At 49.5% G+C, this 57671-nt stretch carries 59 protein-coding genes and 1 pseudogene (1 of these 60 running past the window's edge); 18 read left to right on the plus strand and 42 right to left on the minus strand.

The window, feature by feature from the left end; genetic code table 11:
• Nucleotides 1–543: 543 nt before the first annotated feature.
• Nucleotides 544–669 (minus strand): hypothetical protein, encoded by a 126-nt coding sequence (locus tag EKM94_RS12715; RefSeq protein WP_263853207.1) that lies wholly within the window; start codon nt 667–669, stop codon nt 544–546.
• Between the two features lie 334 nt (nt 670–1003).
• On the opposite strand from EKM94_RS12715, the gene EKM94_RS12720 reads away from it, so the two are divergent.
• From EKM94_RS12720 to EKM94_RS01390, 3 genes are all read left to right on the plus strand, one after another.
• Entirely contained in the window at nt 1004–1132 is a 129-nt protein-coding gene (locus EKM94_RS12720; RefSeq protein WP_263853208.1) for a hypothetical protein, read from the plus strand.
• 436 nt (nt 1133–1568) lie between these two features.
• Nucleotides 1569–2153, plus strand: a complete 585-nt coding sequence (locus tag EKM94_RS01385) for a CYTH domain-containing protein (protein WP_164511047.1) — start codon at nt 1569–1571, stop codon at nt 2151–2153.
• A 130-nt stretch (nt 2154–2283) separates the two neighbouring features.
• Nucleotides 2284–2913, plus strand: coding sequence for a DsbA family protein (locus EKM94_RS01390; RefSeq protein ID WP_225422128.1), 630 nt, complete (start codon nt 2284–2286; stop codon nt 2911–2913).
• Between the two features lie 46 nt (nt 2914–2959).
• Here the strand turns inward: EKM94_RS01390 and EKM94_RS01395 are convergent, their stop codons facing one another.
• Entirely contained in the window at nt 2960–4156 is a 1197-nt protein-coding gene (locus EKM94_RS01395; protein ID WP_125596410.1) for a competence protein CoiA, read from the minus strand.
• Nucleotides 4157–4314: 158 nt separating this feature from the next.
• Between EKM94_RS01395 and EKM94_RS12725 the strand changes: the two are divergent.
• The 6 genes and pseudogenes from EKM94_RS12725 to EKM94_RS01420 form a co-directional block, all read left to right on the plus strand.
• Nucleotides 4315–4377, plus strand: a pseudogene (locus tag EKM94_RS12725) (hypothetical protein); the annotation flags it as partial.
• Nucleotides 4378–4608: 231 nt separating this feature from the next.
• Nucleotides 4609–5826 (plus strand): UDP-N-acetylglucosamine 1-carboxyvinyltransferase, encoded by a 1218-nt coding sequence (locus EKM94_RS01400; RefSeq protein WP_263853209.1) that lies wholly within the window; start codon nt 4609–4611, stop codon nt 5824–5826.
• 248 nt (nt 5827–6074) lie between these two features.
• Nucleotides 6075–7163, plus strand: coding sequence for a hypothetical protein (locus EKM94_RS01405; RefSeq protein WP_125596413.1), 1089 nt, complete (start codon nt 6075–6077; stop codon nt 7161–7163).
• Nucleotides 7163–8371: an ATP-grasp domain-containing protein gene (locus EKM94_RS01410; protein ID WP_125596416.1), complete on the plus strand. Its 1209-nt coding sequence runs from the start codon at nt 7163–7165 to the stop codon at nt 8369–8371. The genes EKM94_RS01405 and EKM94_RS01410 overlap by 1 nt, the downstream gene beginning before the upstream one ends.
• Nucleotides 8368–9501, plus strand: a complete 1134-nt coding sequence (locus tag EKM94_RS01415) for a biotin carboxylase (protein ID WP_125596420.1) — start codon at nt 8368–8370, stop codon at nt 9499–9501. Before EKM94_RS01410 ends, EKM94_RS01415 begins: the two co-directional genes overlap by 4 nt.
• Complete coding sequence (locus tag EKM94_RS01420; RefSeq protein ID WP_125596423.1) at nt 9485–10654, plus strand: MFS transporter; 1170 nt, start codon at nt 9485–9487, stop codon at nt 10652–10654. Before EKM94_RS01415 ends, EKM94_RS01420 begins: the two co-directional genes overlap by 17 nt.
• A gap of 855 nt (nt 10655–11509) precedes the next feature.
• Here the strand turns inward: EKM94_RS01420 and EKM94_RS01425 are convergent.
• From EKM94_RS01425 to EKM94_RS01525, 22 genes are all read right to left on the minus strand, one after another.
• Nucleotides 11510–11875, minus strand: a complete 366-nt coding sequence (locus tag EKM94_RS01425; RefSeq protein WP_125596426.1) for a hypothetical protein — start codon at nt 11873–11875, stop codon at nt 11510–11512.
• A 348-nt stretch (nt 11876–12223) separates the two neighbouring features.
• Nucleotides 12224–12679, minus strand: coding sequence for a hypothetical protein (locus EKM94_RS01430; protein ID WP_125596429.1), 456 nt, complete (start codon nt 12677–12679; stop codon nt 12224–12226).
• Between the two features lie 109 nt (nt 12680–12788).
• Complete coding sequence (locus EKM94_RS01435) at nt 12789–13499, minus strand: adaptor protein MecA (protein WP_125596432.1); 711 nt, start codon at nt 13497–13499, stop codon at nt 12789–12791.
• 250 nt (nt 13500–13749) lie between these two features.
• Entirely contained in the window at nt 13750–14148 is a 399-nt protein-coding gene (gene spxA, locus EKM94_RS01440; RefSeq protein ID WP_125596435.1) for a transcriptional regulator SpxA, read from the minus strand.
• Nucleotides 14149–14473: 325 nt separating this feature from the next.
• On the minus strand, nt 14474–15211 hold the full coding sequence (locus EKM94_RS01445; RefSeq protein ID WP_125596438.1) for an MBL fold metallo-hydrolase: 738 nt from the start codon (nt 15209–15211) through the stop codon (nt 14474–14476).
• Nucleotides 15212–15253: 42 nt separating this feature from the next.
• Nucleotides 15254–17314 (minus strand): FtsX-like permease family protein, encoded by a 2061-nt coding sequence (locus tag EKM94_RS01450; protein WP_164511049.1) that lies wholly within the window; start codon nt 17312–17314, stop codon nt 15254–15256.
• Nucleotides 17292–18068 (minus strand): ABC transporter ATP-binding protein, encoded by a 777-nt coding sequence (locus EKM94_RS01455; RefSeq protein WP_125596444.1) that lies wholly within the window; start codon nt 18066–18068, stop codon nt 17292–17294. Before EKM94_RS01455 ends, EKM94_RS01450 begins: the two co-directional genes overlap by 23 nt.
• Nucleotides 18069–18368: 300 nt before the next feature.
• Nucleotides 18369–19181, minus strand: a complete 813-nt coding sequence (gene thiD / locus EKM94_RS01460) for a bifunctional hydroxymethylpyrimidine kinase/phosphomethylpyrimidine kinase (RefSeq protein ID WP_125596447.1) — start codon at nt 19179–19181, stop codon at nt 18369–18371.
• On the minus strand, nt 19174–20247 hold the full coding sequence (locus EKM94_RS01465; protein ID WP_125596450.1) for a sensor histidine kinase: 1074 nt from the start codon (nt 20245–20247) through the stop codon (nt 19174–19176). The genes thiD and EKM94_RS01465 overlap by 8 nt, the downstream gene beginning before the upstream one ends.
• Before the next feature lie 10 nt (nt 20248–20257).
• Nucleotides 20258–20932, minus strand: a complete 675-nt coding sequence (locus EKM94_RS01470; RefSeq protein WP_125596453.1) for a response regulator transcription factor — start codon at nt 20930–20932, stop codon at nt 20258–20260.
• 509 nt (nt 20933–21441) lie between these two features.
• The gene (locus EKM94_RS12730; protein ID WP_263853210.1) at nt 21442–21564 is read right to left on the minus strand and encodes a hypothetical protein; all 123 of its coding nucleotides are present in this window, start codon (nt 21562–21564) and stop codon (nt 21442–21444) included.
• Entirely contained in the window at nt 21539–21775 is a 237-nt protein-coding gene (locus tag EKM94_RS01475) for a hypothetical protein (protein ID WP_125596456.1), read from the minus strand. Before EKM94_RS01475 ends, EKM94_RS12730 begins: the two co-directional genes overlap by 26 nt.
• A 543-nt stretch (nt 21776–22318) precedes the next feature.
• Nucleotides 22319–22498: a hypothetical protein gene (locus tag EKM94_RS01480; RefSeq protein ID WP_125596459.1), complete on the minus strand. Its 180-nt coding sequence runs from the start codon at nt 22496–22498 to the stop codon at nt 22319–22321.
• 253 nt (nt 22499–22751) lie between these two features.
• Nucleotides 22752–23354: an anaerobic ribonucleoside-triphosphate reductase activating protein gene (gene nrdG / locus EKM94_RS01485; RefSeq protein WP_191987490.1), complete on the minus strand. Its 603-nt coding sequence runs from the start codon at nt 23352–23354 to the stop codon at nt 22752–22754.
• Nucleotides 23351–25564 (minus strand): anaerobic ribonucleoside-triphosphate reductase, encoded by a 2214-nt coding sequence (gene nrdD / locus EKM94_RS01490; RefSeq protein ID WP_125596462.1) that lies wholly within the window; start codon nt 25562–25564, stop codon nt 23351–23353. The genes nrdG and nrdD overlap by 4 nt, the downstream gene beginning before the upstream one ends.
• 539 nt (nt 25565–26103) lie before the next feature.
• Entirely contained in the window at nt 26104–26412 is a 309-nt protein-coding gene (locus tag EKM94_RS01495; RefSeq protein ID WP_125596465.1) for a hypothetical protein, read from the minus strand.
• Between the two features lie 405 nt (nt 26413–26817).
• The gene (locus EKM94_RS01500) at nt 26818–29067 is read right to left on the minus strand and encodes a heavy metal translocating P-type ATPase (RefSeq protein ID WP_125596468.1); all 2250 of its coding nucleotides are present in this window, start codon (nt 29065–29067) and stop codon (nt 26818–26820) included.
• Entirely contained in the window at nt 29064–29525 is a 462-nt protein-coding gene (locus EKM94_RS01505; protein WP_125596471.1) for a CopY/TcrY family copper transport repressor, read from the minus strand. The genes EKM94_RS01500 and EKM94_RS01505 overlap by 4 nt, the downstream gene beginning before the upstream one ends.
• A 247-nt stretch (nt 29526–29772) precedes the next feature.
• Nucleotides 29773–29955 (minus strand): hypothetical protein, encoded by a 183-nt coding sequence (locus EKM94_RS01510; protein WP_125596474.1) that lies wholly within the window; start codon nt 29953–29955, stop codon nt 29773–29775.
• Between the two features lie 635 nt (nt 29956–30590).
• Nucleotides 30591–32309 carry a phosphoenolpyruvate--protein phosphotransferase gene (gene ptsP / locus EKM94_RS01515; RefSeq protein ID WP_125596477.1) on the minus strand — a complete coding sequence of 573 codons (1719 nt, stop codon included), beginning with the start codon at nt 32307–32309 and terminating at the stop codon, nt 30591–30593.
• A complete protein-coding gene (locus tag EKM94_RS01520; RefSeq protein ID WP_125596480.1) occupies nt 32309–32575 on the minus strand; it encodes a phosphocarrier protein HPr in 267 nt (88 codons plus the stop codon). Before EKM94_RS01520 ends, ptsP begins: the two co-directional genes overlap by 1 nt.
• Nucleotides 32576–32738: 163 nt before the next feature.
• Complete coding sequence (locus EKM94_RS01525) at nt 32739–32933, minus strand: hypothetical protein (protein ID WP_125596482.1); 195 nt, start codon at nt 32931–32933, stop codon at nt 32739–32741.
• Nucleotides 32934–33159: 226 nt separating this feature from the next.
• Here EKM94_RS01525 and EKM94_RS01530 point away from each other — a divergent pair, with 226 nt between their 5' ends.
• The 3 genes from EKM94_RS01530 (at nt 33160) to EKM94_RS01540 (ending at nt 37025) form a co-directional block, all read left to right on the plus strand.
• Complete coding sequence (locus tag EKM94_RS01530) at nt 33160–35394, plus strand: ATP-dependent Clp protease ATP-binding subunit (protein WP_125596969.1); 2235 nt, start codon at nt 33160–33162, stop codon at nt 35392–35394.
• A gap of 291 nt (nt 35395–35685) precedes the next feature.
• A complete protein-coding gene (locus EKM94_RS01535; RefSeq protein ID WP_125596485.1) occupies nt 35686–35967 on the plus strand; it encodes a DUF1827 family protein in 282 nt (93 codons plus the stop codon).
• A gap of 32 nt (nt 35968–35999) precedes the next feature.
• Entirely contained in the window at nt 36000–37025 is a 1026-nt protein-coding gene (locus EKM94_RS01540; protein WP_125596489.1) for a MucBP domain-containing protein, read from the plus strand.
• 129 nt (nt 37026–37154) lie between these two features.
• On the opposite strand, the gene EKM94_RS01545 is transcribed toward EKM94_RS01540, so the two are convergent.
• The 5 genes from EKM94_RS01545 to EKM94_RS01565 all read right to left on the minus strand — a co-directional run bounded on the left by EKM94_RS01545 (nt 37155) and on the right by EKM94_RS01565 (nt 42888).
• Nucleotides 37155–37904: an ABC transporter ATP-binding protein gene (locus tag EKM94_RS01545; protein WP_125596491.1), complete on the minus strand. Its 750-nt coding sequence runs from the start codon at nt 37902–37904 to the stop codon at nt 37155–37157.
• Entirely contained in the window at nt 37901–38938 is a 1038-nt protein-coding gene (locus EKM94_RS01550) for a taurine ABC transporter substrate-binding protein (protein ID WP_125596494.1), read from the minus strand. The genes EKM94_RS01545 and EKM94_RS01550 overlap by 4 nt, the downstream gene beginning before the upstream one ends.
• The gene (locus EKM94_RS01555; protein WP_125596497.1) at nt 38938–39702 is read right to left on the minus strand and encodes an ABC transporter permease subunit; all 765 of its coding nucleotides are present in this window, start codon (nt 39700–39702) and stop codon (nt 38938–38940) included. The genes EKM94_RS01550 and EKM94_RS01555 overlap by 1 nt, the downstream gene beginning before the upstream one ends.
• A 127-nt stretch (nt 39703–39829) precedes the next feature.
• The gene (locus EKM94_RS01560) at nt 39830–41536 is read right to left on the minus strand and encodes an FAD-dependent oxidoreductase (RefSeq protein WP_125596500.1); all 1707 of its coding nucleotides are present in this window, start codon (nt 41534–41536) and stop codon (nt 39830–39832) included.
• A gap of 83 nt (nt 41537–41619) precedes the next feature.
• Nucleotides 41620–42888: a YeeE/YedE family protein gene (locus tag EKM94_RS01565; protein WP_125596503.1), complete on the minus strand. Its 1269-nt coding sequence runs from the start codon at nt 42886–42888 to the stop codon at nt 41620–41622.
• A 322-nt stretch (nt 42889–43210) separates the two neighbouring features.
• Between EKM94_RS01565 and EKM94_RS01570 the strand changes: the two genes are divergently transcribed.
• Nucleotides 43211–44044 carry a LysR family transcriptional regulator gene (locus EKM94_RS01570; RefSeq protein WP_125596506.1) on the plus strand — a complete coding sequence of 278 codons (834 nt, stop codon included), beginning with the start codon at nt 43211–43213 and terminating at the stop codon, nt 44042–44044.
• A 172-nt stretch (nt 44045–44216) separates the two neighbouring features.
• Here the strand turns inward: EKM94_RS01570 and EKM94_RS01575 are convergent, their stop codons facing one another.
• The 7 genes from EKM94_RS01575 to EKM94_RS01605 all read right to left on the minus strand — a co-directional run bounded on the left by EKM94_RS01575 (nt 44217) and on the right by EKM94_RS01605 (nt 49853).
• Complete coding sequence (locus tag EKM94_RS01575; protein ID WP_125596509.1) at nt 44217–44405, minus strand: hypothetical protein; 189 nt, start codon at nt 44403–44405, stop codon at nt 44217–44219.
• A 102-nt stretch (nt 44406–44507) separates the two neighbouring features.
• Complete coding sequence (locus tag EKM94_RS01580) at nt 44508–44852, minus strand: hypothetical protein (protein ID WP_125596512.1); 345 nt, start codon at nt 44850–44852, stop codon at nt 44508–44510.
• Nucleotides 44853–45151: 299 nt separating this feature from the next.
• The gene (locus EKM94_RS01585; protein WP_125596515.1) at nt 45152–45487 is read right to left on the minus strand and encodes a hypothetical protein; all 336 of its coding nucleotides are present in this window, start codon (nt 45485–45487) and stop codon (nt 45152–45154) included.
• A 295-nt stretch (nt 45488–45782) separates the two neighbouring features.
• Nucleotides 45783–47363 (minus strand): peptide chain release factor 3, encoded by a 1581-nt coding sequence (locus tag EKM94_RS01590; RefSeq protein WP_125596518.1) that lies wholly within the window; start codon nt 47361–47363, stop codon nt 45783–45785.
• Nucleotides 47364–47585: 222 nt separating this feature from the next.
• Nucleotides 47586–48929: a hemolysin family protein gene (locus tag EKM94_RS01595; RefSeq protein ID WP_125596521.1), complete on the minus strand. Its 1344-nt coding sequence runs from the start codon at nt 48927–48929 to the stop codon at nt 47586–47588.
• A 45-nt stretch (nt 48930–48974) separates the two neighbouring features.
• Nucleotides 48975–49337: a hypothetical protein gene (locus tag EKM94_RS01600; RefSeq protein WP_125596524.1), complete on the minus strand. Its 363-nt coding sequence runs from the start codon at nt 49335–49337 to the stop codon at nt 48975–48977.
• 150 nt (nt 49338–49487) lie between these two features.
• The gene (locus tag EKM94_RS01605) at nt 49488–49853 is read right to left on the minus strand and encodes a hypothetical protein (RefSeq protein ID WP_125596527.1); all 366 of its coding nucleotides are present in this window, start codon (nt 49851–49853) and stop codon (nt 49488–49490) included.
• A 92-nt stretch (nt 49854–49945) separates the two neighbouring features.
• Here EKM94_RS01605 and EKM94_RS01610 point away from each other — a divergent pair, with 92 nt between their 5' ends.
• Nucleotides 49946–50209 (plus strand): hypothetical protein, encoded by a 264-nt coding sequence (locus tag EKM94_RS01610; RefSeq protein ID WP_125596530.1) that lies wholly within the window; start codon nt 49946–49948, stop codon nt 50207–50209.
• On the opposite strand, the gene EKM94_RS01615 is transcribed toward EKM94_RS01610, so the two are convergent.
• Entirely contained in the window at nt 50184–51320 is a 1137-nt protein-coding gene (locus EKM94_RS01615; RefSeq protein WP_125596533.1) for an AI-2E family transporter, read from the minus strand. The genes EKM94_RS01610 and EKM94_RS01615 overlap by 26 nt on opposite strands.
• 82 nt (nt 51321–51402) lie before the next feature.
• On the opposite strand from EKM94_RS01615, the gene EKM94_RS01620 reads away from it, so the two are divergent.
• Together EKM94_RS01620 and EKM94_RS01625 are read left to right on the plus strand one after the other, a co-directional pair.
• Nucleotides 51403–51858: a GNAT family N-acetyltransferase gene (locus EKM94_RS01620; protein WP_125596536.1), complete on the plus strand. Its 456-nt coding sequence runs from the start codon at nt 51403–51405 to the stop codon at nt 51856–51858.
• Nucleotides 51859–51874: 16 nt separating this feature from the next.
• On the plus strand, nt 51875–52336 hold the full coding sequence (locus EKM94_RS01625; protein ID WP_125596539.1) for a hypothetical protein: 462 nt from the start codon (nt 51875–51877) through the stop codon (nt 52334–52336).
• 113 nt (nt 52337–52449) lie between these two features.
• Here EKM94_RS01625 and EKM94_RS01630 read toward each other — a convergent pair whose 3' ends face one another.
• The 4 genes from EKM94_RS01630 to EKM94_RS01645 form a co-directional block, all read right to left on the minus strand.
• Nucleotides 52450–52977 (minus strand): hypothetical protein, encoded by a 528-nt coding sequence (locus EKM94_RS01630; protein ID WP_125596543.1) that lies wholly within the window; start codon nt 52975–52977, stop codon nt 52450–52452.
• A 105-nt stretch (nt 52978–53082) separates the two neighbouring features.
• Nucleotides 53083–53931 carry a DNA/RNA non-specific endonuclease gene (locus EKM94_RS01635; RefSeq protein ID WP_125596545.1) on the minus strand — a complete coding sequence of 283 codons (849 nt, stop codon included), beginning with the start codon at nt 53929–53931 and terminating at the stop codon, nt 53083–53085.
• A gap of 308 nt (nt 53932–54239) precedes the next feature.
• Nucleotides 54240–54779, minus strand: coding sequence for a DUF402 domain-containing protein (locus EKM94_RS01640; RefSeq protein ID WP_125596548.1), 540 nt, complete (start codon nt 54777–54779; stop codon nt 54240–54242).
• Nucleotides 54780–54887: 108 nt separating this feature from the next.
• Entirely contained in the window at nt 54888–55106 is a 219-nt protein-coding gene (locus tag EKM94_RS01645; RefSeq protein ID WP_125596551.1) for a hypothetical protein, read from the minus strand.
• Between the two features lie 908 nt (nt 55107–56014).
• Here EKM94_RS01645 and EKM94_RS01650 point away from each other — a divergent pair.
• Nucleotides 56015–56194 (plus strand): hypothetical protein, encoded by a 180-nt coding sequence (locus tag EKM94_RS01650; RefSeq protein ID WP_125596554.1) that lies wholly within the window; start codon nt 56015–56017, stop codon nt 56192–56194.
• 32 nt (nt 56195–56226) lie between these two features.
• Here EKM94_RS01650 and recX read toward each other — a convergent pair whose 3' ends face one another.
• Nucleotides 56227–57030, minus strand: coding sequence for a recombination regulator RecX (gene recX / locus EKM94_RS01655; protein ID WP_164511051.1), 804 nt, complete (start codon nt 57028–57030; stop codon nt 56227–56229).
• 98 nt (nt 57031–57128) lie between these two features.
• Between recX and rlmD the strand changes: the two genes are divergently transcribed.
• A protein-coding gene (gene rlmD / locus EKM94_RS01660) for a 23S rRNA (uracil(1939)-C(5))-methyltransferase RlmD (protein ID WP_125596560.1) crosses the window boundary here: on the plus strand, nt 57129–57671 show its beginning. 876 nt of this gene lie beyond the right edge of the window; the window shows 543 of its 1419 coding nt (coding positions 1–543); its start codon is at nt 57129–57131; its stop codon lies off the right edge, out of view.

A 57671-nucleotide genomic window follows, 5' to 3' on the forward strand; every position in this document is an offset into this window, starting at 1 on the left:
CGCTGCTAAAAATATCTTGGCTAAAGGCTTAGCCCTTAACTAAGAATCACAGTCCGTCTGGCAACCTGCGGACTCTAAAGGCTTTGGTAATTAGCACGTAAGACCTGCTTGCAGGCGATGGCTGTATCTAAGCAAATTGTGGTCGTGTCACCGTTAGGCGATGCTCTCACAAGCCTGTGACTTTAGTCACGGGTGGTTGACTAGCGTAGTCCTCACTCTATTACAGTCCACTTATTATTTTAACACACAACCGGTCATAAAAGCAGTCTGCATTGCTTTGACCTCAATTATCGACGCAAGTTACTTGAATTGGGAATCAACGACGTTCTATTGTTTTACGTTAATTCTTATCAGCGTGGCCTCTGTTCGAGATTTCCTCAAGCGATTGCAGGTGTGGGTGGGTGTTGTGCGTGAGCGCAACCGGCTGGGACTGCTGATGCGGGCTGGAAACGTGCTCCCCCCCAGCTTCCTGCGCTTAGCTACTCAATTGTTCCGGAAGCAAAATGCAGCTTCCAAAACAATTGCTAGGCTAATGCTCAGGAGCTAAACGGGTCGGTTCGCTCTGTTTGGAACGTGGTGGGCGCTGTTTTGAGCCAATCCGCAAAAAGCGCGGCTTGTCTCAAAATCAGGCCTTGTTCTAAGCGACAAAGCCGCCAAGGACAATTTCACCACTGAAACGTGTTCGCCGACCTAGCTTCTTCCGCTTAGCTACGCAACTATTCCGGAGGCACAAACCAGCCTCCAAAATGGTTGCTAGGCTAATGCTCAGAAGCTGACCAGGTCGGTTCTCACTCTAGATAGAGCCGCGCAGTCCCAGCCGGTTGCTAGGCAGAATTGAGCTTATCTGCAATCGAGGCGAAGGATTTGACGAAGTGCTCTTGCAAGTGAGCGGTCAACCAATCGCCCACTTTTTGGGGTGGTACGGCAATGCCAACTGATCTGGATTAGGAGGTCGGGCCATTTTGCGTAGGCTGCACATCTCTATTCGTTTCCGTAACAATCCTTGGGTGGAAGGCCAACCGATTCAGTTGTTTCACTGAGAACTAGTTCTGTTTATCAGATGGACTGCACTGGTGTGAGTGCTCAAACGGCTGTTATAACGTTGAGCGGCTGGAGCGGAGCGTGGCGTTGATGGATCGTTTACTAGTTGGCGGAAGGTCGGGCTGGGGGTGAGTCAGCCGCGATATTATTGTTGGCGATTTATCGCCTACAATAAGGCCGAGTTTTGAGATTTTCGGTGGGTTTCCGAAAAGCTCAAAATCGTGCCCGCCGCGTTCCACCACCCCCAGCCCGACCTGGAGCCCCACCACATCTGCCATCCACCAACGCCACGCGCAGCGCAAGCCGCGGCCAACCTACTTTTGCAAGCAGCGGTCTTTTGCAAGCAGCGGTGATCATCGATTATTATGCAGCGCCACCCTCAAACCACCAAACACAGCCCAACATGTCTAGTCAGGTCGCCGCCAACCCTGTTTACAGCAAGTTCTAACCCAACCATTACTAATCAAATTTAATGCAAATCACCACCTGAAAATGGTACAATGACCTTCTGGAAGGGAGTGGGCCAAATGACATCCGTGGAAGTTGAGTTCAAAAATCTCCTGCTCCAGAATGAGTTTCAGCAGATCAAGTCGGCCTATCCATTCGCGCCGGCCTTTCTGCAAGCGAATTACTATTATGATACAGCTGCGCGCCAATTGCACCAGCAACATTGTGGTTTGCGGATCCGCATCTATCAAGATCGCGCCGAGCAAACTTTGAAGGTTCCGGCAACGATCACGACTGCCGCGCATCATGAATTGGTTGAAATCACCGATCCTTTGACCGTTGGCCAAGCGCGGGCTTTGACCGCGACACAAACGATCGCCACCACCGGGCAAGTGGCGGCGGCGTTGCAAGAGCGGAAACTACCGACAACCACATTGCAGATCATCGCCCAGGGTGTGACTCAGCGCAGGATCGCCTTATTACCCGCAGGCCAATTGACCTTGGATCAAACGACATATCCCAATGGCCAGCAGGATTTCGAATTGGAGTTGGAAACCACCGAGATTGCAGTAGCTGAGCCCTTTTACCATCAGCTCTTGCAACGTTTTTCGGTGCCCCAACGCCCGGTCGTCAATAAGGTAATGCGTGCAATTTCACAGTTATAAAATTTGAAGTCTAAAATTTTTAAGGCTAGAATTAAGTTAGATTTTGAAGTATCATTGTCGTATTCGCTAATTTGGTTGTTATTGTTTAGGTTTTATCAGCATGGGGGAAATACTTTTGCTAGAGATATTTATGTTTGCGAATCCGATTGGTGGCTTATGTTTGAACACCGAAGTCAACATCATTCGCGGCTTAAAGCAACATCGGCTGAAGGTTCAGCCGAATTTGGTGCCCATCACTAACATGAATGTTGTCACCGATTTCCTAGAGCGAAATCAGCTGGATACCCGTGATTTGATTCTGCGCAATCAGGTCATGGCGATCACCTTTCAGTCGATGCTTGACTATAAGGCTGCCTCGTTCCAGGGAAATAAGAAGGCGCGGGCGTTTACAATGAGCCTGCAAGACCACCTTAACGAAGGACTCGATTGCTATTCCGATGACTTGATCCACACGATCGCCCGCGAAGTCCATTTGGACGAGCAGACTTTCTTCACCGATCGAGTCAGTCAATTGGCCAAAGATCTGTGTGAAGCGGATCGGCAGCTGGCCAACAATCTCGGTGTGAAGAAAACACCGTCAACGGTTTTTATCGATTACCGACAAAATATCAACGGCGACGGTATTTTGATCAACGGCGCGGTTACCGAGGATCTGATCGATCAGATCTTAGCCAAGCAGTTGCCGCAACAACAAACGATCAACCAAAAGCCTTTTCTTAAACTTTTGAATGCCAACCGGGCTCAATTACATCTAATTTAGGCCGAACTCATTCAAATTTGCTTTTCAAACCAGTGTTCCGCGGGTGCTATTGCTCGCGGCGGCAGTGGTTTTTTTGTTGGCTGCGGCCGCTACTGGGGGCCAATTCCGTGGTCAACAATGGCCAGCGACTGCCGCTGAGCAAATGTCGTTGCTGGGATCGGGTCAGGCCGCCGGTGGCGAACCAGTAGTCCAATTGCCGCCCTAATAAATCAGGCCAGTGCCCCACAACCGGGGGCAAACATTGGGGCAACCATAAGGCGGTGGGCAATTTTTGCAAATCCCAGCCTTGCTGGTAACAGCGCCCTTGATACGTCAGCCAGCGCGGTTGTTTCAGCGCTAGTTGTTGGCCCAACCAAGGTCGGGGATCAAACCAGGGCTGATTCGGCGGCAATTGCGCCGGCGGACGGCGGTTTTGGCTGGCGCCCTGCAGAAATTCCCCTAGGCTTAGCATCCTGACCTGATAGAGCAATTGGGTCCGCGGCGGACGAAACTGGCAGTGATAAAACAATTGGATTTGGCGCCGCTCGGGTTGCCAGAACGCCAAATAGTAACCCCAGTGGGCTTGATAGGCCATGAATTTCAAGGCGCCTTGACTGGGACGCCGTTGTGACAAATAGGTTGCCCCCAACAACCATTGTTCCCTGATCCGCCAGCGCTGATAATCTTCATGCCGTTGCCGCAGCTCAGCCAACTCCAAGGGCGCGCATTGGAATTCAAAGGCCCACAGGTGAGCGCCGTGTTGCCACAAAACATCCGCGCGCCGCTGTTCGCCTTCTCGCGCGTCTTGCTGGAGCGGCCGCGGTTGGGCGCCCGCTGCAGTCACCAGCGGCGCGACCACTTCCCCTGGCCTCTTCTCCGCTGGGCTGTCCACCTCTGCCCCAGCCACTTTCAAGGGTAAAACCACTTCCAACTCGCTAACGACCTGCAACGCGGCCAACTCCTGTTGCAAGGTTTGCTTACCGGCGCGATGGCGGGCAGTCTCATTGGGTCCCAACCCAGTCCGACCCACATGACGGAAAAAGGGACGTCCCGTGCGTGCGCGCACCAACTGAACTGGCTGCCGACAACGGGGACAATAAAAATGCGCCGCGCCACCGGCTTTGGCCCGTAAGTCGGCTTCGCTTTCAATCACTTGTGTTGCTGCTTGGGTCAACTGTCCTCGCTCATCCAGGGCTGCATACATATTCTGATCACCTCTGACTAAATACGCCAACGCCGCCGCCTGCCCCGAAAAAATCCACAATCTGCGTTTGCCTCGACGCAACAGAATGTTGCTTGCATTGTGATTAAATGAGAATTAAGATTATTTATAAGATATTACATTATGAAAATAGAGGTGGCGCAGATGATTGGTGATTTCCTGAGAAAAAAAGAATTGCCTTAGGCTTCACTCAAGATTTTATTGCCAAGGAGCTTAAGGTTAGCCGGCAAGCAATTTCTAATTGGGAGCAAGAATCTCGCAATATTGACGTTGATGAACTGCTAAAATATGCAAAAATACTCGAAATTTCTTTTGAAGACTTAGAAAATAATTTGAATCAATCGATCACTCTTTCATCCGACTATAACAACATTGATAATTCTAAAAAAATCGCTAGTCATTTTTCTCGGGCTATCAAGGCGGTCCCGGTCCATGACGAAATTAGGCACAACGTTAAAATTGAAGGCGATAAGGTTGTTGGTGTTCATGCTTTGTTGTCAAGTCTTTTCCTCAACCAGAACGCGCTAACGATCCATAATTGCCCAACCGCGCTTGATTTTCTTAATGTCTTATATATTTTTGCCAACAACGGCTGGACAGATGCGAATATTTCACGGGATACCATTACATTAACGGCTGAGGCTGCCCCATTTAATATCACGATGTTAAATAAAGTCAGTCGTGCCAGTATCGGCGTCATCTCGGCTTTGACCTACAAATACCATCAGCTTCTTTTCAGCTTTCCCGGTGGCGATGATTTTTGTGATCGTCCGATTGATTTACATTTGGAGATCCTGGCGACGATTTCGAATTATCAATATGATGCCAGCGCGCATACTTTCTACGCGGAAAAGAAGGACACGCTGAATCGCAATCTGGTTCTGAATTGCTACGGCGATGGTAGCAAAAGTGTCGGCGCCTTCTTCAACGCGCTTAGTTTGGCCTATGTTTACCCGAATGCGCTCAAAATAAACGGCCTATCACAGGATCCCACGATTCTCTTTCTGATTTCCTTGTTGGAAAGGTCGACCAATCGCGTCGTTATTCATACAGCGCCAGACAGAATTTTGCTACCCGCGGTCGACGCGCTGGCGGCTAGAGACTGTCAGGTCACACTCCCCCCAGACATGACGATGCTTGTTTCCTATGTCTTGCTGCTCTGGGATCGCTTGGAAACAATCGCCTTTACCAACGTGACGATTAGTGAGATTCCCCCAAATTACGCGGAGCTTTTTGAAAACTTTGGCTTAGCGCTGGCTGAGGTCGATCATGCCTTGATTTTCCGTAAAGTCGCCCCGATCAATCAGGAATATTTTGAATTTTTGCGCCTCGGCCCGCCTCCACAGATCACCACAGATTTAGGACCGATCATCTCGGAATTCTTGGCCTTCCACAATATTCCAGCGATTTTGTTGGATGAAGTATTTGGCAATCGATCCAGTCATATTCCCGAATTGCAGAAATTAGGGATTAATCTTAAATCGCTAAGAAACGGCGCCCTAAAAACACAGCCGCGGTCAAAGCCCACATCCAATCAAAATGGCGTGTTCGACTTAAATGATATCCGCGCCGGGATGGCAATTATCATGGGTCTTGCCCATACGCAGATTCCTGCCGCGGTCTTACTAAACTATGATCAGCTTTTACGGGGCTTCGGAAATATTCAAAGCGCTTTAAGCTTGAGCGGTTATGAAGGCGACATCTATCGCTAGGCGAAGTTGTTAGTTAGATTTTGGCTCTGAAAAATTCATCAAACGACCAAGTCAAAAAATAGGCCTTCTGGGCAGTTGTCCAAGCATAAATCTGGCTGCTGGCCGGCAGATCCCCCCATCACCCGCTCAAACAAGCGCGTCTGATGGGATCGACACTGATCCCACCTGCCTGATAGCAGGACCTAGAAAATCGTTGAGGGTCACTTAATGGACAGAATCAGCATGAGTTACCCGGAAAGGAAAAATCGATGGACGCGAATATCTTTTGGCGTGAGCAGATCTGCCAAACATTCAAGGCTAGATTCTTACCCGCCTCCCCCTTAGTTAGATCCGGCAAGAACCTATTCACCTTTTCTCCGATTCAAGACGAATTAGCAAAATTCGCGGAACAACCGCAGGGATTTTTCTATAAAGAGCAACTTTGCTTTAGAAATGTTTATCCCGCCAATCTGGTAAATCCCCTCGCGAGTCCTTGCCAAGAATTAATTAGTCTTTTTTCGTTTGAGCCGGTCTCTTTTGCGCCGGTCATCGCCGAGTTTATCCGGACTATCTTGGATCCCTGGATTAGCGCCAGCGACATTTATGTGATCGTGCCGGACATCCAGTCCATTGCAACAAATAGCCGCGAAATATCGGCAAACGTAATTGAAATACCGCGAGAACGCCTGATTTGCGCGTTGCCGATTCCCGGCCAGCATTACTATCTCAAGGTGTGTGTCAAATTCAATAACGGCCTGGTCACGGTCGCCAATTTTGTACTCGTTGATTATCAAGGCGGCAATCTGGCGCAACTCGATAGTGTGTTCTTCCCGTTAAGATCAACGATGATCAACGAGCATGCCAAATCATTATTCGAAACGGCACACTATCACTCACTTTATCTGAAAGTGTTTCGCTCGGTTGAAAACCACGAGCTGACCCATTTTCTGATGAGTCAGCTTGAGGCCATTCGGATCTTACACCAGGCCGTTGGCAATGCCGGCAATAAGAAACAGCATTACACCATTAAAAAGTTGGCCCGCGAAATATTTTCAGAGTGCACCTACCACCAGATCAGCGTGACCGCGATCCTCCAGAACTTTCCCACCCTCGCGGAATTTCTGAGTCCACTTTACGAGGACTTTCTTGCTAGCCTTGAGAAATCCATCCGTCAGGTTCAACGAAGCCGCCAGCCAGTCACCGCTGATTACGCCTATCAAACGTTGGGGATCCCCTATCAACTATTTAAAGCGAGAATCGATCCAACTCTAGTTTTACCAAAATTGCCCAGCAATTTCGCTTATCATCGAAATCCGTCTGAAAACATCTACGTCGATCCTATCGCGAGGTATCGCTAATGAAACACATCTTGATTTTTCATCCGTACCGCGAACAATATACAGATATTTATCAATGTCTGGCGCCACAGCATGACTACACCATCATCGCGGACCAAGCCAAAGCGGCGTCCTTTCAACTGAATCAACCGGTCAATGTCACACTCGTTTTTGTCAAAAATTACCCACTCGCTAGAGAACGTCAGGCCCGGGAACTTATGACAAACGCGCATTTTGACGCGATTATCGCACTAGACGAATTTGATATTGAACTGGCCGGCAAATTACGGACGGCATTCAATTTACCTGGGCAAAATCTTGCGGAGGCGCGAATTTTTCGCGATAAAGCGACCATGGTCCAGCGGGTCAGCGCTGCTGGCTTTAAAGTGCCCAACTCACAAGTCGTTTCTTCGTCTGCCGCATTAGCAGCGTTCTTTAAGCGCAACCCTGATATGATTGTCAAACCATTGGATGGCGCCGGTTCGGTAAATACCTTTCATTTGAAAGAAAAGGCAGACTTGACGCGCTTTCAGGCTGATCATGATTGGATTCAGCAAACATTCCTGGTCCAACAGTATCTTTATGCGGATATTTATCATATTGATGGCTTGATTGCCCACGGTCAGGTTTTGTATTGCGAACCGGCACGATACATCTATAACCCCCTGTTGATCAAAGCCGGTGTTTCGGCGGCGGCAGTCTCTTTGGATCACACGGATGCCAGCTATCTTGAACTCAGTCAATACGCCACTAATCTCGTTAAAAAACTGGCGCCAACTGGAACCTTTCTCTTTCATTTGGAAGTGTTCTTCGACGGTCAAGAGATCATCTTCCTGGAGATCGGGAGCAGGATCGGTGGCGCCCGCATTCGCCAAAACTTGGAATTCAAACTGGCCTGTAACCCACTTAAACTCCTGATTTATTCGGTTTGCGCAGAACCACTCCCGGCGATCAGGCGCGACTATCCGGTGACCGGGTGGCTGCTAACGGCCAAACAAGCCGGCACGATCCAAGCTCTGCCAGAATTTACTGAAGCGGTGAAGTCCGAATTTTCTATTTTTGATGAGGTGGCATATGTTCGCGTTGGCAGTCAGATCGGCAATGCGGCCCACAGCGCCGATGCGGTAATCGGGCTGTCAGTTTACGGCGCTTCTTTTCGTAGCGTAAAAGCGCAGTTACTGCGGGCTGAACAATGGGCGCAAGCAAACACGAGGTATCAAGATCAATGAAATATTTCATCTATCGTTTTTCGCCTGAAAGCATCGGGCTCCAACCAGCTAACCAACTCGCGATCGTCTGCCCCAGCCAGCAACGCCAGAACTATCTGAGCGTGGGATTCGCCGAGCAGCAAGTTTTCACCGTTGCCGATTTTAGCCTATTAGAGCTACTATTGTTCTTCAAAAGTCAGCCGAGCATTGACGATATTTTTTCCCTTGATGAGGGGCTGATCCATCTCGTCGGTATTTTGAAAGCAATCTTTACCGACGACAAGAACGCTTGGGAAATTGCCTATGCCTATAAGGACAAAAAAATGATGCGGCAAACTTTGGCGCCCAAAATCAAACAACCAAGCCTGATCGACCCTTGCGCAACTGACGCGCTCCCGGCCAAATTTATCATCAAACCCCGCCGCGAAGACTCTGGCCGAGGCGTCGCCATCGTCACAGCGGTGCCTGATTATTTCAATTCGACTGAGTACCTGCTGGAAACTGTTGAGACGTTTGATGTCATGTTTACGTGCGATGGCATCGCGATCAATGGCGAAATCGGCTATTTTTTCTCCCATGAATATGTTGGTAATATCCTAGCCATTAAGACTGATTTTTTCAATTTGATTAGGACCAATTCACACTATCAAAGCAACGATCATTTGATTGAACGACTGGAAGCGGCCACTCAAGCCGTGCTAACGAGGCTGGGCACAGATACGATCCAACCGTTTCACGCTGAATTTTTTTATCGAACTGAGACTGATGAACTCAGTTTTTGTGAGATCGGCAAGCGTTTTGGCGGTGGTCAAATACCGCTACTGGTCAAGCAGGCCTTTAATTTCGATCTCCTCGCGACCTATTGGGCTTTGGTCAACAACGCCGCTGTCCCCCAAGTTAAGGATTATCAGCGCAGCCCCACTTGTCTGGCGGTAACTTTGGCGATCTTCCAAAACGGTCGTCAACAAGCGCCTCCAGAAATAGCCGTTCCGTTAGCTTTCTTTAGGGAATATCCGCAACAACCAGCGCGACGAGCCAAGTCATTGGCGGATCTGCGCTACCTCCTTGTCTTTTGCCTACCAGGAAATCGTGAATTCAACCAGACCTTCCTGTCACTGCGAGGTTACTTCGAACATGAACAAAGAAAATAAAAATATCGGCTTGCTGCTTATCCGCGGGCAAACCACCAACCTTGGCAATATCATCTTTGATTATGGCAATAAACTATTGATCGCCGGACTGGCGCTCAACGCCAATTTTTTTATGACATTTTATCAGTCCAGCGAGGCGCTGATCAGGCTGATTTTTAATCTCTTTGCTGGTCACCTGGCCGATTTTGGCAATAGAAAACGGCTCCTGCTCGCCACCGACCTAATTGCCGGCGCCCTGACCTTCCTTCTCTTCTTATGCTATGATCCCCAGAATATTTGGGCACTCATCATTATCAACGCCTTACTGGCCGTGCTATTTAGCTTTAATGTGCCGGCCTATAAAGCCATTACGAAGGATTTGTTAAGTCAAAAGGGTATCTATCGCTATAACGCCACCGCCAAAGTAATTGCCGAGCTCATCGCGGTCGCGGCGCCACTGCTGGCCATGCTGGTGATCAAACAATTCGGCTTTAAATACGGCATGTTGATCGATGCGCTCTCTTTTTTCATTTCAGCCCTATGCGAAGGCAACTTTGTCATCTTACATGAGGTCCCCGCCGCCAAAGCAACTTTTCTCACCGGATTAAAGGCGGGGATTCACTATATCGCCAGCAGAAAAGGCCTCCTGATCATCTTGATCTCCAGCGCGTTTCTTAATTTCTTAGATGCGATTTATTCATTTTATCTACCCTTTACCGCGACGTTTTCTGGTTTTTCGCACATCTATGCCTACATTTTGATTGCCCAATCCCTCGGCAGTGTTTTAGGCGCGCTTTTGGTTAGTATTTATAAAATCCAGCTGGCGCCTAAGTCCTTCTTCCATTTATTATTACCAGCATCCCTGGCGCTGATCCTGATTGGGTTCGCGCGTTCCTCGCAGCCTTTACTCCTGCTTCTCTTTGGCTTATTTTCAAGCACCGTGACAACTTTCAATATCTCGCTAATGTCCTATCTCCAGGCTTCCGTCGATTCCCGCTTTCTTGGTCGCGTTTTTAGCATTATTTTTACCATCAGCGGTATCTTTATTCCCTTAGGCAGTGTGGTTGCCGCGCTGATCGACTTTAAATCTTGGCAAATTTTCCAATTGATTGGCTGTGGCCAGCTCTTGATCTATCTTGTCTGCTTCCCAGCTATAAGGCGAATTATGTCGTAGCTGTAAATAGGATACCTAAGTCCGCGGCTAATCATGTCCACCGAGAGAATTAGGCTGGGAGTGGTGGATTCGCAGACAAGAGTAGCGTGTCCGCAGCTTGCGCTGCGCGTGGCGTTGGTGGTGGGCAGGTGTAGTGGGGCTCCAGGTCGGGCTGGGGGTGGTGGAACGCTGCGGGCACGACTTGAAGCTTTTCGGAAAACCACCGAAAATCTTCAAGCTCGGCCTTATTGTAGGCGATAAATCGCCAACAATAATAGGTTCTTTCTAACGTTTGGAGAATGACCTTAAAATTTCTCAATAATCGATGTTCTTGCTTCCGGAATTTGAGGAATTACAACACTCAACATTAGACAATAGGTTAGTTTGCTGCGGGCATTTATCTCCTATCGCTCTAATTTATTTAGTTGGAGTATTGAACCATTGTCTTGAAAGTTGCTATATCAGTGTTGATCGCGTCTTCGCCAAAGTTTAGGAAGAACCCAATAATATCGCGGCTGACTCACCCCCAGCCCGACCTTCCGCCAGACAAGCAAACGAACCACCAACGCCAGAGTGTGAGCCGACCCGGGTAGCTTCTGAGCATTAGCCTAGCAATTGTTTTGGAAGCCGCACTTTGCTTCCGGAACAATTGCGTAGCTAAGCGGAAGAAGCTGGGTCGGCGAACACGTTTCAACGCCACGCTCCGCTCCAGCCGCTCAACATTATAACAGCCGTTTGAGCACTCACGCCGATCGACAAGCTATGGTCAATTGATGGGGGATCCACGCCATTGACGACCATGGTTAGTGGTCACAAGCCTTAAATTGGTGACACCAGCACAGTCTGTTTGATAAACTGAGGCAAGTTCTTGATGAATCAGCCGAATCGGTTTGTTTCCATCCACGAATTGTTAAGGAAATGAGTCAAATTGTTCGGCCGACGCAAAGTATACCGATCTCCTAATCCAAATCTGTTGGTGTTGCCGTACCACCCCCAAAAGTAGGTTGGCCGCGGTTTACGCTGCGAAATTCGGGGTGAGCTCGCTGTGGGCGTCACTTTGAGCTTCGCGAAACCCGCGCGAATCTCAAAGCTGAGCCTTGTCCTAAGCGGCAGAGCCGCCAAGGACAATTTCACGGCGATCTCACCCCGAATTTCTCCGCTCCAGCCGCTCAACGTTATAACAGTCGTTTGAGCGCTCACGCCGACTGGCAAGCTATGGTCAATTGATGGGAATCCACGCAATTGACGACCGTGGTTAGTGGTTATGATCTTTAAATTGGTGACACCAGTAAAGTCTACTTGATGAACTTAGGCAAGTTCTTGATGAATCAGCTGAATTGGTTGGGTTCCAACTAAGGATTGTTGAGGAAACTGGTAAAGATTTCCAGCCAACCCAAACTATATCAACCAGCTAATCCGATTCTGGTGGTATTGCCGCCCACCAAAAAAATTGGCAGTTGTTTTAACCTCTAGCTTGCAAAAGCACTTCGTCAGATACCCAACTTCGATTGCAGATAAGCTCAATTCTGCCCAGCAACCGGGTCGGGCCATGCGGCTCAGCGGTGAAATTATTCTTTGCGGCTTTGCCGCTTAGAATAAAGCTCGATTTTGAGACAAGCCGCGGGCTTTGCGGATTGGCTCAAAACGACGCCCACTGCGTTCCAGCCGCACAAATGGCCCGACCCGGTTGCGTCCCCATCCAAACCCACCCAAACCTGCAATCAAGCACAGACTGCTGGAATCAGTTGGTATTGCTGTACCACCACAAAAGCGAGCAATTGTTTGACCGCTCGCTTGCAATAGCACTTCGTCAGATATCCATCTTCGATGACAGATAAGCTCAATTCCGCCCAGCAACCGGCTGGGACTGCGCGGCTCAGTGGTGAAATTGTCCTTGGCGGCTTTGCCGCTTAGGACAAGGCTCGATTTGAAGACAAGCCGCGCACTTGGCGGATTGGCTTCAAACGATGCCCACCACGTTCCAGTCCGCAACAGCAGTCCCAGCCGGTTGCGCTCACGCGCAACACCCAGCACACCTGCAATCATGCGCAAAAAACCACCCAACTCCATTTAGCAAAGCGCCACAAAAAGCAGCCTACCGATCCCCGGCAGGCTGCTTAAAATGTTTGTTGTTTAAAAAAATGCTAACTTGCGCTTAATGTTGAGCTAAAAAGTAATGCCGCGTCGTCTGTAACGCCACTTGGTCCATGATCTTCTTGCCATATTCGCTGAGCACTTCCGGGGTAACATCTGTCTTCGCGCCATATTCATTGGCGATCGCGATGGCGTCCTCCGCCGAAATATCGTGGAGATCATCAACAAACAGCACCAATTCCAGATAGTATTGCCCTTGGTATTGATAAAGATTCGAAATCCCGGATTCCAAACGAAGCGCGTCCGCGAGTTGGATCATCGCTTCGAAATCAGGCAGCGCCAGGACAACTTGCCGATAGTCCACATCTTCATCTTCCAGATAACGGCTGAGATTATCCTCATCATCATCTTCGTCAGAACTTTGTAATTTTTTTTGTAGTGCGGCTAATTGACTCTTGTTTTGATGATGTTTCCCGCGGTTACGCCGTTGGGACAACGCGGAATCTAAGGCTTCTCGATCGGACAGCTCATCTTCATCCAACTTGCTGATCAACAACTCAAGCCCACCTTTATTGGGCATCACCTGAAAAGTGACGGCGTCATTATCGGCAAACATATGGTCAGCGTCAACTTCTTCGAGAATGCTGTAAAAGAACTTCTCAATCTGTTGATGATTGGCCAGCAGGTCCAAGATCTTGACACCACGCTCTTCTAAATCTTCGCGACCAAGGATCACGCGAATCGTATTCTCATCGATCCGTTCCATTTCCATTAGGTCCACCTCATTTCTTGTGACCAGTGATTATTGGCAAAAGTCGCCAATATCCCTATTCTTGCAGTATACTACACTGTTCTCATTATGAAAACCACTCCCAGGCTTTTCTTCGCCGAAAAAGTGATTCTCTTAAACTCACTAACTATTAATAAGTTGACTTGTCGATTTTACCATAAAAAAATATGGAACAACAGTAAAAAGTGTTATTCCATATCTTAACTTTAATATTTGTCGCCTAGCTACTAAATTAGTAACCTGCCATTCGTTGTGCCTGTTGCAATTCCAATGCCCGTACTTCCCGGGGGAGGAAGCGGCGGATCTCATCTTCATTGTAACCAACTTGGAGCCGCTTATCATCCATGATGATCGGTCGGCGTAACAAACCGGGATTCTGTTCAACCAGATCCAACAGTTCGTCCATGGTCAAATCGTCTAAGTCGATTCCCAATTCTTGGAAAATCTTCGACCGCGTCGAAATGATTTCTTCTGTACCATCTTCGGTCATGCGCAAGATTTGCTTGATTTCGTCCTTGCTTAACGGATCAGAGAAAATATTACGTTCTTCAAACGGTATATTATGTTCTTTCAACCAGGCACGGGCTTTACGGCAGGATGTGCAACTTGGTGATGTATATAAATTTACCATGACATTCGCTCCCTTATGACGCGATTATGAACATAATCCTTATCAATTCACAAGTACATTATACCCACTAATTAAGAAAAAAATCTAGACCTTTCGGCAAAATAATTGTAAAGAATTTGAAATATAAGATTCAATTAAGAAATATACAATCTTGATATATCAAGCAATATCACGATATTCGCTTCGTATAACATTAATGTAACACTTAAGAATACCTTATAATTTCGATAATTAACTTTGGTTAACATGTTGTCACTTGTGAACGATGCCTAAGTAGCGCCGATGAAAGTGCTTTCCAAAAACGACTGAAACCCCCTGAATAAACCTAACCTAAATTGATTTCTTTTCCAGTCGCGGCCAATTCAATTGGTATAGTCGGCGCGGCTGCCTGCGCTTCTACTAACAGTTGGTGATGCTCAATTTGCTGTGGTAAATGGCTTAGTAATAAGCGGCCGACGCCAGCCGTTTGCGCGATTTGCCCAGATTGGCCTGCCGTCATGTGCCACAAGCGGCCTGACTTATTGTTAGTGAAATTCGTATCGGTGATCAATAAATCCGCATCCCGGGCAAATTTTCCTAATTCAGGGAAATAAGCTGAATCGGCCGTGAAAACCAGCACCTTTTTTTCTGCGTTTTCAATGCGGACCGCATAAGTTGGGACCGGATGAACGGTCCGCAAAAAAGTCAGGCGCAACGGTCCTAAGGTCAGTGTCTTGTCCGGATCATAAGCCCGACCCGCCGTGGCACCGGCCCAGGTCAGACTGGCAAAGTTCAAAGGATCTTCTGTATTCCCATAAATCGGTAACTCCGCCACGTGACGCTCGCCTTGGCGCAATTGCCAATAATACTGCAACACCCCAACATCGGCGATATGATCGTGATGATAATGGGTCAGCAAAACAGCGTCCAACTGCAAAGGATCCAAGCGCTGCTCCAACTGACTCAAGACGCCGCTGCCACAATCCAGCAGCAAACGATAAGCGCCCTCTTCGATCAAGAAGCCGGTTGTCCCCGCTGTGGCGGTGGGATAGCCGCCGTAATAACCTAAGACTGTTAATTTCATTTTTTGTCATCCTTTCAGGAATTGATCTGCTTTAGCGCCACGTCAAATCAAGCGTTGCGTGGAGATCTGCGTTGTCCGCAACAAGCGGCGATAATTATAGGCTGTGAACAAATAGAAGAACCAATAGACGAGGAAGACCACCAACGTCAATAAATACAATAGTTTCAACGGCAAATGATCCAAGTGCCAGCCGACAAAGTGCATGATGAAGAGCCCATTGGCGATGCCAAAAAGCACTGGGGTCAAGAAGACGCGCCGATTTTGCCGGTCTGAATAGCGTAGCAATTCGTCTTCGGCCACGCCTAGTTTCTTCATGGTCAGGTAATCGAAACGGTTCTGTTCGACCTGAGACAATTGCCGAAGGGAGAAGACGCTGGCCCAGGCGAAAGTCATCAATAAGGCCAATAACACGATGACAAAGATCACCACGCCTAAAAAGCGCCGCAGCATGACTTGGAACGGTCCTCGAACAGAATAGCTATTGCTTGAATAACTGATCAGATTCGCCGACTTTTTCTGCCTCGTGGCGCTGAGTTTGAGCCAAGAACGGCGCAAACTGGAATCAACGTGGTAGACCATTTTTCGGAGATTCTTACTGGCGAAGGACGCCTGATCGATCTTCCGTAGAAAGGCGCTGTCCGGGGCCATTTTCTTGATCCGGTAGCCGGTTAACTGGCGTGCGGGCGCAGTCTGCAACTGATCAAAGAACGCGTCCGGCACCACCAGCAGATCCGCGTAGAACAAGGAATTACCTAAGGGATATTGGCGTGAATAATCACTGATCGTCAATTGTGGCAGGCCCGGTTGCGCGAATCTGATTTTATTCTGGCGCAAAACCTGCGCGGGTAATTTTTGGTATTGGAAATTATAGGAAATGTAAAGTGCTTGGCGGTCTTGGAGCTGCAATGGCGGCAGGCCCCGTTGATGCCGCTGGACCCGGCGGTATGCCGCCAGCGAGATCACTTCCACCGGCATATTGCGCTGGCCCATGATCTCGCGGCTGTGAGGCCCAATCATTTGCGCGGGGACCGCCTTGACTTGAATACTGGTCAGCCGTTCCAACTGGCCACCTTGGTCGCGGATCTCTTGGGCGACTTGATCATGGTAAGCCTGATCCACGGCCAGATCCACCGGCGCCTCCTCGTCCAAGTCGCGATAATTATCCGCGTAACTGACCGCGGCGATCCCCAATAACACCACCGAGGCCGTGACAAAAACGGTCGTCAAGGTCAGCGATTGATGATGGCGGCGAAACTCGCTACCCGTCATCGCCAGGTCAAGGATCCGCTGGTGCCGATAAGCCCATTTCGATTGCCGTAAACGTGCGCAAAGCTGGGGTAAAGTATCGCGAAAAACAAACCACACCCCTAACAATAGCGCCATGAAAATCAATAAGGTGTTCAACGAGGCACGGTCGGCCAAACGAAACGGCTTCAACCAATTCAATTTGAAGATCGCCAAATAACTCCCCGCGACTAACACCGGTCCCAGCCAGGCCAAAAAGCGGGCCAGCCACGGCGCGGTCAGCGGTTGGCTCGCGCTTTGTTCAGGATTAAGTAGGCGCACGGGGCGCAGCTGAAAGATGCGGATGGCATCCAATACACCGACGATCGCGAAGATCACCAAGTAGGCCACGCTGACATCACGCAGACCGATCAAGGACCACCAATGGTTCGTTTCTTGACTGATCCCCATGAACCGTAACAGCAACATGGCAAACAATTTATTCGTCAACAGGCCTAAGACCAAGCCCATCAATAGCGCTAAGACCTCGCCTAGCAACGTCTCGAGAAAGAACAGCCACGCGATCCGACCCCGTGGTAAACCGGAGACGATCAAGAGTCCAAACTCAGAATGGCGTTGATGCACAAAAAACCGATTGGCGTAGAAGATGATCAATAGACTAAAAACCAGTAAGGCCACTAACAAAATCAATAGCGTCCCTAAAATAGGATTGAGCCGACTCATTTTTAAAATGATCGGATTTTCGAACGTGGTCAAACAGTCGTAAGAAATCATCACCAACAAGGCGATCGCCACCAAATATAACACGCGCCCCGCCAAGTGCTGGCGAAAATTCTTAAAGGCGATTTTTGAAATCACTAAGATTACCCCCACCAATGGCCGCCTGCATATCAATGATCTGATGGAAAAATTGCCGCCGACTGCCGGAACGCACGACTTCAGCGTACAAGGCGCCATCCTTAATGAAAATGATCCGATTACAATAACTGGCCGTAAACGCGTCATGGGTCACCATCATGATCGTGGTCTCGTCTTCCAAATTGATCGTGGCCAAGTATTGCAACAACTCGGTCGCGGACTTGGAATCCAGACTTCCGGTAGGTTCATCCGCGAAAACGATCTGCGGACGGGTCATCAAAGCCCGCGCCGCCGCCACCCGTTGCTTCTGCCCCATCGAAAGTTCATTGGGATAACGGCTCATCAATTCGGCCAAGTTCAAGCGTTCGCTGAAATAAGCCAACCGCTGCTCGACCTGATCAGCGGGCAGGCGCAACATCGACAAGATCATAACCAAGTTCTCCCGGACCGATAAAGCCGGCAACAAATTGAAATCTTGAAAAATAAAACCAATATTATTGCGCCGAAATTCAGCGAGATCTCGTTCTGGCAAGGTGGTGATCTCCTGTCCCGCCAAATAGATTCGCCCCATCGTTGGCTGATCGATCGTTGACATCACGTTCAGCAATGTGGTTTTCCCGGCGCCTGATGGTCCCATCACCCCAACGAATTCGCCGCGCTCGATCTTGAAACTAATATTGTTCAGCGCTCGGACCAAGTTCTGCCGCGCGCCGAAATTCTTGCTGACTTGTTTCACTTCCGCCATTCGCATCAATCTTCCCCATTTCTCAATGCCACCGTCGTCACTTCCATTTTACACGGAAATGTCCTAAGACAACACTAACACTTTTGTAACCAGAAAGAAGCTTTGCGGTCAAGTGCCTTTTCGTTAGGGCCACGATTGATCGTTGTCCTGGGCGAAGCGTCCTGGCAGCTTCGTTGGCCAGCATGATGTCCCAGCCGCTCTATCCTGCTGGCGCACACGGCGAAATCGCCACCAACAAAAAACGAACACCACCAAGGGTATTCGTCCAATATTTGCCAACGCGCAGCCGCCACCGCGTTGACCGCTAACTTATTTGAAATCAGCTGTCGCCCAATGGTTGATCGGGCCAAACTTATGACCGACCGCGATGGGTTGGGCAATCGCCGTATGAACGAATTTCTTCGCCAAGCGGATCGCCGCTGCCGGGGTCTGACCTTTCGCCAATTCTGCCGCGATCACGGCCGACAATGAATCGCCAGTGCCGTTGACATGATCGGTTTTGACGTAGGGCTCCGCCAGCCAGAAGGACTCGCCCGTCGCAGTCAGCACAAAATCGCGAACTTCACGCTGGTGCTCGTCATCATGGCGGCCCTTGATCATCACATTTTTCGCGCCGGCCGCTTGCAATTGCCGCGCTGCAGTCACGATCTGTTCATCGGTCGCTAGCTCTAGACCGGTCAGTTTTTGCGCTTCAAAGAAGTTCGGCGTCAACACCGTCGCCAAGGGTAATAACCGCCGGCGAAAAGTTTGATAGGCTTCTTCTTCCAATAACATCGCGCCGTGCTTGGTAATGATCACGGGATCGACCACCAAGGGGCCGAAATCATATTTCTGATAGCAATCCGCCACCACATTGATCACCGTGGCATCCGCCAACATGCCAGTTTTCGCGGCCCGGATCTTGAAATCCTTGGCTAAAGTCGCGAATTGTTGGGCGATGAATTCCGCCGGCATAACTTGGGCCGCTTCGATCCCGTAGGAATTCCCCGAAACCGCCGCCGTCAGGATCCCCATGCCATAAACATGACGCATGAAAAAACTATGCAAATCGGCCGGCATCCCGGCGCTGCCGTCTGAATCATTGCCGGCGATGGTCACGACTTGGATCTGTTCATTAGTCATCGTACTCCCCCTCTTTATCTAGAAAACTAGTTTGACTATCAGGACTATTATAATAACTCAATAACGGAAAGTGGATCGTCAAGGTCGTGCCCACGCCGACCGTTGAGCATACGCTGATCTGATGTCCCAACTTCTGCGCTAATTTCTGCGCCAAGTACAACCCTAGTCCGGTGGCGTGGGTGTCAGCGTGGCGGCCATTGGCACCGGTAAAACCCTTGTCAAAGATCCGCGACAGATCCGCTTCCGGGATCCCCACGCCAGTATCGGTGATCTGCAAGTCCAGACCGCGGCGATCCGAAACCACCGCGATCGTGATTTCGCCTGCTGGCGGCGTATATTTCAAACTATTGGCAATGATCTGCTGAATAATGAAACTAAGCCATTTTTGATCGGTCAAGACTGTATAATCCAAGTTTTTTCGTTCAAGACGGATTTTTTTGTGGATAAAATAATTCATATTATCGCGGACGACGGGATTGATGATCGCCTTCAGCGAATATTCTTGGATCAAATAATCATTCGCGAAATGACTCAGCCGGGAATAATACAAGACTTCCTCAACATAATGGTTCATTCGGTCGATTTCCTCGACCAATTGATCATATTTCTGTTCGCCGATCTCATCTTCCAAACTATCGCCCACCAACCGCAACGCCGCCAGCGGAACTTTGATATCGTGGACCCAACTATCGATAAATTCCCGTTGATCCGCCTGTTCATTGACCAAACTGTTCAATACCTGTTGATGGGTCTCCAATAAAACTTCGGAATAACGAGCGATTTGTCGTTCGTCACAGCGCTGGGGATTGATCAGTGGTTGATTCAAAATATTATCGGCATCGGTGATCCGGTCATCGACTTGGCGGTACCAACTACGCCGACTCCAAAATAAAACAAAGAGAAAGACCGCCAGAAAAATCACCAACAGCAGATCCAAATAAAGCAGATTGACCAACGCGATCGAATTTGACGGATCGAGCCAGATCACCAAATTAAACAGCAACAATCCCAGCAACCAGAAAATGATCTGCAAGAAATGATCCCGCGTAAATTTCCAAAAAGTCATTTTTCCCACCTCAAGGGATCAGGTACCCTTGCCCGACCTTCGTCACGATATAGTCTTCGATGCCCGCCTTTTCGATCTTCCGGCGCAACCGGTTCACATTGACCGTCAAGGTATTGTCATCAACGAACCGTTCATCATCCCAAAGCTCGCGCAACAACCGATCCCGCGAAATGATCTTGCCATGTTGGCGCATCATGAACTGCAACAATTTATATTCATTTTTAGAAAGATTGATCGTCTGCCCCTTGATCTGGGCATCGCCGTTTTGCAAATTCAATTTCAGCCCATTATGTTCCAAGAAATTCGCGTTCGAATCTTGATAATCATAGGTCCGCCGCAGCAAGGCATTGATCTTGGCCAACAGGACTTCCATCGAAAAGGGCTTATTGACAAAATCGTCGGCGCCCATATTCATCGCCATCACCATGTCCATGTTGGTGTTGCGCGACGAAATGAAAATGATCGGGATCTGCGAAACTTCGCGGATCTTTTGATTCCAATGAAAGCCATCAAAAACCGGCAAATTGATATCCATTAGGACTAAATCAGGTTTGGCCGCCGTAAATTCGGGCATGACTTGATTGAAGTCCTGAATGATGTACGCCTTCAAATCCCATTTCTCAAGATTCTCGGCGATCAATTGGGCGATCGTCGCGTCATCTTCAATAATCATGATTTTAAACATCTGTATCCTCCGCTGAAAAGGTCTGCCTTCATGTTACTGGTTTTTCTGAAAAAATACAATACAGAGACGACTGGGAAAGTGTTTGCGCCGACTTTTTTTGGCGTTAATTGTTGAGAGAACTTGTTTGAATGATGTCCGCGATGAAGGCCGCAGCTTGCGCTGCGAAATTCGGGGTGAGCTCGCTGTGGGCGTCACTTTGAGCTTTTCGGAAGGGCACCGAAAATCTCAAAGCTGAGCCTTGTCCTAGGCGGCAGAGCCGCCAAGGACAATTTCACGGCGATCTCACCCCGAATTTCACGCCACTCGGCAAGCTATCGCCAATTGATGGGGAACCGCGCAGTTGACGACCATGGTTAGTGGTCATCAGCTTTAAATTGGTGACACCAGCGCAGTCTGTCTGATGAACTAGGACATGATCTTGATGAATTGGCTAATTCGGTCGGGTTCCACCCAATGATTGTTAAGAAAGCAGGAGAAATTGTTCGGCCTATGCAAAGTATATCGGTATCTTAAACCGAATTCGTTGGTGTTGTCGTACCACCCAAAATGGTCATTTGTTTGACCGCAGCTTGCGCTGCGAAATTCGGGGTGAGCTCGCTGTGGGCGTCACTTTGAGCTTTTCGGAAGGGCACCGAAAATCTCAAAGCTGAGCCTTGTCCTAGGCGGCAGAGCCGCCAAGGACAATTTCACGGCGATCTCACCCCGAATTTCGCCACTCCGCAAGCTATCGCTAATTGATGAGGATCCACGCAGTTGACGACCATGGTTAGTGGTCATCAGCTTTAAATTGGTGACACCATACCAGTCTGTCTGATGAACTCGGGCATAATCTTGGCGAATCAATTGAATCTGTCGGTTTCCACCAGTAGATTGTTAAGAAAACAAGTAGAGATGTTCAGACTATGCAAAATATCCCGACTACCTAATCCAGATCAGTTGGTATTGCCGTACCACCCTAAAAAAGGGTGATTGTTTGACCTCTAGCTTGCAAAACCACTTCGTCAAATCCTTCGCCTCGATTACAGATAGGCTCAATTCTGTTCAGCAACCGGCTGGGACTGCGCGGCTCTATCTAGAGTGAGAGCCGACCTGGTCAGCTTCTGAGCATTAGCCTAGCAACTATTTTGGAGGCTGGTTTGTGCCTCCGGAATAGTTGCGTAGCTAAGCGGAAGAAGCTAGGTCGGCGAACACGTTTCAGTGGTGAAATTGTCCTTGGCGGATTGGCTCAAAACAGCGCCCACCACATTCCAGCCACGACAAACGTTCTGAGGCGGTTGCGTCCACATCGAAACCCACCACATCTGCAATTAAGCGCAGGTTCAAGAACCGATCCCAGACTTTCAGAATCCGTTGACATTGCCGTACCACCCTAAAAAAGGGAGTTGTTTAACCTCTAGCTTGCCAAACCACTTCGTCAAATTCTTCGCCTCGATTGCAGATAGGCTCGATTCTGCCTAGCAACCGGCTGGGACTGCGCGGCTCAGTGGTGAAATTGTCCTTGGCGGCTTTGCCGCTTAGGACAAGGCTCGATTTGAAGACAATTCCCGCTTTTGGAATTTGCTTCAAACGATGCCCACCACGTTCCAGTCCGCAACAGCAGTCCCAGCCGGTTGCGTCCCATCCAAACCCACCACTCCTGCAATTACGCGAAAAATCTGAAAGAGTAGTCCCACTCAAACAAAACCCAAAACAAAAAACACCAACTCGAATCACCACCACCAGCCGCATAGGGTTCAACCTACAAGCTGAGACGCTGTCTTCGAATTGGTGTCACGTTTCACTCTGCCATTTCGTTCTGACGTTTCATTTTAAAGCCCGATCACTTAACCAATTTGTCCCAAATCACCACATCGCCTTGGGCCAAGGAGCGCGGCACGTCGATGATCCGTTGATTACGACTACCACGAAATTGTAAGGTCAGATCCTTTTCCGCCTCCAAAAAGCGACCGTCCACCAGAATATCGATTTTACTTAATAATTCCAATTTGTCCGGCGTTTCTTGTTGCAACTCTGCCCAAGTATACCCGGTCCAGGACCAGATATCTTTCGTTGACCCAAAACGCGCGCGAATCGCGTCAACTAATTTCAAACAGACCTGTGTATTCAAGAAGGGCTCGCCCCCCAAGAGCGTCAACCCCTGAACATACGATTGACCCAGATCCGTCAAAATTCGTTCTTGTAGCTCATCGGTGTAGGGTTGACCGTAATGGAAATTCTGCGCGGCGGCGTTGTAGCAACCGGGACAAGCGAATTGACAGCCGGAAACATATAAACTGCAACGCACCCCTTCCCCATCAACGAAATTAAAGGGCTTATAGTCGGCGATATATTGCTGGCTCAGTTGGGCTGCTTGCCATTCACCAGGCTGTGGATTTTTCGGGAGACGCGGCGAACGCCAAGTTACTTTTGTCGTAAAAATCACCCATTTCTTTGTTGATTGGCCACCTGATTATTGCTGAAGCTTAAATGTTTGACCCGTGAAACAATTTCTTCGTGGCGGCCGTGGACCATTGGCCGCTGGTTCGGGTTACCTAAATAACCGCACGTCCGTTTAACGACATCACAACTGGCGGGATCGGAATTACCACATTCTGGGCACTTGAATCCTTTGGCCGTTGGGACGAATTCGCCCTTGAAGCCACACTTGAAGCACTGATCGATCGGCGTGTTGGTTCCCAGATAGCCGATTCGATCATAACCGTAGTTCCAAACCGCCTCTAGCGCTTTGGGGTTTTGTTTCAGATTAGGATACTCGCAATAATGAATGAACCCACCCGCGCAATATTTCGGATAATCTTTTTCAAAATCGAGTTTTTCAAACGGTGTGGGATTCTTGCGGACGTCATAGTGGAAACTATTGGTGTAGTACTCTTTGTCGGTAATGTCCTTGATCTTACCAAACTTCTTGGTATCAAGCCGGCAGAACCGGTCAGTCAGGCTTTCTGATGGTGTGGAATAAACGCTAAAGTGATAGCCGTATTCCTGCTCCCAATCGACGCAATGATCGTGCAACGCCTTGACGACTTTGATCGTGAACGCTTTGGCGGCAGGATCATGTTCCCAAGTTGGTCCGAAGAAGACCGTCCCAACTTCATATAACCCAATGTAACCTAAAGAAACAGTGGCGCGACTATTCTTGAACAATTCATCGACAGATTGGTCTTTGCGCAAACGTGGGCCGAAAGCGCCGTATTGATAAAGAATTGGCGCGTTATAAGGATGCGCCTGCTTCGCGCGATTGACTTTGAAGACCAACGCCTCTTCGCAAACTTGAAGCCGCTGTTCCAAGATCGTCCAGAATTTAGCCTGATCCCCTTTGGATTCCAAGGCGATCCGCGGCAAGTTCAAAGTAACCACGCCAAGATTCATGCGGCCAGAATTCACTTCGCGACCTTCTTGATCTTGCCAACCTTGCAAAAAGCTGCGGCAACCCATCGGCGCTTTGAACGAGCCGGTCAGTTCAACGATCTTGTCGTAGCTTAGCACGTCAGGATACATCCGTTTGGTGGCGCATTCGATCGCCAATTGTTTCACATCATAATTGGGATCCGTTGGTTCCAAGTTCAAACCACGCTTCAAAGCGAAGACTAGCTTAGGGAAAATCGCGGTCCGATGTTCTTTACCTAATCCGAGAATCCGAATTTGTAAAATCGACTTCTGAATCTCACGTTCGATCCAGCTCGTCCCTAAACCAAAACCAAGCGTGGTGAACGGCGTTTGTCCTTGGGAGGAATATAATGTGTTGATTTCATATTCCAAGGCTTGCATCGCGTCATAAATGTCTTTCTTAGTCCGTTTGATCGCGTATTCTTTGCGGCGTTCTGGCTCATCGATCCATTCCGCGGCCTCGGCTTCGTGCTTGATCAGGTTCTTTTCCGCGAACGGGGCCAATAATTCATCCACCCGGTCGGCTGAACAGCCACCATATTGACTGGAGGCCACATTGGCAATGATCTGGGCCATCTGCGCCGTTGCCGTTTGAATCGAGTGCGGTGGTTCAACTTCCGCGTTGCCGATCTTAAAGCCGTGAGTCAACATTTCCTTGAAATCGATCAAGCAACAATTGGTCATCGGGCTGTATGGTTGGTAATCCAAATCATGCCAGTGGATCTCCCCTTTGAGGTGAGCATTGGCGACTTGCGGTGGCAACATTTTCAACCCGATCGCCTTGGCTACGGTGCCGGACGTCAAATCCCGCTGCGTATTGAACACTTGGCTGTCCTTATTGGCATTCTCGTTGACCACGGTCGCGTCACGGTTCAGCAACTTCTTGATCGTAAAATTGATATCGGTCGCTTGGCTGCGGGCAAAATCCCGTTGTGTCCGGTAACCAATGTATTCTTGCGCAATCGAATAGAGATGGTGATCCAGCAAAGTATGCTCCACAATGTTCTGGATCTCATAGATCTTAACATTGGTGTTGAACCGATCGGTGATCTCCGCCAACACGTCATCCAGAACTGTTTGTAACTCAACATCGGACACTTCTTCGCCGGCCTGTTCCGTCTTCGTCGCCGCTTTTTGGATCGCCTGGGCGACCTTCTCCGGTTCAAAGCGCATGATGCGGCCATCACGCTTGATTACATTGATCGTTGGTAATTTTGTCTGTAACGGGGTTTTCAACTCGTCCATTGCCATCGCTCCACTCTCTATTGATTCGCTATTGATACACAATCATTATCTTTGACGCCCATGCACACATTTCCACAGCCAAACGCGATTTCTCCACGATCGCCTGGCCACTATCATTACTGATCGTTCAAAAATCACCTATCATAACTGACCGATCAAAAATCACCTATCATAACTGATCGATCAAAAACGAAAGGTTTCGTCTAGCACCATTTTACCCTGACCATAATTTAAATCAAGCTACATGTTGTGTTTTCGGAATGCATATATACAAGATGGTGTGGCAAACGATTGTGCTAAATGTATAAATCTTCGATAAAGTTACCAGCCTCCCGCGGTCAATTCCAGTGCTGACTCCCCTTTTTGCATGAATCTTAACCATGAGAAAAGTCGCATCTTATTCAAAAACGCCCTCAAAAAATATATTTCTCCTCAAGTTCGATTAGTCACGCTTTGTCCATCCCCTTGAAGCGGTACCAAAAAACCCGCCAGCATTAAACTAGCGGGTAACATGACCTAAGAATCCCTCAACTAAAAACCTAATCCATCACTGCTAATTTCGCAGCCAACGTTTCTTGGTTCAAGTCGATCGTTGCTGGCGTCTCCAGTTCAATTAGGCGGTAAACGCCACGATGATTGTCTTCGAGCCGATAATGCCCTGTTGATTGCAACACTTCGCGAATAATTTGAATATCGCGTTGGAAGCGTTTCTTACGATTCGCCAAATCATTCTCGCCCGCCGCTTGTTGATACAGCCCAGCCTCCGCGGTGATCATCTCTGATTTGGAGATCTGCTTACGTCCCATCAACAAAATAAAGAGTCGTAAAATTCGTTCCTGACTATTCATTATTCTAAACCCCTTCATCCACCAATTTTTCCGTAGGCATTTCCGTTCCGATTGGCCCACGTGCTGCATCGAACTGAAATACCCCTATAACCGCATTATATACAACGGCCTAGTCACAATGTGACATGTGAGACTCTTTTTCAAAATAAAAATGACTTTTTTGGATTATTTTAGGGATTTTAGGAAAAATGCACAAGAAATGTCGGCCGATTGATTGCTTTTTATCGGGGTTGGTGCAAAAAAAGGGTGAAGCGCTTGTTCAACATAACCAAAACAAGGGCCGCGAGGTTTGTGACGACGACGGCAAACAAAAAAGCTACGGAAAACCTCCCGTAGCTAATTCGTAGCTGGATCAACTGAATGGTTGGATCTGACTGATCAATTGGCGCATCGCGGTGCGAGCAACTAGGCCCGCTTCAACCGCAAGGACATGGCGTTCAATGCCACGATCACAGTGGAGAAGGACATGATGATCGCGCCGATCGCCGGTGACAAGACGAAGCCGATCGGGGCCAAGACGCCGGCCGCTAACGGAATCGCAATCAAATTGTACCCAGCGCCCCACCAAAGGTTTTCGATCATTTTCCGATTGGTGGCTTGAGCCAAATTAAGGAAGTTCAAAATATCCGCTGGATCACTATGGACCAAGATCACATCGGCGGCATCGATGGCCACATCAGTTCCCGCGCCGATCGCCACCCCAATATCGGCCCGAACTAAGGCAGGCGCGTCATTGACGCCATCGCCGACCATCATCACGTGATGACCAGCGGCTTGATACTCACGCACAACCTTTTCTTTATCTTCTGGCAGTAAATGCGCCTTGAATTCGGTAATGCCCAAACTCGCCGCGACTTTTGCGGCCGTCGCCTGGTTGTCCCCGGTCAACATAACCGGCGTGATGCCCCGAGCCTGCAAGGCCTTGATAAAACTACGGGCGCTATCCTTGATCTGATCCCCTGCGGCGAAAATCGCCAACACCTGCTGACCACTGATCAAATAACTCACGCTATTGCCCTGATCGGCCAAGGTCGTAAATGCCGCTTGGTCAAAGGCAAGCTGATGCTGCTGTAAATAATTGACAGTGACGATCTGATAATCTCGCGCGTCGATCGTTCCAGCCAAACCGACCCCTTTGATCGTTTGGACGTCGGTGGCTTCAGGCAAAGTTAACTGGGCCTTTTTGACCGCGCTCAAAACGCCAGTGGCGATCGGATGGCTACTATGTTGCTCCAGGCCACCAATCAATTGCAGCGCCTGATCATCGCTTAAATCCGCTTGGTAACTGTGGACAGCATTCAAGGTGAAATTACCTTCCGTTAAGGTCCCGGTTTTATCCAAGAAAACATGGGTGATCGTTTTCGCGTTCTCCAAAGCTTGACGTTCCTGGATCAACAGGCCATTGACCGCCGCTAATGAGGTGCTACGCGCGACCACTAACGGGACCGCCACCCCTAGAGCGTGGGGGCAGGCGATCACGAGAACCGCCACCATTCGTTCCAGCGCGGTCGCCATGTCGGCGTTGAAGCCCCAAACAACGAAAGTCAGGATCCCTGCAACTAAAGCGAAGTAGAACAACCAGCCGGCAACTTTGTCCGCCATGGTTTCTGATTTCGACTTGTCATTTTGCGCCCGGCCGATCAATTTCATCACTTGCGATAAATAACCACTTTCGCCGGTGCCCGTGACTTTGATCGTCAAGGTGCCATCGCCATTGACTGAACCACCGATCACCGTGGCGCCCACTTCTTTATTGATCGCCTTAGATTCACCAGTGACCAAAGATTCGTTGACCTGACTTTGGCCATTGATGATCGTCCCATCGGCCGGAATCGACTCCCCACCGCGAACGATCAAGAGATCATTGATCTTGATCTGGGCTAAAGGCCGCTCAACAACTTCGCCAGTGGTAACCTGAACGTGAGCTTGGCTCGGCAACAACTGCGCCATTTTCTCCAGGGCATTGCCGGCCTTCATCATCGCGTTCATTTCGATCCAGTGACCCAATAACATGATCAAGATCAGCGTGGCCAATTCGGTGAAAAAGTCCATCACATGATGATTGTCTAAGAAATTCCGGGCGATAAACGCGTACACACTATAGAAGTAAGAAACGGAGATCCCCAAGGAAATCAAGGTCATCATCGCCGGCTTCTTCTCTTTCAACTCATAATAAGCCGCGTTAATGAACGTCCAGCCACCATAGAAGAACAGCACGGTAGCGCTGACCAAAACTAGCCATTCAGAGCCAGGAAAAGCCGGGATCACCGCGCGGCTGAAGCCCATGATCTGGGACAACAACAGCACCGGGATCGCCATGATCACCGAGATCCAAAACTTCTTCTTTAAATTACCCATGTGCATCATATGGCCGCCGTGCATCATCATGTCGCCGTCCATCTCGTCCATGTCATGATTCATCCCAGCCATATCATGCCCCATCATGCTATGGTCCATTTGGCTATGATCCATTTTACTGTGATCCATCTGGCTATGATCCATTTTGCTGTGGTCCATTTTGCTGTGGTCCATTTGGCTGTGATCCATTTGGCTATGGTCCATCTGACTGTGATCAATCTGGCTATGATCCATTTTGCTGTGGTCCATCTGGCTGTGATCCATCTGCTTGTGATCGTTCATTTCGTTTTTGGTCATTCGTGACACTCCCCTTGGTTTTCGACTTGGCAGTCCGCTAAGCAATCACAGGCGACAACAGCCGGCGCCGTTGCTTGCTTGGTTGCGATCAGTTGGCTCAGTTCGGTCAAATCTTGCTGACTCAATGTATTGTTCTTGACGAGGCGAATCAGGGTCGGGCCCACGTGCATCGCGCATAAATTGGCGAAAAGCGCGTCGGTTTGCTGATTGATCCCGGCCTGTTCCGTGATCGTCGCTTGATAAACATAAGGGCGTTGCGTCCCTTGACGTTCCAGATAGCCTTTTTGTTGCAGGCGCCGAATCAAGGTTTTGATCGTTGATTCAGTCCAATCCATTTTCTCCTGCAAGCTGCTGATCAGTTCATGGGTCTGGGCGCCGTTCAAGGTCCAAACGATCCGCATGACCTCCCACTCTGCTGGGCTGATTTCTGGTAAATTTTCAGGTTGCGTTGACGTCATCGTTGCCGCCTGCCTTTCATTAGGATGAGTTAAGTTTACAATTGTAGACTTATTTTGTCAACCACTTTGCTTACTTTTTTATCGTTTGTTTTTTGCGGATAAAAGTATGATGTCCGCAGCTTGCGCTGCGCGTGGCGTTGGTGGTTGGCAAGTGTGGTGAGGCTCCAGGTCGGGCTGGGGGTGGTGGAACGCAGCGGGCACGATTTTGAGCTTTTCGGAAGTGCACCGAAAATCTCAAAACTCGGCCTTATTGTAGGCGATAAATCGCCAACAATAATATCGCGGCTGACTCACCCCCAGCCCGACCTTCCACCGACAAGTAAACAGACCACCAACGCCACGCTCCGCTCCAGCCGCTCAACGTTTTAACAGTCGCTTGAGCACTCACGCCGACTGGCAAGCTATCGCCAATTGATGAGGAGCCACGCAATCGACGACCGTGGTTAGTGTTTACAAGTTTTAAATTGGTGACACCAGTACAGCCGGTCTGATGAACTCAGACAGAATCTTGATGAATTGGTTGAATCAGTCGGTTTCCATCCATGAATTGTTGAGGAAACGAGTAGAGATTCTCAGTCTACTCAAAATGTCCCGACCTTCTAATCCGAACCAGTTGGCATCACCGTACCACCTCAAAAGTAGGCAATTATTTGACCACCACACTTGTAAAAGCACTTCGTCAAATTCTTCACTTCGATTGCAGATAGACGCAATTCTGCCTAGCAACCGCCTCAGGGCGTGTGGCTCAGCAGTGAAATTTGTCTTAGTGATTTATCACTTAGACAAAGACCTGATTTTGAGACAAGCCGTGCCCTTTGCGGATTGGCTCAAAACAGCGTCCACTGCGTTCCAGCCACCATAAACACCCTGAGGCGGTTGCGTTCTCACCAAACCCAATCACCCCTGCAATCAAGCGAAGATTCAAGAACAGAAATCCACAAGACTCAATCATTCAATCGATACTACTGAAAATCAGTCCACAAACACATTCCAACGCAAAAAAGCCTCACGCAAAATTGCGTGAGGCTTTTCGGATAAGCGGATATTTTAATTCGTCAGCGTGGCTTACTTCAAGGTGTCCTTGACCAACTTGATGTTATCATCATTCGTCAAAGATTCGTTCAAAGCTTTGTCAGCCATTTTAGCCATTTCAGCCGTGTCCAAACGTTTCATCAAGGAACGGATCTTCAAAATCGAAGTCGCGCCCATGGAGAACTCGTCAAGACCTAAACCAACTAAAATCGGCGCCATGATTGGGTCACCAGCAGCTTCGCCACACATGCCAGCCCACTTGCCTTCTTTATGCGCAGAGTCGATTACATGCTTGACTAAGCGCAAAATAGATGGGTTATAAGGTTGGTATAGGTAAGAAACGTGCTCGTTGCCCCGATCAGCAGCCATGGTATATTGGATCAGATCGTTGGTCCCAATACTGAAGAAATCAACTTCCTTCGCAAATTGGTCGGCTAAAACAGCCGCCGCAGGGATTTCGATCATGATCCCAACTTCATATTTGCCGACTTCAGTGCCTTCAGCGACTAATTTAGCTTTTTCTTCATCAAGAATTGCTTTGGCTTGGCGGAATTCTTGCAAGGTCGCGATCATTGGGAACATGATTCGCAAGTGACCGAACGCAGACGCGCGCAATAACGCACGTAATTGGGTCCGGAAAATATCCTGTCGGCTCAAGCTGATCCGGATCGCCCGGTAGCCTAAGAATGGATTCATTTCTTCAGGAAGTGGCAAGTATGGTAAATGCTTGTCGCCCCCGATATCCATGGTCCGAACAACAACAGGCTTGCCATTCATGCCTTCGATGACCGCTTTATAAGCGTCGAATTGGTCGTCTTCGGTTGGCAGTTCTGGAGAGTCCATATAAAGGAACTCTGTCCGATAAAGGCCAATCGCTTCTGCCCCATTATCGGTAGCGCCAGCCAGGTCTTTTGGTGTGCCAATGTTGGCCGCCAATTCGAAATGCTTACCGTCAGCGGTTTCTGTCCGAGCGTCACGTAACTTCGCCCATTCAGCTTTTTGGGCCGCATATTCTTTCGCCAGCTGCTGATATTTCGCAACATCAGCCGCGGTTGGTTCAACAACGATGTCGCCGGTATTCCCGTCGACAATGACTTGTTGATCAGCTTTGATATCAGTGGTGACCGTCCCAGCGCCAACGATGGCCGGAATCTCTAAAGAGCGGGCCATGATCGCGGAATGAGCCGTCCGCCCACCAATATCGGTGACGAAAGCTTTGACGTATTTCTTGTTCAACTGTGCCGTATCACTAGGCGTCAAGTCATGAGCGACGATAATGACTTCTTCATCGATCAAGGCCGGATTAGGCAGTTCGACCCCTAACAAGTGCGCCATGATCCGCTTGGTAACATCGCGGACGTCAGCGGCGCGTTCTTGCATATAAGGATTATCTGTCATCGCCTCAAACATATTGATGAACGTGGTCGCAACATCATCCAAAGCGGATTCCGCGTTGACTTTCTCATCTTCGATCTTTTGTTTGACGGCGCCTGTGAATTCAGGGTCCGCTAAAATCATCATATGCGCATCAAAAACTTGGGCTTCTTCTTCGCCCAAGCTTTTGCTTGCGATATCTCGGATTTGTTGTAACTCGGAATTAGATTTAGCGATGGCGCTTTGCAAACGATCGGTTTCTTTCGTTACATCATTGATTGCAGACTTCGAAAATGACAAATCAGGTTGAACAAGGAGATAGGCTTTGGCGATTGCAACGCCGTCACTAGCCGCAATCCCTTTCAAGGTTGTAGTCATTATTCAGAAAGTCCTTCTTTCTTCATTGTCTCGTCAACGGCAACGATTGCTTCGGCTTCATCAGCGCCATCAGCAGAGATCGTAACATCTGCGCCTTGACCAACGCCTAAGGACATTACACCCATGATTGACTTCAAGTTAACTGACTTACCTTTGTATTCAAGGTTGATGTCTGAGTTGAACTTGCTAGCAGTTTGAACCAAGAGAGTTGCAGGACGAGCATGAATACCAGTCTCAGCAATAACATGAAAATCGCGTTTTTCCATTATAATGAGCTCCTTCATAAATAAAAAATTTTTGGTTGCGTTAAAAAACACAACCGTGAAACAGGTCCGTTTTCGGACGCTGTTTGCTACAACCTAAATGCTACCATTTTTTGCCAAATACTACAAGAATTTTTGAACGTTAACCTGCCAAAAATCGGCTTATTTATTGAACGTTACCGCTTTCATCAAATCGATAGATCACTGTACCATTTCGCTTGGCTTCACCCACGATTTCTTTCCGTTGCGGGAACTCTAACCAAGCTTTTCGGAAGTTCATGAAGTCCTTTTCTGTCACTGTTAATGACGATATCTCACCATTGACCAGCGCTTGTAATTGCTGCGAATAATCGGAAGTCATTTTGATTGCCCACCTTGTCTTTGAAGATTTAAAATAGTTTTAAGAGCTAGACCCCTTTGTTCAAGGTGCCATCTAAAGCTTATGAAAATTTGGTCAGAATTACAAGCCTTAGCACTTGCGCCCATAGAGTGCTAATACTATAATACAAGCATAGGTCAACAAAGGTCAAACTTTGCCCGACCTTTTTTACCAGAAGCGACACATCCAGAAAGGTGTGATGGAGACAATGTTATGCCAAAATTGTCATCAAAATGAAGCCACGATTCATTTATATACGACGGTTAATGGGCAGCGCCGGGAAATCGACCTGTGCCAAAACTGCTATCAACAACTAAAAAATGAAGTTGGTCAAGGAGGTAATTCAAGTATGGCCCAAGATCCATTTGGTTTTTCTGACCTTAACGATATGTTACGCGCAATTGGCGGTCAAGGCAATGATCCCAACGCTGGCTTGCAGCAGCAACAAGAGCGCCCATCCCAAGCGCAACCGGGCCAAGGTGGCCGGGGCAATCGGCGGGGTAATGGCGTGCTCGCCCAATTCGGCGTCAATTTGACCGATCAAGCGCGCCAAGGTAAGATCGACCCGGTCATCGGCCGCGATAGCGAAATCGCCCGGGTGATCGAGATTCTCAACCGCCGGACCAAGAACAACCCGGTTTTGATCGGGGAAGCCGGCGTGGGTAAGACCGCTGTTGTCGAAGGCTTGGCGCAGAAGATCGTCGATGGCGATGTACCCGCCAAATTACAAAATAAAGAGATCATTCGCTTGGACGTGGTGTCTTTGGTCCAAGGAACCGGTGTCCGCGGTCAATTCGAACAACGGATGCAACAAATGATCCAAGAATTGCAACGCAACCCTAATATTATTTTATTCATTGATGAAATCCACGAAATCGTCGGCGCCGGCAACGCTGAAGGGGGCATGGACGCCGGTAACGTCTTGAAACCAGCTTTGGCTCGCGGCGAACTGCAATTAGTTGGCGCCACCACCATGAATGAATATCGGACCATCGAAAAGGATTCCGCCTTAGCGCGGCGGCTCCAACCGGTGACGGTGGATGAGCCGACCCAAGCGGAAACCGTCGCGATTCTCAAGGGTTTGCAGCCCCGCTACGAAGATTATCATCATGTGCGCTATTCCGCGGAAGCAATCAAGGCGGCGGTCAGTCTGTCGGCGCGTTATATCCAAGATCGCTTTCTACCGGACAAGGCAATTGACTTGCTAGATGAATCCGGCTCAAAGAAGAATCTCACTTTGACCAATATCGACCCGAAAGTGATCGAAGAGAAGATCCAATCAGCCGAATCGCAGAAACAAGAAGCGTTGCAGCAAGAAGATTATGAGCGGGCGGCCTACTTCCGTGATCAAATCGAAAAGCTCAATAAAATGAAAACGAACCAAGCCTCCGCCGATGGTGATCGGCCGGTGATCACGGAAAAGGATATGGAACAGATTGTTGAAGAGAAGACCCATATCCCCGTTGGTGAGTTGCGGGCGCAAGAGCAAGCGCAATTAAAGAACCTGGCGGAAGATCTGGAGGCCAAGGTGATCGGCCAAGATCAAGCGGTTGACAAGGTTGCCCGCGCGATCCGGCGGAATCGGATCGGCTTCAATAAATCCGGTCGACCGATCGGCTCCTTCCTCTTTGTTGGCCCCACTGGTGTCGGCAAAACCGAACTGGCCAAGCAATTGGCTAAAGAGCTGTTTGGCTCCCAAGACGCAATGATCCGCTTTGACATGAGTGAATACATGGAAAAGCACAGCGTTTCGAAATTGATCGGGTCACCTCCTGGCTATGTTGGTTACGAAGAGGCCGGTCAATTAACCGAGAAAGTGCGGCGCAATCCGTATAGCCTAGTCCTGCTCGATGAAATCGAGAAGGCCCATCCTGATGTTATGCATATGTTCCTGCAGATTCTTGATGACGGCCGCTTGACCGATTCGCAAGGACGCACCGTTTCCTTCAAAGATACCATTATTATCATGACCTCCAACGCCGGCCAAGGTGACATTGAAGCCAATGTTGGTTTCGGCGCCGCGGCTACAGGCGAAACGCATTCGGTTTTGGACAAATTGACTGATTTCTTCAAACCGGAGTTTCTCAACCGTTTCGATGACATTGTCGAATTCAATTCGTTGACCAAGGCTAATTTGATGAAGATCGTCGATTTGATGATCAATGACACCAATACCATGATCGCTGATAAAGGCTTGACCATTCACGTCACCGAACCGGTCAAGGAGAAGCTGGTCGATCTTGGCTACGATCCGACCATGGGCGCGCGGCCATTGCGGCGTGTGATCCAGGAACAGATCGAAGACCGGGTTGCCGACTTTTATCTTGATCATCCGAAAATCAAGCAATTGGAAGCGCGCATCGTTGACGACCAAATCCGAATCGGTGAACAACGCCATGACGAACCCAGCGTGACCACACCCAGCGAGGTTACCAAAGACTAGTCGGTTCACCAAAGGACCAGCCAACTCTAGGACCTAAGTAGAAAAATCACCTAAAACGGCGCCAAGGCCAACTGACCTTGACGCCGTTTTTTAGCAGAATGGGCAAATTCGGCCGGTCTTGGGCGGCAATCAGACGAACTGATCGCTCACCAACAGTGATGCAGACAACTTTTTGCAGGAAAAAGGGGATTTTCCCCGAAATAAGGGCCGAAACGTTTTCAAAAACGAACATTTTATTCTATACTAATGTTAGCGAGTTTTACACAAAAAAATCAACCTCGGAGGGATCAGATGAGACTTTTTGATGTAACCAATAGCTTCAGTAAATTAGTCCATAACCAACTAGCGGGAACAGACGCTAAATTGGTCAAAGTATATTCGTTAGGTAACGTGACTGTTGTCTACACGAAGGCGCCCACCCACCAGGAAATTCTGATGAAGAGCGAGCACCGTGATATTTCTGAAGATGAGATCGATTTCGCCATTAAAACCTTGATCAAACAACGGCCGAAGAAAACAGAGATCATTCGCGGCAATCATTTGGCCGAAATTTCTGTTCAGACCCGTGTCTAAATCACCAAGGACTATTTCTAGGAGGTCGCAGCATGTCGCTTTCTGATGGGGATCCAACCAAGGAAAGGCCGTTGACTTCTGCGGCGGACCCTACCGCTGCCGTGCCCGCCACTGGTCAAGTGACCCGACGGCAGCATCAAGATCTAGCCGTTTGGATCCGCTATTTAGATAGTACCAATCATCAACTTGCAGAGCCTCGCCAAATTTGGGGGGCTTTTCGTAGTGAGCTCAATATTCCTTGGCAAACGATCCCCGGCTACCTTTTATATGATATTCGGCATTATCAGACCCAATTCCTGCTCAATCAGGCGGAGATCGACCTGATCTACACCAAGCAATTGGCCGCGCCGCTGATGGTTTTTCATGAGGATGAGGCTGGTCAGCTTTTGGTGCCGCCGCTGTTTATTCATGGGGAATTGAATCGTCGCTATGCCATTGAACCTTTGGCCGAGTATCGGCAAGATTTCGTCCGGGTGGATCATGATCCTCAGGGACTTTTCGGCCAAGCGGTCCAACAATTGCACTTTCAGTATCGGCTCACCGCAGGTCAACGCACCTTAGACTTGCCCCGGGATAACGCGGTCACCATGCGTCAAGCCAAGCAAGCCTATTTAGCGCCGCACTATGGTCAGCCCTTGGAATGGCCGCTACCAGCGGGCTCGACCTGGCAGATTTTTACCACCATCAAGAATCCGCAAGATCACAGTATTTGGTTCAATTTAGGCGGTGATCTCTGGATCGACAGTCTGAATACGCAATTGCGCCAACACCCGCATTTGCCAACCCAAGCCACCCCTACCAAAAAATCACGAAATCTTTTGGCGGCGATGCCCTTCGCAGTGATGACCCGGGACTCGACAGTGCGCCGGGGCCAGATCAAGGCTAGTCCCAGCTTTCCGATTTCGCAGTGGACATTTCCTTATGGTCAAGTCGTGGCGCAACGCCTGGCGGATCAGACCGAGGTCGGCATCAAATGTCTCCTGACTTTGGAAAATGGCAGTCAGTGGGTCCAGCTGGACAGTGGCTACTATATTGAAATGAAATACTTGTTGAACTAACAGCTACCGCAGCATCGGGTCAGCTCCCATGGCAACCGCGCGCGTGTCTCAGCGCCACTGCCTGTTCTGCCCAGCAAAAAAAGAGTCAAGTCGGAAAATTTCGACTTGGCTCTTTTTAAGGCCTAATTCTCATTGGTTGATCAGGGTCAGCAAGCGCTGTTGGAACTGCTCCCGCTGTTGCAGCTGCACACCGCTCAACTCCGGCTCGGTCCGCCCTTGATAAGGATTGGCCAGCGTTGCAATCAACTGGCGGCTGGTACTGGTCATCACCGCGATGCGCGAACCGCAGAAGAGCGCCTCGTTAAGATCATGGGTGATCAACAGTAAACTCACTTGTTCTTGCCGCCAAATACTCAACATCAATTGTTGCATTTTCTGGCGGGTAAAGGCATCCAGCGCGCCGAATGGTTCGTCCAGTAACAATAACGGCGGTCGCGGCGCTAAGGCCCGCGCGATCGCCACCCGCTGCCGCATCCCCCCTGACAAGGCGAAAACTTTCTTGTGCGCCTGGCCTTCCAAGTCAATCAATTGCAGGAGCTGGGTCACCCGCGCCTGCACAACAGCCGGCGCTTGCTGGGCCGCCCGCAAGCCAAACCCGATATTCTGGGCGACGTCATACCAAGGATACAGCGATGAATTCTGAAAGACGACGCCGCGTTGACTGGCCGGACCCTTGATCGCATCACCCGCCATGGTCAATGTTCCTTCATAAGGAATGAACCCGGCGATCGCGTTGAGTAAGGTGCTTTTGCCACAGCCAGAGGGGCCGACCAACGCCACGATTTCGTTGGTGGCGATCGTCAAATCGGTTTGCCACAAAATCGGCGCTTGCTGACCGTAACGAACCGTTAACCCGTCAGCGACGATCAAAGCGGTCATGGTTGTTTCCCCCTTTTCCAAATGAAATCAATAAATTGTTGTTCTGAAGGCGCCGTCGTAATCGTTTGCTGGCCGGCCATAAATTGACCCGTCCGCGTCATCGCCTGGACAAACGCGCCACTGCTACCGGCCGCGCCTAAATAAGCCGACGAGAATTCTGCACTGGCGCCAGGCCAGGTCGTGCCCTGCATTTGTAACCGGGCCTCGCGCTGACTAATACCGACTTGACGGGCCGCGGCGCTGACTGCTTGGGAGAAATGCCGCCGGCGCAATTGATGCGCTTGATCCAGGGTCGCCACGAAACGCTGAGTCAAGTGAGGATGCGCCTGAGCAAATTGGGTGCGCACCAAGGTAATGTTGCCCGTTGTGATCCCCTGTTGGGCCAAATCGGCGCTGTCACACAAAACCGTCGCTTCTGGCAAGAGTTGCGCCAAGGTCGGCTGCCAAGTATAAGCCGCGTCGATATTGCCCCGTTGCCAAGCTGCCACGATATTCTGCGTATCCATATCCAATAAGGTCACTTGGTCACGAATACCGGCCTGGCTCAAAGCGCTCATCAGACTATAATGAGACGTCGAGGCGAATGGGGTGGCGATTTTCCGGCCGGCTAAGTCCTTAACGCGCTTGATGCCCGCACCGCGACGCACGACCAACGCCTCATTGGCGCCACAGATCTCATTGATCCAACACAATTGGACCGGGATCTCCGCGGCCAAGGCCACCACGCCGTTGGTATCACCCATCGTCGCGAAATCCACCCCACCGGAAAGTAGCGCCTTATTCGCGTCTACCCCCGAATCGAAGGTGATGAACTTCAATTTCTGGTGGGGAAAAGCGGCCTGAAAATAGCCCAGCTGCCGCGCCACCGCCACATCATTGGGCGTGTTCAAAATACCAATGCGGATCTCGGTCACGGCCTGGCCGGTTTGCGAGCGTTGACACCCGCTAACCCCCAGCGCCAAAATCAGCGCCACCAAGCCCAACACAAGCCCACGGCCCCACCGCGGCCATCGCGCTAGCCACCGCCGCCCCATCAGAGTTGCCCCTTCCAGAAAATCAGCCGGCGCTCCAGCCGCCGCAACAGCCAATCAAGCAGCAGTCCCAGGCCCCCAAGAATCAAGATCCCGAGAAACATGACACTACTTTTCAAATATTTGGAGGCGTCGATCACCATCCAACCAATGCCTGAGGTAGACGCGACCATTTCCGCCGCCACCAAGGTGGAGAAGGACACCCCCACCGCCGTGCGAATTCCGGTGAACAAACTAGGTAAGGCCCCAGGAAAAATAACCCAACGAAAGATCTGACCCTTGCTGGCGCCTAGCGAGCGCGCGCTTAGTTGGTAGTCCTGATTCAAATTACGGACCCCCTCTACTCCGGCTAAATAAATCGGCGCGAACGCCGCCAAGTAGAGCAGGATGATCTTCGATGACTCGCCGATCCCAAACCAAAGAATCAGCAAGGTATAGTATGCTAGCGGCGGGATCGGCCGATAGAATTGAACCAGCGAATCGACCAAGCCATTAACGGTGTCCGACATCCCTGAGGCCAATCCCAGTGGCACCGCGGTCACGATCGCCAACAAAATCGCGCTGAACAACCGCCACAACGTGATGCCCAGATGTTGCCAGAAGGGAATGCCATTATAGCCATGTTGCCAAATCGCCACGAAAGTCCGTAGCACTTCCTCCGGAGCCGGAAACAAAATTCCCGAAACTAAGTGTAGCCGCGTCACGACTTCCCAAAGCAAAAGGAGGACCAGCCAAACGGCCAAAGTGATTTTACGTTTTTTGGACATTTTTTTGATCCTCCTTAGATTTAAAACTATTTTGCTTGAGACTGCTTCAACTGAAACCATTTCAATTCGAACCACTGGCTTGGCGGTCGCTTCCGTTGAACGCTGGAAGCGATTGGCCTACGCTGTTTTACAACAAATCGAAGCGGTAATTCGTGACGATCGGTTGCCGCCCGGTCACTTGATCTTGGAAGTATTCATATTCGCACAATCCTAAGAACGAGCCGACAATATTGTAAACCTGACGATAGCCGAGATTGCCCAAGGCGCGCACCATGTTATAGCTTCGCTGGCTGGATAGACAATGAATGTAAACGGGACGATCCGCAGGGATCTCAGCCAAGCGTTGGCGGAATTCGCTCAGCGGAATATTGATCGCGTTGATAATATGACCTTCCGCGTATTCATTCGGTTCACGGGCGTCAATGATCAGCGCTTTTTTCTCAACTAATTTCCGCACTTCGGTAACCGGCACTTGTTGATACTCCCCATTCAAAATATTCTCAGCGACTAAGGCGGCCATGTTGACCGCGTTCTTTGCGGTGCTGAACCATGGTGAGTAGCAGACTTCCAAATGGGTCAGGTCTGAGATCTTCCCGTGCATGGCGATCATCGTCGCGACAATATCGATCTGCTTGTCCACATCGGATTTACCCACCGCTTGAGCGCCGAGCACCTCGCCACTAGGATAGGCAAACACCAACTTCAAGTACAGTGGGGTCGCGTCTGGCATCAAGCCGACTCGATTCTTAGGGATCACAGTGGTCGCACGGAAATCAATGCCCTCACGTTGACACTGTTTCTCGGTCAACCCCGTGGAAGCCACATTCAAATCGAAAATATGAATCGCTTGGGACCCGATAAAACCGCTATTTTGCACAGTTCGACCATACATATGATCCACCGCATCCCGTGCTTCCATTTGCGCCGGAAACGCCAAGGCCAGCCGCGTTTTCTTCCGGGTCAACAGATGATTGACTTCGATGGCATCGCCCACCGCGTAAACGTCTGGCAGTGAAGTCTGATAGTGTTGATCGACGGCAATACCACCAGTCAGGCCTAATTTACAGCCGATCTTGGTCGCCAATTCCGTTTCCGGCGCCACCCCGATCGCCACGATCACCGCTTGCGCCTTGATTGCCCGACCGGAACCGAGGATCGCCGCTTCGGCGGTGATTTCCGCCAAGCCTTCCTTGAGGATCACATCAATACCGTGGTCATACAATTCTTTGTGGATCAATTGGGCGAAATCCTCATCGATCGTGCCCAAAACATGATCCGCCGCTTCGATCAAAGAAATATGACGGCCGGTTTTGGCCAGATTCTCACACATCTCCAAGCCGATGAAACCACCGCCAACAATGGCGACATCGGTGACATGGTTGACTTCAAGGAAGGTATGGATCTTCTTGATATCGACCACATTGCGAACGGTGAAAACATTGTCCCGATCGATCCCCTTGATACAAGCTGGCATAACCGGCTTGGCGCCTGGTGACAAGACCAGCTCATCGTAACTGACCTGCTTCAGTTCACCGGTTTTGGTCTGTTTGACCGCGACCGTCTTCGCCACTGGATCCACATCGATCACTTCGGAATTGACTTGAGCGTCAATATTATACTGTGCTTTGAATTGTTCTGGCGACATTAAGACAATATCATCGGCGTTTTCGATCAAACCACCTAAATAATACGGCAAGGAACAGTTGGAAAACGAAACGTGTGGTCCACGTTCAAACATGGTGATTTCCGCGTGTTCATCTAACCGCCGCGCTCGTGCCGCCGCGGAAGCGCCGCCAGCGACGCCGCCGACGATCACGATTTTTTTATGAGTCATGTAATTTCCTCCTTGAATGAAGTCAACTGGACTGGTCGCCCGCTGACTAAACTAACTAGCTGAAAAGTGGATCCCGGCGCTACTTAATCACCATAAACGGCCTGAGAAACACGGTTGCCGATAATACCGCCTAGTACCAAGACAATCAAGAAAATCCAGCCGGATAACGAGAATTGCGCGATCGGGCTGTATAAAGCGCCCACGTTACAACCGTTAGCCAACCGCGTTCCAAAGCCCATCGTGAAGCCACCTAAAGCATACATGACGGTTGTCTTGACCGTCAAACTTGGCACCGCATGGATCGTTTCTTTGAATAACCCGGATGTCAGAATAAAGACCGCCGCGCCCAGGAAAATCCCGAAATCTTGAACCGTCATCGCGTTGCTTAACCAAGAACCGGTGAAAACTTCCGCGCTTTGATGGGTGAATGCCGCCAATGACGCGCCAGAAACACCGAAAATATTCAACACTTTGCCAAACCAGAACCCATAAGGCGTGGAAGCGCCCCAGCCTGACTTGGTCAAGGCCATCATCAAAATGAAAATAATCGTTAGCCCAACCGCGCCTTGTTTCAAAGTCCAAGGCCGCGTGAACAACACGTCATAAGTATGGTCGCTCTTTAATTCGAACTCGGCCACTTTATTTTCGTAGTTGGCATCTTGCGCCCGTTCTGATAAAACCCCACGGTAAGTTTGCGCATTACGCCGCTTCTTCTCATAGCGGTAAGCCAAGTAAGTCACGATCGCGCAGAAAATCCCGGTAATGATCACCGCGCCTAAGTAACCGTTCAGAATACCACCTTTGAACCAGTCCGGCATAAAGACGCCATTTGAGTACTTCGCGCCGGTCGCGGTCGTGAACCAGGAATCTTTGACCCACGATTGCGTCGCTTGCAGTGGGAAACCAAGAAAAACGCCCAACGTGAAGAAGACCAATGTTACCCCTGCCCGTGGTAGATCCGTCGCTAGGTCGGTCATCACCCCGGAAGCGCAGCAAGAAGAAAACGACATTCCAAATCCGAACAGCAGTCCACCTAATAATAAACCGAAATTGATCGGATTGACCCACAATGAATATTTGGTCACATCCGGCTCCAACATGAGGAAACCGGCCACCGCCACAGAAGTGATAAAGAACATGAACATCAAGGTCCGCATCAATTTCGTGGACCCCGTATTGTAGGCCCGATTAACACTGCCCGCAAAGCCGGTATATGACCGTGATAAGATATAACCCAACGCCAACCCAAATAATAAACGAATATAATGCATATTGGTTGGTAAAACAAATGGTGCACCAACAAGTAGAATCAACAATAACCCAAACCCTAAGATCCGATCCAGATGCTTCATTTCGCCATCCCTTTCTCCATCAACCTGAATAAGTGCTAAGAAAAATAATCATGAGTTTTCAGCTGAAGATCGCTCACCCTTAGATTAGCATAAATATTCTTAATGTTTAAGAGGAGCTATGTGAATGACAGCCCTTTCTCGCTTGTGATTTTATTATAAAATTGATCAAAAATCAGGCCGAATTAGCGAAATTCAAAACGTTCAGTCCCGTCAAATCAGCATTAGGTAGAAAATACTTAAATTGTTTATTTCACAATAAATTCGTGATATTATATTTCTATATGTTCTCATAAATATTATTTATAAAAGGGAGTAAACGCTGATGTTTCAGGATTTAACCGTCTTTCAAAAGGTTTACGAGACCCGCTCGATCACCAAAGCGGCGAAGGATCTTTATGTCACGCAACCTAGTATTTCGATCCAGATCAAGAAACTTGAGGCCCACCTGGGTGTCCAACTATTCGAGCGTAACGGCAATAAAGGCGTCGTCCCCACCGAAAACGCCAACCGGTTTTATCGGGATTCGCAAATTATTCTCCAGAATTGGGAAAACTCACTGAACCATTTGGTCAAAAGCCACCGCAGTCCCCGAATCCGCTGTGCGATCGGCGTTTCGCCAACGACCTCTCTGTTCGTCTTACCCAAATTAATGGAAAATCTGCAAAACTATTTCGATCAATTTGATTTTGAAATCATTACTGCCGATTCCGAAGTGATCTTGGAAGATATCCTGAAACACGAAATCGCTTTTGGCATCTTGGAGAAACCTTTCGTAGCCCAACAAGTTGAACAGATGGCCTTCACTTCCGATGAATTGGTCCTGGCCGGCAACTTGGAAAGCCCTGAATGGATCATTGGTCGCGCCGGTTCAACGCAACGGGAATATACCGAACGCTACTTCAACGAACATCACATTCGGCCAACTCATTTGATCAAGGTCAGCGATGATAATTTGATCACCAAGCTGGTCAGTATGCGGATTGGCAAGGCCATTGTCTCCAAGCGTTCGATCACCGATACCTTGTTGCCCTACCAGCAGCTTTCCAGCGACTTCCGGCGGGAGTTCTATTTATTGAGTCCGACGATTTCCAGTTCCACTGAGATTCAGAAGCTGATCAATCGGATCAAGACGTTACTGCCGCAATTTCACTACTGAGAGTTGGGGTTGGGTGGTGACGGGCAAAAGTAGGTTGGCCGCAGCTTGCGCTGCGTTTGGCGTTGGTGGTGGGCAGATGTGGTGGGGCTCCAGGTCGGGCTGGGGGTGGTGGAACGCTGCGGGCACGACTTGAAGCTTTTCGGAAATGCACCGAAAATCTTCAAGCTCGACCTTATTGTAGGCGATAAATCGCCAACAATAATATCGCGGCTGACTCACCCCCAGCCCGACCTTCCGCCAATAAACGAACGGACCACCAACGCCACGCTCCGCTCCAGCTGCTCAACGATATAACAGCCGTTTGAGCACTCACGCCGACTGGCAAGCTATGATAAATGATGGAGATCCACGCAATTGACAACCGTGGTTAGTGATTGCAATTCTTAACTTGGTGACACTAGCGCAGTCTGTCTGATGAACCAAGGCAAGCTATGGATGAATCAGCTGGATTGGTCGATTTCACTCAGGAATCGTTCAGGAAACAAGTAGAGATGTTCAGCCTACGCAAAATGTCCCGATCTCCTAATCCGAATCTTTTGGCATTGCCGTACCACCCTAAAAGTAGCTTGGCCGCAGCTTGCGCTGCGAAATTCGGGGTGAGCTCGCTGTGGGCGCTGTTTTGAGCCAATCCGTAAAGTGCGCGGCTTGTCTCAAAATCAGGCCTTGTCCTAAGCGGCAAAGCCGCCAATGACAATTTCACGGCGATCTCACCCCGAATTTCTCCGCTCCAGCCGCTCAACATTTTAACAGCCGTTTGAGCACTCACGCCAGCTGGCAGGCTATGGTCAATTGATGGTGATCCACGCAATTGACGACCGTGGTTAGTGATTACAATTCTTAACTTGGTGACACCAGCGCAGTCTGTCTGATGAACCAGGGCAAGTTCTTGATGAATCAGCTGAGTCGGTCGGTTTCCACCCGTGGAGTGTTACGGAAACGAATAGAAATGTGTTCGGCTTACGCAAAATGTTCCGAACTTCTAATCTGAAGCTGTTGGTGTTGCCGTACCATTAAAAAAGGGCGTTGTTTGACCTCGATCTCGCAAAAGCACTTCGTCAGATACCCAACTCGAATTGCAGATCGGCTCAATTCTGTTCAGCAACCGCCTCAGGACGTGTGGCTCAGCGATGCCCACTGCGTTCCAGCCACGACAAACGTCCTGAGGCGGTTGCGTCCCCATCCAAACCCACCCACACCTGCAATTAAGTACAGGATTCTGGAATCCGTTGGCATTGCCGTACCACCCCAAAAGTGGGCAATTGTTTGACATCTAGCTTGCAAAACCACTTTGTCAGATACCCAACTTCGATTGCAGATAGGCTCAATTCTGCCTAGCAACCGGCTGGGACTGCGCGGCTCAGTGGTGAAATTGTCCTTGGCGGCTTTGTCGCTTAGGACAAGGCTCGATTTGAAGACAATTCCCGCTTTTGGAATTGGCTTCAAACGACGCCCACCACGTTCGAAACAGAGTGCGAACCGACCCGGTCAGCTCCTGAGCATTAGCCTAGCAATTGTTTTGGAAGCCGCACTTTGCCTCCAGAACAATTGCGTAGCTAAGCGCAGGGAGCTGGGTCGGTGAGCACGTTTCCAGTCCGCAACAGCAGTCCCAGCCGGTTGCGCTCACGCGCAACACCCACTCAAACCCGCAATCAAGCACCGGTCAGAACCGTGACCGGCAAAAAGTATCAAAAAAAGCTATCCCAACAAAGTTGAGATAGCCGTAAATCAGCCGTTATTTTTACAGTTTGGCCGTTAGCTTGACATCAGGATATTTATCCCGGAACCAGTTCTCGGCGAAGCGATTCTCGAACAAGAAGAGGGGTTGACCTGCCAAGTCCTTGACCAGCAAGTTCCGATTCGAGGACATCTTTTGGTCCAATTGTTCTGAGTCGATCCAGCGCGCGATCCGCGAGCCGATCGGTTTCATCGTCACTTCCGAATTGTATTCGTGGAGCATCCGGTATTGGAAAACTTCGAATTGCAACTGACCGACCGCGCCTAAAATATATTCGTCGGTGGTGTAAGTTTTGTACAACTGAACCGCGCCTTCTTGGACCAGCTGTTGCATGCCTTTGTGGAAGGACTTCTGTTTCATCACGTTCTTGGCGCGAACTTCCATGAACAATTCCGGCGTAAATTGCGGCAATTTCTCAAACTCGATCGTCCGCTTGCCGCCAAAAATGCTATCACCGATCTGGAAATTACCGGTATCATAAAGACCCACGATATCGCCAGCCACGGCGCTGGAAACTTGTTCCCGCTCATCTGACATGAATTCCGTCGCGTTATTCAGGCGGAGCACCTTGCCTGTCCGCGCCAAAGTCACGTTCATTCCCTTGGTAAATTCACCGGAGCAAATACGAACAAAGGCGATCCGATCACGGTGGGCCGGATTCATATTCGCCTGGATCTTGAAAACAAATCCGGAAAAATCCTCATCCGTCGCGCTAAGCTCGCTACCATCTTGCAATAAATGTTCGCTGGGTGCCGGCGCCATACTCAGGAAACTTTTCAGGAAGGTTTCCACCCCGAAGTTGGTCAACGCCGAACCGAAATAAACTGGCGTCTGCTGGCCTTGTTGGACCTTGGCTAAATCAAACTGATTGCCCGCCTCGTCGAGCAACTCCACATCGGCCAACGCCTGTTGGAAGACAGACTCTTCCTTTAATGGTTGGTCGCCGATCAGATCGCCGCTGTCCGGATCCAAAGGGAGAAAGCGCTGGTCAGGATCAGCTGGTCGGTATAATTCGACCCGCTGTTGCCGCCGGTTGTAAAGGCCTTGTAGTCCTTTACCCATGCCGATCGGCCAGTTCATGGCGACGCCTTCGATGTCCAGCAGTTCTTCCAATTCCGCGATCAGATCCAGGGGTTCGCGGCCATCACGGTCCAATTTATTCATGAAGGTGAAAATCGGGATGCCCCGCTTTTTAACGACTTTAAAGAGTTTCTTTGTTTGTGGCTCGATCCCTTTCGCGGAGTCGATCACCATCACGGCCGCGTCCACGGCCATCAAGGTCCGGTAAGTATCTTCCGAGAAGTCCTCATGCCCAGGAGTGTCCAAAATATTGACCCGTTTGCCTTCGAAATCAAACTGCATCACGGAACTTGTTACCGAAATGCCCCGCTTCTTTTCGATCTCCATCCAGTCAGAAGTCGCGAAATTGCCCGACTTCTTGGCTTTGACCGTTCCCGCCTGCCGAATCACGCCACCAAAGAGCAACATTTGCTCGGTGATCGTGGTTTTCCCGGCATCGGGGTGAGAAATAATTGCGAAGGTCCGCCGTTTTTCCACGGCTTGCTGTAATTGTTGATTATCCATTTTTTGCCTCTTTCATAAAACTATGCCAACTAGAAATTATCAGAAATTATCGTGTTCGCCGCGCCGAAATCACTCGTTGCTACTGACAAACCGCATGGCTTGAATACCAAGAACGCCGGGTTTGCCGGGATCGCTTGCCCAGAAACAGCGAAGCCAGCGCCGCACACATTTGCACCGAACAAAAGCGCGACAGCAAGAACTGACCTTGCCGTCGCGCACCTGCTACTCTGGCGCCTCCGAATTCGTTTCCGTGACTTCTGGGGGCAATTCTAAGGTAACATTCTCCAAACGTGAGCCTTGGACTAGGCCTGTGGTCAAAACCATGCCGTTGTCCAGTTTCACTTGTAAATGTTGACCGTTTTGCGGGATCGTGCCTAACTCGGTGATCACAAAGCCGGCGATCGTATCAACATCATCATTTTCCAGATTCGTTGAAAACTGATCATTGAAATCAGATAGCGGCATTTTACCCGCGATCACATATTTGTGCTCATTGACCTTTGAGAACAGCGTTTCCGTCGCGTCGGATTCATCATCGATGTCGCCAACGATCTCTTCGATCAAGTCTTCGATCGTGGCCAAACCGACCACACCACCGTATTCATCCAGCAAGATCGCCATCTGTTGGTGGGTTTTTTGCATTTCTAACAGTAATTCATTAATGGTGATGGTTTCGGGAACGAACAAAGGCTGCGTCATGATCTCGGCCAACTTCAAATTATCGAAGCCAACTTCCCGGGCCTGTTGCAAAATCTTCTTGATGTGCAAAACGCCGACCACAATATCCTTGTCCTCACGATAAACCGGCACTCGAGAATACGGTTGATCCAAAATCAAATCGATATTCTCACTATCAGTGTCGTTGATGTCGATCATAAACGCGTCAGTCCGCGGCACCATGACTTCCCGGGCCATAATATCATTGAAATTGATGATCCCTTCGAGCATATTGTACTCATCAGGATTGATCACCCCAGTTTTCCGCGATTTCTCGATCACGGAAAGCATTTCGTCACGAGTTACCTGACTATCCGTCGTGGACAAATCGGCGGGTGTGATTTTGACCAATAGATTCGTTGACGCGGAAAGCAACCAGACAAAGGGCCGCATAAAGCCACGCACGAACTTGATCGGTCCCACACTCATCTTTGCGACTTGTTCCGCCTTGGCTAAGGCGATCTGCTTCGGGAACAATTCCCCGAAAACCAATGAGATATACGACAAAATGATCGTGATCACGATCACTGAAACCTGTGGACCCCAACTGGCATCGCCGAATAATGGGGTCAAAAGTTTGGCCATTGAAGTTGCGGCGCTGGCCGATGATAAGAAACCAGCGAAGGTGATTGCAACTTGGATCGTCGCTAGGAAACTGCTGGAGTCATTCATGACTTGCAGCAAGGACTGGGCTTTTTTGTCGCCATCGCTTGCCTCAGTTTCGATCCTAGTACGATTAACGGAGACGATCGCCATTTCGGCCGCAGCAAAGAACGCATTCACCAAGGTCAAAATCGCGATCAAAAGTATCTGTCCACCCAACGAAGAACTGGCCGGGTCACCACTCATTAATAAATCCACTCACTTTCATATTTCCAAAATTAGTTCAATCGCTTAATTATACCAATAGAATATAAAGCTTTCAATATCCCCGACCAAAAGAGTGCAGAACATCTTTTTGGTTGAATTGTTGGAAAGTAGCGTGCCCGCAGCTTGCGCTGCGAAATTCGGGGTGAGCTCGCTGTGGGCGCTGTTTTGAGCCAATCCGCAAAGGACGCGGCTTGTCTCAAAATCAGGCCTTGTCCTAAGCGGCAGAGCCGCCAAGGACAATTTCACGGCGATCTCACCCCGAATTTCTCCGCTCCAGCCGCTCAACGTTATAACAGCCGTTTGAGCACTCACGCCGACCGGCAAGCTATGGTCAATTGATGAGGATCCACGCAATTGACGACCGTGGTTAGTGGTTACAAACTTCAAATTAGTAACACCAGTGAAGCCTATCTGATGAACTGAGGCAAGTTCTTGATGAATCAGCTGAATTGGTTGGGTTCCAACTAAGGATTGTTGAGGAAACTGGTAAAGATTTCCAGCCAGAATTTAATTAAATAAGTGAGATGTGCTGTTAGACTACCGAAATATCCCGACCAAATAATCCACATCAGTTGGTATTGCCGTACCACCACAAAAGCGGGCAATTGTTTGAGCGCTCGCTTGCAATAGCACTTCGTCAAATCCTTCGCCTCGATTGCAGATAAGCTCAATTCTGCCTAGCAACCGGGTCGGGCCATGCGGCTCAGCAGTAGAATTATTCTTGGCGGCTTTGCCGCTTGGAATAAGGCTCAAAACGACGCCCACTGAGTTCCAGCCGCACAAATGGACCGACCCGATTGCGTCCCCGCCTCGATTGCAGATAGGCTCAATTTTGACCAGCAACCGGCTGGGACTGCGCGGCTCTATCCAGAGTGAGAGCCGACCTGCATTGCTTCTGAGCATTAGCCTAGCAACTATTTTGGAGGCTGGTTTGTGCCTCCGGAATAGTTGCGTAGCTAAGCGGAAGAAGCTAGGTCGGCGAACACGTTTCAGTGGTGAAATTGTCCTTGGCGGCTTTGCCGCTTAGGACAAGGCCTGGTTTTGAGCCAATCCGCGCATTTTGCGGATTGGCTCAAAACAGCGCCCACCACGTTCCAGTCCGCAACAGCAGTCCCAGCCGGTTGCGCTCACGCGCAACACCCTACCACACCTGCAATCAAGCGAACATCCAAGAACAGGAGCTAAACTTTTTCAATCAATCCAACCAATTGCCCGCGCCCCTAATTCGCGCGCCTATTTCTTCTCGGCCGGTTCGGTGATCACGGCTTCGGACTTGGCCTGGCGCCGTAAGCGATAAATATCCAGTAAATATTTGACGATCGTTTTGCTGACAGCATAAACCGGGATGCATAGCACCACGCCGATGAAACCAAACATATTGCCGGCGACCAGGATCAAAACGATGATCGTCAATGGATGGATCTGCAGGGTTCGCCCGATCACGTGGGGATAGAGCAAGTTGCCGTCGACCTGTTGGACAATGATCACCACGATGGCGACGAGGATTGCTTTGGGAAAGGACACGGTCAGCGCGACAAGGACCGCGGGGAAAACGCCCAGCCAAGGTCCGATATAAGGCACAATGTTCATGATCCCCGCAACAACGCCGAGCAGTAACGCGTAGGGCATGCCAATGATCAGATAGCCGATAAAGGTCAAAGTTCCGACGAAAAGCATATCCAGGAATTGCCCGGCGAAATAGGTGGAGATGGTCTCGTTCATTTTGCGCAACAATTCAGCGACCTCACCCCGAAAGCGCTCCGGGAAGAAGCGTTGGATATTGGGGATCAGCTTGTGGCCATCCTTCAATAGATAGTAAAGAATCACTGGCACGGTCAAAGCGCTGACCGCAAAGCCACTGATCGAGGTGACCACACTGCCTACATTGCCGAAGTTCGCGGTCACAAATTTGGTGATTCTCGTGTAAAGTTGGCTAGGTTGCAAGTTACTATCGCTTAGCATTTGACTAATGTTATATTTCTGCGCCCAATCACTGCTCAGGAAATCCTGAAACGAATTTTGAATAGAGCTGGCGAGTGTGGGCAAGTTTTTGATGATTGTCGTCATTTGACTGGTCAGTTTCGGAATCACCGCCGCGATGCTCAAGAACAGCAGGCCAAACAGGAGAATGAAGGCGATCAAAATCCCCCAACCACGCTTAACGTGCCATTTCTCCAACAAATTGATCAACGGGTTCAATAAATAAAATAAGAACCCGGCGAACAAGAACGGGCCAAAAAGCGTGGCCGCAAAAGTCTGGATCGGGCCGAAAACGAAGCTGATCTGGTTTAGCACCAGAATCAAGGTGGCGAGCACCAATAATTGCACGCTGATCAAGAGTAGCTTGGAATTTTTTAATTTTGTATACATGAACTTCTCCATAATCCTCATTAGCGGATGACAATTGCTAACAATCGGGTATAATAATAGCAGAATAGTTAGGTGGTCAAGCATGGCACTCATCATTAAACAAGCACAAGGAACAACAACTCAATTATATCAGGACGCCCTAGGAATACGCAAAGAAGTTTTTGTCGTGGAGCAGCATGTTCCTCTGGCCATCGAGGTCGACGCCAATGACGCTCGCGCCGTGAATTATGTCGGCTATTGGGCGGGCCAGCCCGTCGCCACCGCCCGCGTTGTGGTGGAACCCGATGGTGGGTGGCACATTCAGCGCGTGGCCACGATCAAAAGCGCGCGCCATCACGGTTACGGTCAAGCTGTTTTGGCGGAGATCGCGGCTGCGGCCCAAGCGCAACAGGTGCCTTACTTGATTTTAGCGGCGCAACTTTCGGCGCAAGGCTTCTATGAACGCTTAGGTTATCAAGCGACGGCACGGCCGATTTTCCTGGACGCCAATATCAAACACCAGGAAATGAAACAGACGCTGACCCGACAGAACCAATGAAGGTGGAGGAAAAATCATGTCTCGTTCCAAACTAAATATTACTTATTTATTTCTCTTTATGATTCCCTATTTGATCGCGATCTTGCTCGTCGCCAGCGCCTACAACGCCTTGGTGCTGCATTGGTCCAACTGGTGGCGGCTGTGCGTCGGCGGAATTGTTGGCGCGACTTTCCTGTCCGCGCTAAAACTCACGATCCAACGCCCGCTGAATCTGCTGGTTTTGCAAGACGCCAAATCTCTGGTCGCCTTCTTTGGCCGCTTCTTCTTGGTTCGGGGCAATAAGCGCCTGGTGTTGTTCAACTTCGGCCTAGACTTTCTGCTGACTATCATCGGTGTTTTCGTGATTCGGACTTGGTTTGCCCAAAGTCTGGTGATGTGGGGCTTGATCGGTTGGCTGATCGTCGCGATGTTCATTTCCACCGCCATCGGCTCCTACGTGGCCTATGATGTGTTGAGCATCGATCCCGACCAACACTAACGGCCAGCGCTTGGTCAAATAGGCGCGCCATGTTTTTCCCAAAATGACGTAAAAAAGGGTTCAGTTGATGACTCATCGACTGAACCTTTTGCGTTATTCCGATTCAAAAAATATTAGTCCAGATCATCCTCCAATGCTTCGATCTCGGGACTGTCGTAAATGCGGTAATATTGACTTTGCGGCGCATCCAGACTGGTCGTAAAGGTCAACTGTTCCAAGAAGTAAGGCAACTCCGCGTGACCCAAACTCTCAGGTAACTTGATTTGAGCCTGATCCGCCGCCGCATAAACCTGATTGAGCTTATAACTAGCCGGCACTTGTGGTAAAAATTGAGGATCCGCCTGAACCAAATCGACAGCGGGGCCCGCGGGAACCTGATACCGGTGCCAACCTGCTGGTGTGGCCACTTGGTCAGGAACCGCGACCCCCGTCCAGAATTGATAGCCATCCGGTGAGAAAATCAAGAGCCCCACTCGATTGCTGGCGCCCTGGTTGGCAATCAACTGCTGATCCAAGGCCGCCAAAGCTGGCTCGTCTTCGAAGTCCTGCCACACATTATAGAAACTCCCATTGGCGCTGATGTCATGAGCCAACGCGACTTGCCCAACAAGCGTTAGCGCTGATTTCGCTGTGATTTCCATGATTGATTCCTCCACATATCCTAAAATTTGTTCAAGCTACAAAACTTAGTCTAGCCGTCAACCGCCCCACCAGGCTTAAAAACCCAGACCGCCAAGCTTGGTTGCTTAGGCAGCCTTACTGGTACCTGTTTGGTAATTGATTTGATAATTCGCCTGTACATTAAAAATGTAAATATTAAACGCGATCTGACCATCCTCGATCGAACGGCCCATCATGTGGATGCCGCGGGCGACCAGTTCTGACCCCACAAAGATCGGCGTCACCTGATAGCGAACATGATGGCCCGTTTCTTTGAGATACTCCGCCACGGCATTTTCATAATAGGTCATCGCCGGATCGTTCAACGAGCGGGTCCCCGTCATTAAATTCTTCGGGTTGTTATTTTCCCCAGTCAATTGATAGCCGATCAAGTGGCAACGATTGTAAAGATAATCGCTGTGGCCATTGATGGTGATTTTACGATTGTGCCAACCGCTGGGCTGAATATACAGCCGCTCCCGCTTGGTCGTGGGCATCAAACTTTGCTGCAACATGGCGTTGGCCACCCCCACCCGGTTGAACTGGTCAAGATTCGTGAAGCTCTGCCACGCACCGCGACTCAGACTCAACTCGCTTGAAGAAAATGTCGGCCGATTCTGGTTGACGGCAATGATCTGCTTCCCGCCAAAAGTCAACCCACTAAGTTGATTGGCCTGAACGATTTGCTGACTGGCCTTTTCTGAACCAGAACTTGCCGGCGCCTCCGCCTGGACTTGGCTATTGGTCAACGCCTGGGAACTTCCGCCAGCCGAGGCGGATGAACTGACCTGACTGGTGGACGTGCTCTCTTCGCCTGACCGACTTAGAAATTTACTAGGATCTTGCGCCAACCAAACCAAGCCGGCAATGATCAGCACCGCAATCAGTGAGGTTAATTTTGTTTTCGTTTGTTTTCGGCGTCGTCTTTTCGCCATTGAACTTTTCTCCCCTTTTGTTGAAACGACTTCCCACACCCACGGAGCAGATCAGCCCGGATTCTAAAAGAATTGCTAGGCTAATGCTCAGGAGCTACCCGGGGTGGTTCGCACTCTCTATCAAAACGTGCTGCGCGCAACTGACTTCTGTGCTTAGCTACGCTCTGGTTCCGGAAGCAAAGGACGCTTCCAAAACCAGAGCTAGGCTAATGCTCGAAGTCAAACCGTTGCGCTCCGCACTCTCTAAAATAAAAAGGCGTGAAACAATCGCTTGTCCCAGCCTTTTTGGACTATATCACGCGCGATGCTCAAGCACGGCGATGTAACAATTCCTGATAACGACGGTACCACAGATCCACATAAGCCTGGGAGAATGGGCCCTTGCCTTGGTTGATCCAATCGACCAAAACCTTGGTGCTTTCCTTTAAGATATGATCAATCTCCGGCGAATAGTGCCACTGCGCACTGTGGGCCTTGTATTCATCCACATCCAACAACCGCTTCTCACCATCTGGAAAAACCTTCACATCCAGATCATAATCTATATACTTCAAGGCCTGCCGATCCAGTGTATACGGTGTCGCCAAATTGCAATAATACGCCACGCCGTTATCACGGATCATCGCAATGACATTAAACCAGTAATGTTTATGAAAAAAAACGATTGCTGGTTCGCGTGTGACCCAATGACGGCCATCGTCTTCCGTCACTAGGGTGTGGTCATTACAACCGATCAGTGAATTATCACTCGTCTTCAGCACCATTGTTTCTTTCCAGGTCCGATGCAAACTGCCATCATGCTTGTAACTTTGGATAGCGATATAGTCCCCTTCCTTGGGAACCTGCATATTTACCCTACTTTCCCGGTGCAAAAAATTTATTCCAGTTTATTATAACAAAGAACCGGGAAAGATAAAAGCAACTGCGGACCGTAACGGGTTGACTTTAAGCATTAGCTAGGTTGATGAGCTCTTTTCAATGATGTCCACGGCTTGCGCTGCGAAATTCGGGGTGAGATCGCTGTGGGCGTCACTTTGAGCTTCGCAAAACCCGCGAATCTCAAAGCTGAGCCTTGGTCTAAGTGGCATAGCCACTAAGACCAATTTCACGGCGATCTCACCCCGAATTTCTCCGCTCCAGCCGCTCAACGTTATAACAGCCGTTTGAGCACTCACGCCACTCGGCAAACTATGGTCAATTGATGAGAAGCCAGCAATTGACGACCATGGCTAGTGGTCGCATGCTTTAAATTGGTGACACCAGTACAATCTGTCTGATGAACTAGGACAGGATATTGATGAATCAGTTGAATCGGTCGCAACTCAAAGATTGTTTAGGAAACAGACAAAGACGTTCAACCTACGCAAAATAGCCGGACCTCCTAATCCAAATCAGTTGACATTGACGTACCACCCCAAAAGAGGGCAATTGTTTGACCACCACACTTGCAAAAGCGCTTCGTCAAATCCTTCGCCCTGATTACAGATAGGCTCAGTTCTGCCTAGCAACCGCCTCAGGACGTGTGGCTCAGCGGTGAGATTATTCGGTTCTTTCTAAACTTTGGCGAAGACGCGATCAACACTGGTATAGCAGCTTTCAGGGCGACGAATAAATACTTCAACTAAATTAATTGGAGTGATAGGAAACAAATGACCGCATCAAGCCAACCTTTTATCTAATGTTGCGTGTTGCAATTTCTCAAATTCCGGAAGCAAGACTCTCGATTATCGAGAAATTTTAAGGCCATTCGCCAAACGTTAGAAAGAACCGATTATTCTTAGCGATTTATCGCTTAGAATAAGGCTCGATTTGAAGACAAGCCGCGCACTTTGCGGATTGGCTTCAAACGATGCCCACCGCGTTCCAGCCACGACAAACGTCCTGAGGCGGTTGCGTCCCCACTCAAACCCACTAAAACTGCAATCAAGCACAGACTGCTGGAATCAGTTGGTATTGCTGGACCACCAAAAAAGCGGACGATTGTTTAACCGCTCGCTTGCAAAAAACTCCGTCGAATCTTTCGCCTCGATTGCAGATAAGCTCAATTCTGCCTAGCAACCGGGTCGGGCCATGCGGCTCAGCAGTGAAATTATTCTTTGCGGCTTTGCCGCTTAGAATAAGGCTCGATTTTGAGACAAGCCGTGGGTTTCGGATTGGCTCAAAACAACGCCCACTGCGTTCCAGCCGCACAAATGGCCCGACCCGGTTGCGCTCACGCGCAACACCCACCAAAACCTGCAATCAAGCACAGGTTCAAGAATAGAGCTTTAAGTTCAAAATCAGTTCAACCGCCAACTAATCCAACTCATCGAGATGCTCGTCCAGCCACCCATTGATCTGATCAAAGTTGAAGCCTTTACGCATCAACGCCTGCTTAAACTTCTGCAATTGCTTGCGTTCCGTAAGCGGGCGGTAATGACGGGCGGCTTTTTGCGCGGCCAGGGTCAACGCTGAATCTTCCTCCTCCGCGTCTAACTCAAAATCCAGGTCTGCCCAAAAAAGTTGCAGATCATCGCCACGATAGCCCTTTGTTTGTAACGCCTGCCGAGCTTTCTGCTGACGTGCGTAGCCTGACAAATTATGTTGCCGCTGCCAAACTTGCTGGGCCAGTTTGGTCCCATTTTCAATCAAGGTTGCCTGATCATATTGCAATAAGGCGTCTTCCAATTGATTTTGGTCGCGAATGCCCCGCCGCTTCAGTTCTTGAGCCAAAACGGCCGGTCCTTTCAAGGAAAGGCGCATATTCGTGCGAATATAAGCGCGGGCGTATTCACCGTCGTCCATGTAGCCTTGCTTTTGTAACCGGGCAATCACATCGGCGGCCGTGTCCGCGGAAACATCATGATCACGGAGATAATCGGTCATTTCTTTGACCGTGCGTAATTGGTAACTTAAATAACTCAAAGCCAACTGGTAAGCTTGCGTATCCGCGTCGGCTTTTTTTAGCTCGTCTTGGGCGGCCTCGTCCAGGACAATGCCCTTGCGCAGACCGTATTTGATCAGCACTTCTTCACTGACCGGGAAGGCGTATTGCTCATCGAGGAAAATATTATAACGTCCCGGTCGCTTCTGGGCGCTGATTTTGGTGATCGTGGCCATTTCACTCATCTCCAATCGCTTTCACTGGCGAAATCAATTATACTAATGGTAGTCACTTTCGTTATTATAACATGCAAGTTTAAGAATTGAGGCCTATGATGGAATCAGAAAATTCAGCAACAAATGTCACAATTGGTCAACGCTTTCCGATCACAGCGCGGAAAATCGGCATCAACGGCGAAGGTATCGGGTATTATCACCACAAAGTCGTCTTTGTGCCCGGGTTATTGCCCCATGAAGTCGCCGTTTGCCAGGTCACCAAAGTCACCGATCGCTACATCAACGCCCAGATCCACCGACTGCGCCAAACTTCCGCCGCGCGCGTGACGGGGGACAATCCCGCCACCAAATTGGCTGGGCTAGTGGGCGGTCTGGAATTGGCGCACATTCGTTATCCGCAACAACTGCTTTTCAAAGATGACTTGATTCGCCAAGCCTTGGCTAAATTCAAACCCCGCGGCTATGAAAAATACCCATTCGCCGCGCCGATCGGGATGGCGGATCCTTGGCACTATCGCAATAAAGCCCAATTTCCGATTCGCCAGACCGCGACTGGTCAATTGATTGCTGGTCTCTACCGACCAAATACGCAAGAACTGGTCGATCTCCCGGAAATGCCGACCCAAAGTCCACTAAGTCTC

The sequence above is a fragment of the Lapidilactobacillus achengensis genome (assembly GCF_003946655.1).
Lineage (GTDB): Bacteria > Bacillota > Bacilli > Lactobacillales > Lactobacillaceae > Lapidilactobacillus > Lapidilactobacillus achengensis.

What these genes read in the sequence shown, in the direction of transcription:
- EKM94_RS01390 (WP_225422128.1), top strand. Translation starts at nt 2,284, where the DNA reads ATGTTTGCGAATCCGATTGGTGGCTTATGTTTGAACACCGAAGTCAAC.
- EKM94_RS01540 (WP_125596489.1), top strand. Translation starts at nt 36,000, where the DNA reads ATGTCGCTTTCTGATGGGGATCCAACCAAGGAAAGGCCGTTGACTTCT.
- recX (WP_164511051.1), bottom strand. Translation starts at nt 57,030, where the DNA reads ATGGCCACGATCACCAAAATCAGCGCCCAGAAGCGACCGGGACGTTAT.
- EKM94_RS01525 (WP_125596482.1), bottom strand. Translation starts at nt 32,933, where the DNA reads ATGACTTCCGATTATTCGCAGCAATTACAAGCGCTGGTCAATGGTGAG.
- EKM94_RS01570 (WP_125596506.1), top strand. Translation starts at nt 43,211, where the DNA reads ATGTTTCAGGATTTAACCGTCTTTCAAAAGGTTTACGAGACCCGCTCG.
- EKM94_RS01605 (WP_125596527.1), bottom strand. Translation starts at nt 49,853, where the DNA reads ATGCTCAGAAGCAATGCAGGTCGGCTCTCACTCTGGATAGAGCCGCGC.
- EKM94_RS01465 (WP_125596450.1), bottom strand. Translation starts at nt 20,247, where the DNA reads ATGACTTTTTGGAAATTTACGCGGGATCATTTCTTGCAGATCATTTTC.
- EKM94_RS01495 (WP_125596465.1), bottom strand. Translation starts at nt 26,412, where the DNA reads ATGAATAGTCAGGAACGAATTTTACGACTCTTTATTTTGTTGATGGGA.
- EKM94_RS01635 (WP_125596545.1), bottom strand. Translation starts at nt 53,931, where the DNA reads ATGGCGAAAAGACGACGCCGAAAACAAACGAAAACAAAATTAACCTCA.
- EKM94_RS01410 (WP_125596416.1), top strand. Translation starts at nt 7,163, where the DNA reads ATGAAACACATCTTGATTTTTCATCCGTACCGCGAACAATATACAGAT.
- EKM94_RS01630 (WP_125596543.1), bottom strand. Translation starts at nt 52,977, where the DNA reads ATGGAAATCACAGCGAAATCAGCGCTAACGCTTGTTGGGCAAGTCGCG.
- EKM94_RS01555 (WP_125596497.1), bottom strand. Translation starts at nt 39,702, where the DNA reads ATGTCCAAAAAACGTAAAATCACTTTGGCCGTTTGGCTGGTCCTCCTT.
- EKM94_RS01565 (WP_125596503.1), bottom strand. Translation starts at nt 42,888, where the DNA reads ATGAAGCATCTGGATCGGATCTTAGGGTTTGGGTTATTGTTGATTCTA.
- EKM94_RS01535 (WP_125596485.1), top strand. Translation starts at nt 35,686, where the DNA reads ATGAGACTTTTTGATGTAACCAATAGCTTCAGTAAATTAGTCCATAAC.
- EKM94_RS01620 (WP_125596536.1), top strand. Translation starts at nt 51,403, where the DNA reads ATGGCACTCATCATTAAACAAGCACAAGGAACAACAACTCAATTATAT.
- EKM94_RS01445 (WP_125596438.1), bottom strand. Translation starts at nt 15,211, where the DNA reads ATGAAATTAACAGTCTTAGGTTATTACGGCGGCTATCCCACCGCCACA.
- thiD (WP_125596447.1), bottom strand. Translation starts at nt 19,181, where the DNA reads ATGACTAATGAACAGATCCAAGTCGTGACCATCGCCGGCAATGATTCA.
- EKM94_RS01420 (WP_125596423.1), top strand. Translation starts at nt 9,485, where the DNA reads ATGAACAAAGAAAATAAAAATATCGGCTTGCTGCTTATCCGCGGGCAA.
- EKM94_RS01430 (WP_125596429.1), bottom strand. Translation starts at nt 12,679, where the DNA reads ATGATTGCAGGTGTGCTGGGTGTTGCGCGTGAGCGCAACCGGCTGGGA.
- EKM94_RS01520 (WP_125596480.1), bottom strand. Translation starts at nt 32,575, where the DNA reads ATGGAAAAACGCGATTTTCATGTTATTGCTGAGACTGGTATTCATGCT.
- ptsP (WP_125596477.1), bottom strand. Translation starts at nt 32,309, where the DNA reads ATGACTACAACCTTGAAAGGGATTGCGGCTAGTGACGGCGTTGCAATC.
- nrdD (WP_125596462.1), bottom strand. Translation starts at nt 25,564, where the DNA reads ATGGACGAGTTGAAAACCCCGTTACAGACAAAATTACCAACGATCAAT.
- EKM94_RS01545 (WP_125596491.1), bottom strand. Translation starts at nt 37,904, where the DNA reads ATGACCGCTTTGATCGTCGCTGACGGGTTAACGGTTCGTTACGGTCAG.
- EKM94_RS01550 (WP_125596494.1), bottom strand. Translation starts at nt 38,938, where the DNA reads ATGGGGCGGCGGTGGCTAGCGCGATGGCCGCGGTGGGGCCGTGGGCTT.
- EKM94_RS01415 (WP_125596420.1), top strand. Translation starts at nt 8,368, where the DNA reads ATGAAATATTTCATCTATCGTTTTTCGCCTGAAAGCATCGGGCTCCAA.
- EKM94_RS01470 (WP_125596453.1), bottom strand. Translation starts at nt 20,932, where the DNA reads ATGTTTAAAATCATGATTATTGAAGATGACGCGACGATCGCCCAATTG.
- EKM94_RS01530 (WP_125596969.1), top strand. Translation starts at nt 33,160, where the DNA reads ATGTTATGCCAAAATTGTCATCAAAATGAAGCCACGATTCATTTATAT.
- EKM94_RS01615 (WP_125596533.1), bottom strand. Translation starts at nt 51,320, where the DNA reads ATGTATACAAAATTAAAAAATTCCAAGCTACTCTTGATCAGCGTGCAA.
- EKM94_RS01505 (WP_125596471.1), bottom strand. Translation starts at nt 29,525, where the DNA reads ATGACGTCAACGCAACCTGAAAATTTACCAGAAATCAGCCCAGCAGAG.
- EKM94_RS01405 (WP_125596413.1), top strand. Translation starts at nt 6,075, where the DNA reads ATGGACGCGAATATCTTTTGGCGTGAGCAGATCTGCCAAACATTCAAG.
- EKM94_RS01385 (WP_164511047.1), top strand. Translation starts at nt 1,569, where the DNA reads ATGACATCCGTGGAAGTTGAGTTCAAAAATCTCCTGCTCCAGAATGAG.
- EKM94_RS01625 (WP_125596539.1), top strand. Translation starts at nt 51,875, where the DNA reads ATGTCTCGTTCCAAACTAAATATTACTTATTTATTTCTCTTTATGATT.
- EKM94_RS01560 (WP_125596500.1), bottom strand. Translation starts at nt 41,536, where the DNA reads ATGACTCATAAAAAAATCGTGATCGTCGGCGGCGTCGCTGGCGGCGCT.
- EKM94_RS01435 (WP_125596432.1), bottom strand. Translation starts at nt 13,499, where the DNA reads ATGGAAATGGAACGGATCGATGAGAATACGATTCGCGTGATCCTTGGT.
- EKM94_RS01595 (WP_125596521.1), bottom strand. Translation starts at nt 48,929, where the DNA reads ATGAGTGGTGACCCGGCCAGTTCTTCGTTGGGTGGACAGATACTTTTG.
- EKM94_RS01640 (WP_125596548.1), bottom strand. Translation starts at nt 54,779, where the DNA reads ATGCAGGTTCCCAAGGAAGGGGACTATATCGCTATCCAAAGTTACAAG.
- EKM94_RS01500 (WP_125596468.1), bottom strand. Translation starts at nt 29,067, where the DNA reads ATGACCAAAAACGAAATGAACGATCACAAGCAGATGGATCACAGCCAG.
- EKM94_RS01590 (WP_125596518.1), bottom strand. Translation starts at nt 47,363, where the DNA reads ATGGATAATCAACAATTACAGCAAGCCGTGGAAAAACGGCGGACCTTC.
- spxA (WP_125596435.1), bottom strand. Translation starts at nt 14,148, where the DNA reads ATGGTAAATTTATATACATCACCAAGTTGCACATCCTGCCGTAAAGCC.